The sequence below is a fragment of the Actinomadura sp. NTSP31 genome, from assembly GCF_041951385.1.
GTDB lineage: Bacteria > Actinomycetota > Actinomycetes > Streptosporangiales > Streptosporangiaceae > Spirillospora > Spirillospora napierensis.
Genome location: NZ_JBGNUT010000029.1, coordinates 1 through 57065, shown reverse-complemented (window position 1 = coordinate 57065; position 57065 = coordinate 1). Strand labels below are relative to the sequence as shown.

General features: G+C 73.7%; 50 protein-coding genes and 1 pseudogene. 11 read left to right on the top strand and 40 right to left on the bottom strand.

Going from position 1 to position 57065, the window contains the following annotated elements; genetic code table 11:
* Positions 1 to 42: 42 nt before the first annotated feature.
* Positions 43 to 873 carry an oxygenase MpaB family protein gene (locus tag ACA514_RS36620; protein ID WP_375045870.1) on the top strand — a complete coding sequence of 277 codons (831 nt, stop codon included), beginning with the start codon at positions 43 to 45 and terminating at the stop codon, positions 871 to 873.
* A gap of 15 nt (positions 874 to 888) precedes the next feature.
* On the opposite strand, the gene ACA514_RS36615 is transcribed toward ACA514_RS36620, so the two are convergent.
* Entirely contained in the window at positions 889 to 1764 is an 876-nt protein-coding gene (locus tag ACA514_RS36615; protein ID WP_375045869.1) for an alpha/beta fold hydrolase, read from the bottom strand.
* A gap of 85 nt (positions 1765 to 1849) precedes the next feature.
* Between ACA514_RS36615 and ACA514_RS36610 the strand changes: the two genes are divergently transcribed.
* Positions 1850 to 2401, top strand: a complete 552-nt coding sequence (locus ACA514_RS36610; protein ID WP_375045868.1) for a CGNR zinc finger domain-containing protein — start codon at positions 1850 to 1852, stop codon at positions 2399 to 2401.
* Positions 2402 to 2409: 8 nt separating this feature from the next.
* On the opposite strand, the gene ACA514_RS36605 is transcribed toward ACA514_RS36610, so the two are convergent.
* The 3 genes from ACA514_RS36605 to ACA514_RS36595 form a co-directional block, all read right to left on the bottom strand.
* On the bottom strand, positions 2410 to 2757 hold the full coding sequence (locus ACA514_RS36605; protein WP_375045867.1) for a VOC family protein: 348 nt from the start codon (positions 2755 to 2757) through the stop codon (positions 2410 to 2412).
* A gap of 89 nt (positions 2758 to 2846) precedes the next feature.
* Positions 2847 to 3377: a hypothetical protein gene (locus tag ACA514_RS36600; RefSeq protein WP_375045866.1), complete on the bottom strand. Its 531-nt coding sequence runs from the start codon at positions 3375 to 3377 to the stop codon at positions 2847 to 2849.
* The gene (locus ACA514_RS36595) at positions 3374 to 3496 is read right to left on the bottom strand and encodes a hypothetical protein (protein WP_375045865.1); all 123 of its coding nucleotides are present in this window, start codon (positions 3494 to 3496) and stop codon (positions 3374 to 3376) included. The genes ACA514_RS36600 and ACA514_RS36595 overlap by 4 nt, the downstream gene beginning before the upstream one ends.
* Before the next feature lie 1190 nt (positions 3497 to 4686).
* Between ACA514_RS36595 and ACA514_RS36590 the strand changes: the two genes are divergently transcribed.
* Positions 4687 to 5472 carry a class I SAM-dependent methyltransferase gene (locus ACA514_RS36590; RefSeq protein ID WP_375045864.1) on the top strand — a complete coding sequence of 262 codons (786 nt, stop codon included), beginning with the start codon at positions 4687 to 4689 and terminating at the stop codon, positions 5470 to 5472.
* A 161-nt stretch (positions 5473 to 5633) separates the two neighbouring features.
* Here the strand turns inward: ACA514_RS36590 and ACA514_RS36585 are convergent, their stop codons facing one another.
* The 3 genes from ACA514_RS36585 to ACA514_RS36575 form a co-directional block, all read right to left on the bottom strand.
* Positions 5634 to 6917, bottom strand: coding sequence for a DUF222 domain-containing protein (locus tag ACA514_RS36585; RefSeq protein ID WP_375045863.1), 1284 nt, complete (start codon positions 6915 to 6917; stop codon positions 5634 to 5636).
* A 515-nt stretch (positions 6918 to 7432) separates the two neighbouring features.
* Positions 7433 to 8266 carry a nuclease-related domain-containing protein gene (locus ACA514_RS36580; RefSeq protein WP_375045862.1) on the bottom strand — a complete coding sequence of 278 codons (834 nt, stop codon included), beginning with the start codon at positions 8264 to 8266 and terminating at the stop codon, positions 7433 to 7435.
* Positions 8267 to 8708: 442 nt separating this feature from the next.
* Positions 8709 to 9890 (bottom strand): cytochrome P450, encoded by a 1182-nt coding sequence (locus tag ACA514_RS36575; protein ID WP_375045861.1) that lies wholly within the window; start codon positions 9888 to 9890, stop codon positions 8709 to 8711.
* Between the two features lie 65 nt (positions 9891 to 9955).
* Here ACA514_RS36575 and ACA514_RS36570 point away from each other — a divergent pair, with 65 nt between their 5' ends.
* Complete coding sequence (locus ACA514_RS36570; protein WP_375045944.1) at positions 9956 to 10819, top strand: SAM-dependent methyltransferase; 864 nt, start codon at positions 9956 to 9958, stop codon at positions 10817 to 10819.
* Positions 10820 to 10835: 16 nt separating this feature from the next.
* On the opposite strand, the gene ACA514_RS36565 is transcribed toward ACA514_RS36570, so the two are convergent.
* From ACA514_RS36565 to ACA514_RS36500, 14 genes are all read right to left on the bottom strand, one after another.
* On the bottom strand, positions 10836 to 11720 hold the full coding sequence (locus tag ACA514_RS36565) for an aminoglycoside phosphotransferase family protein (protein WP_375045860.1): 885 nt from the start codon (positions 11718 to 11720) through the stop codon (positions 10836 to 10838).
* A gap of 41 nt (positions 11721 to 11761) precedes the next feature.
* Positions 11762 to 12658, bottom strand: coding sequence for a hypothetical protein (locus ACA514_RS36560; protein ID WP_375045859.1), 897 nt, complete (start codon positions 12656 to 12658; stop codon positions 11762 to 11764).
* Entirely contained in the window at positions 12655 to 13779 is a 1125-nt protein-coding gene (locus tag ACA514_RS36555; protein WP_375045858.1) for a hypothetical protein, read from the bottom strand. The genes ACA514_RS36560 and ACA514_RS36555 overlap by 4 nt, the downstream gene beginning before the upstream one ends.
* Positions 13776 to 16340 carry a hypothetical protein gene (locus ACA514_RS36550; RefSeq protein ID WP_375045857.1) on the bottom strand — a complete coding sequence of 855 codons (2565 nt, stop codon included), beginning with the start codon at positions 16338 to 16340 and terminating at the stop codon, positions 13776 to 13778. The genes ACA514_RS36555 and ACA514_RS36550 overlap by 4 nt, the downstream gene beginning before the upstream one ends.
* An 8-nt stretch (positions 16341 to 16348) precedes the next feature.
* Positions 16349 to 17509 carry a hypothetical protein gene (locus ACA514_RS36545; protein WP_375045856.1) on the bottom strand — a complete coding sequence of 387 codons (1161 nt, stop codon included), beginning with the start codon at positions 17507 to 17509 and terminating at the stop codon, positions 16349 to 16351.
* Between the two features lie 74 nt (positions 17510 to 17583).
* Entirely contained in the window at positions 17584 to 19428 is a 1845-nt protein-coding gene (locus ACA514_RS36540) for a hypothetical protein (RefSeq protein WP_375045855.1), read from the bottom strand.
* On the bottom strand, positions 19415 to 21925 hold the full coding sequence (locus ACA514_RS36535) for an AAA family ATPase (RefSeq protein ID WP_375045854.1): 2511 nt from the start codon (positions 21923 to 21925) through the stop codon (positions 19415 to 19417). Before ACA514_RS36535 ends, ACA514_RS36540 begins: the two co-directional genes overlap by 14 nt.
* Positions 21915 to 23309, bottom strand: a complete 1395-nt coding sequence (locus ACA514_RS36530; RefSeq protein ID WP_375045853.1) for a hypothetical protein — start codon at positions 23307 to 23309, stop codon at positions 21915 to 21917. Before ACA514_RS36530 ends, ACA514_RS36535 begins: the two co-directional genes overlap by 11 nt.
* Positions 23306 to 23899, bottom strand: coding sequence for a 4Fe-4S single cluster domain-containing protein (locus tag ACA514_RS36525; protein ID WP_375045852.1), 594 nt, complete (start codon positions 23897 to 23899; stop codon positions 23306 to 23308). Before ACA514_RS36525 ends, ACA514_RS36530 begins: the two co-directional genes overlap by 4 nt.
* Positions 23896 to 26094 (bottom strand): DUF4407 domain-containing protein, encoded by a 2199-nt coding sequence (locus ACA514_RS36520; RefSeq protein ID WP_375045851.1) that lies wholly within the window; start codon positions 26092 to 26094, stop codon positions 23896 to 23898. Before ACA514_RS36520 ends, ACA514_RS36525 begins: the two co-directional genes overlap by 4 nt.
* A 384-nt stretch (positions 26095 to 26478) precedes the next feature.
* A complete protein-coding gene (locus tag ACA514_RS36515; protein ID WP_375045850.1) occupies positions 26479 to 27936 on the bottom strand; it encodes a cytochrome P450 in 1458 nt (485 codons plus the stop codon).
* A 22-nt stretch (positions 27937 to 27958) separates the two neighbouring features.
* Positions 27959 to 28759, bottom strand: a complete 801-nt coding sequence (locus tag ACA514_RS36510; RefSeq protein WP_375045849.1) for an ABC transporter permease — start codon at positions 28757 to 28759, stop codon at positions 27959 to 27961.
* A complete protein-coding gene (locus ACA514_RS36505; protein ID WP_375045848.1) occupies positions 28756 to 29661 on the bottom strand; it encodes an ATP-binding cassette domain-containing protein in 906 nt (301 codons plus the stop codon). The genes ACA514_RS36510 and ACA514_RS36505 overlap by 4 nt, the downstream gene beginning before the upstream one ends.
* Positions 29658 to 29825 (bottom strand): hypothetical protein, encoded by a 168-nt coding sequence (locus ACA514_RS36500; protein ID WP_375045847.1) that lies wholly within the window; start codon positions 29823 to 29825, stop codon positions 29658 to 29660. The genes ACA514_RS36505 and ACA514_RS36500 overlap by 4 nt, the downstream gene beginning before the upstream one ends.
* A gap of 237 nt (positions 29826 to 30062) precedes the next feature.
* Between ACA514_RS36500 and ACA514_RS36495 the strand changes: the two genes are divergently transcribed.
* Positions 30063 to 30848 carry an SDR family NAD(P)-dependent oxidoreductase gene (locus ACA514_RS36495; RefSeq protein WP_375045846.1) on the top strand — a complete coding sequence of 262 codons (786 nt, stop codon included), beginning with the start codon at positions 30063 to 30065 and terminating at the stop codon, positions 30846 to 30848.
* Positions 30849 to 30909: 61 nt separating this feature from the next.
* Here ACA514_RS36495 and ACA514_RS36490 read toward each other — a convergent pair whose 3' ends face one another.
* On the bottom strand, positions 30910 to 32304 hold the full coding sequence (locus ACA514_RS36490; protein WP_375045845.1) for a GntP family permease: 1395 nt from the start codon (positions 32302 to 32304) through the stop codon (positions 30910 to 30912).
* A gap of 172 nt (positions 32305 to 32476) precedes the next feature.
* Here ACA514_RS36490 and ACA514_RS36485 point away from each other — a divergent pair, with 172 nt between their 5' ends.
* Positions 32477 to 33181, top strand: coding sequence for a FadR/GntR family transcriptional regulator (locus ACA514_RS36485; RefSeq protein WP_375045844.1), 705 nt, complete (start codon positions 32477 to 32479; stop codon positions 33179 to 33181).
* A 70-nt stretch (positions 33182 to 33251) separates the two neighbouring features.
* Positions 33252 to 33899: a nitroreductase family protein gene (locus tag ACA514_RS36480; RefSeq protein WP_375045843.1), complete on the top strand. Its 648-nt coding sequence runs from the start codon at positions 33252 to 33254 to the stop codon at positions 33897 to 33899.
* A gap of 35 nt (positions 33900 to 33934) precedes the next feature.
* Here ACA514_RS36480 and ACA514_RS36475 read toward each other — a convergent pair whose 3' ends face one another.
* Positions 33935 to 34423: a hypothetical protein gene (locus tag ACA514_RS36475; protein WP_375045842.1), complete on the bottom strand. Its 489-nt coding sequence runs from the start codon at positions 34421 to 34423 to the stop codon at positions 33935 to 33937.
* A gap of 218 nt (positions 34424 to 34641) precedes the next feature.
* On the opposite strand from ACA514_RS36475, the gene ACA514_RS36470 reads away from it, so the two are divergent.
* The 4 genes from ACA514_RS36470 (at position 34642) to ACA514_RS36455 (ending at position 37395) form a co-directional block, all read left to right on the top strand.
* Complete coding sequence (locus tag ACA514_RS36470) at positions 34642 to 35499, top strand: helix-turn-helix domain-containing protein (RefSeq protein WP_375045841.1); 858 nt, start codon at positions 34642 to 34644, stop codon at positions 35497 to 35499.
* Complete coding sequence (locus ACA514_RS36465) at positions 35496 to 35705, top strand: DUF397 domain-containing protein (RefSeq protein ID WP_375045840.1); 210 nt, start codon at positions 35496 to 35498, stop codon at positions 35703 to 35705. Before ACA514_RS36470 ends, ACA514_RS36465 begins: the two co-directional genes overlap by 4 nt.
* A gap of 87 nt (positions 35706 to 35792) precedes the next feature.
* Positions 35793 to 36626, top strand: coding sequence for an SAM-dependent methyltransferase (locus ACA514_RS36460; protein ID WP_375045839.1), 834 nt, complete (start codon positions 35793 to 35795; stop codon positions 36624 to 36626).
* Positions 36627 to 36708: 82 nt separating this feature from the next.
* Positions 36709 to 37395 (top strand): TetR/AcrR family transcriptional regulator, encoded by a 687-nt coding sequence (locus tag ACA514_RS36455; protein ID WP_375045838.1) that lies wholly within the window; start codon positions 36709 to 36711, stop codon positions 37393 to 37395.
* On the opposite strand, the gene ACA514_RS36450 is transcribed toward ACA514_RS36455, so the two are convergent.
* The 17 genes and pseudogenes from ACA514_RS36450 to ACA514_RS36370 form a co-directional block, all read right to left on the bottom strand.
* Positions 37389 to 38144, bottom strand: a complete 756-nt coding sequence (locus ACA514_RS36450) for a maleylpyruvate isomerase N-terminal domain-containing protein (protein ID WP_375045837.1) — start codon at positions 38142 to 38144, stop codon at positions 37389 to 37391. The two genes, ACA514_RS36455 and ACA514_RS36450, sit on opposite strands and share 7 nt — an antisense overlap.
* Entirely contained in the window at positions 38141 to 41326 is a 3186-nt protein-coding gene (gene carB, locus ACA514_RS36445) for a carbamoyl-phosphate synthase large subunit (protein ID WP_375045836.1), read from the bottom strand. Before carB ends, ACA514_RS36450 begins: the two co-directional genes overlap by 4 nt.
* Positions 41326 to 42375 carry a glutamine-hydrolyzing carbamoyl-phosphate synthase small subunit gene (gene carA, locus ACA514_RS36440; RefSeq protein WP_375045835.1) on the bottom strand — a complete coding sequence of 350 codons (1050 nt, stop codon included), beginning with the start codon at positions 42373 to 42375 and terminating at the stop codon, positions 41326 to 41328. The genes carB and carA overlap by 1 nt, the downstream gene beginning before the upstream one ends.
* Before the next feature lie 44 nt (positions 42376 to 42419).
* On the bottom strand, positions 42420 to 43640 hold the full coding sequence (locus ACA514_RS36435; protein ID WP_375045834.1) for a pyridoxal phosphate-dependent aminotransferase: 1221 nt from the start codon (positions 43638 to 43640) through the stop codon (positions 42420 to 42422).
* Between the two features lie 63 nt (positions 43641 to 43703).
* The gene (locus ACA514_RS36430) at positions 43704 to 45134 is read right to left on the bottom strand and encodes an MFS transporter (RefSeq protein WP_375045833.1); all 1431 of its coding nucleotides are present in this window, start codon (positions 45132 to 45134) and stop codon (positions 43704 to 43706) included.
* Positions 45135 to 45209: 75 nt separating this feature from the next.
* Positions 45210 to 46148 carry an aspartate carbamoyltransferase gene (locus ACA514_RS36425; protein ID WP_375045832.1) on the bottom strand — a complete coding sequence of 313 codons (939 nt, stop codon included), beginning with the start codon at positions 46146 to 46148 and terminating at the stop codon, positions 45210 to 45212.
* On the bottom strand, positions 46145 to 47032 hold the full coding sequence (locus tag ACA514_RS36420; RefSeq protein ID WP_375045831.1) for a ThiF family adenylyltransferase: 888 nt from the start codon (positions 47030 to 47032) through the stop codon (positions 46145 to 46147). Before ACA514_RS36420 ends, ACA514_RS36425 begins: the two co-directional genes overlap by 4 nt.
* A 460-nt stretch (positions 47033 to 47492) precedes the next feature.
* Positions 47493 to 47849: a monovalent cation/H(+) antiporter subunit G gene (gene mnhG, locus ACA514_RS36415; protein WP_375045830.1), complete on the bottom strand. Its 357-nt coding sequence runs from the start codon at positions 47847 to 47849 to the stop codon at positions 47493 to 47495.
* Entirely contained in the window at positions 47846 to 48139 is a 294-nt protein-coding gene (locus ACA514_RS36410; protein ID WP_375045829.1) for a monovalent cation/H+ antiporter complex subunit F, read from the bottom strand. The genes mnhG and ACA514_RS36410 overlap by 4 nt, the downstream gene beginning before the upstream one ends.
* Positions 48136 to 48693 carry a Na+/H+ antiporter subunit E gene (locus ACA514_RS36405; RefSeq protein WP_375045828.1) on the bottom strand — a complete coding sequence of 186 codons (558 nt, stop codon included), beginning with the start codon at positions 48691 to 48693 and terminating at the stop codon, positions 48136 to 48138. Before ACA514_RS36405 ends, ACA514_RS36410 begins: the two co-directional genes overlap by 4 nt.
* Positions 48690 to 50207 (bottom strand): Na+/H+ antiporter subunit D, encoded by a 1518-nt coding sequence (locus tag ACA514_RS36400; protein WP_375045827.1) that lies wholly within the window; start codon positions 50205 to 50207, stop codon positions 48690 to 48692. Before ACA514_RS36400 ends, ACA514_RS36405 begins: the two co-directional genes overlap by 4 nt.
* The gene (locus ACA514_RS36395; RefSeq protein ID WP_375045826.1) at positions 50204 to 50737 is read right to left on the bottom strand and encodes a Na(+)/H(+) antiporter subunit C; all 534 of its coding nucleotides are present in this window, start codon (positions 50735 to 50737) and stop codon (positions 50204 to 50206) included. Before ACA514_RS36395 ends, ACA514_RS36400 begins: the two co-directional genes overlap by 4 nt.
* Positions 50734 to 53565, bottom strand: coding sequence for a Na+/H+ antiporter subunit A (locus tag ACA514_RS36390; protein WP_375045825.1), 2832 nt, complete (start codon positions 53563 to 53565; stop codon positions 50734 to 50736). Before ACA514_RS36390 ends, ACA514_RS36395 begins: the two co-directional genes overlap by 4 nt.
* Before the next feature lie 125 nt (positions 53566 to 53690).
* On the bottom strand, positions 53691 to 54260 hold the full coding sequence (locus ACA514_RS36385) for a GNAT family N-acetyltransferase (RefSeq protein WP_375045824.1): 570 nt from the start codon (positions 54258 to 54260) through the stop codon (positions 53691 to 53693).
* Positions 54261 to 54285: 25 nt separating this feature from the next.
* Positions 54286 to 55704 carry an MFS transporter gene (locus ACA514_RS36380; RefSeq protein ID WP_375045823.1) on the bottom strand — a complete coding sequence of 473 codons (1419 nt, stop codon included), beginning with the start codon at positions 55702 to 55704 and terminating at the stop codon, positions 54286 to 54288.
* Between the two features lie 135 nt (positions 55705 to 55839).
* A complete protein-coding gene (locus tag ACA514_RS36375) occupies positions 55840 to 56646 on the bottom strand; it encodes an ABC transporter permease (RefSeq protein WP_375045822.1) in 807 nt (268 codons plus the stop codon).
* A pseudogene (locus ACA514_RS36370) lies at positions 56643 to 57065 on the bottom strand (hypothetical protein); the annotation flags it as partial. The gene ACA514_RS36375 and the pseudogene ACA514_RS36370, both read right to left, overlap by 4 nt.

Below are 57065 nucleotides of genomic sequence, written 5' to 3'. Positions count from 1 at the left end.
GTGGTACGGAAATCGCTTCTCTGTACCAGGAGTGAGGCCCGGATGACCGCGACCGCCACGTCCTCGGAGCGCGCCCCGAAGGTAGTCTTCGACGCGATCTCCGGCATGGCCCTGTCCGCCGCCGCCGCGAACGTCGTCATGCAGCTCTCCCGCCTGCCCGTCGGGCACGGCGTCGCCGAGAGCACCGTGGACAGCGGCCGCGTCGACAAGCACCCCATCAAGCGCGCGCGCACCACCCTCAGCTACATCGCCGTCGCGATGCTCGGCACCGAGGACGAACGCCTCGCCATGCGCCGCGAGGTCAACGGCGCCCACAAGCACGTCCGCGCGAAGGAACCCGTCGCCTACAACGCCTTCGACCGCGACCTCCAGCTGTGGGTCGCCGCGTGCCTCTACTGGGGCACCGAGATGATCTACACGATGCTCTACGGCGACCCGGCCCCCGAGCAGGTCGACGCCCTCTACCGGCACGGCGCCCGCTTCGGCACCACCCTCCAGATGACCGAGGACATGTGGCCCGCCGACCGCGCCGCCTTCGAGGAGTACTGGACCGAGTCCCTCAAGAAGATCGAGATGGACGACGTCACCCGCGGCTACCTCCGCGATCTCACCGAGCTGCGCTTCTTCCCGGCGCCCGTGCGCTGGACGCTCGGCCGGCTGCACCGCTTCCTCACCCTCGGCTTCCTGCCGGAACCCTTCCGCGACGAGCTCGGTTACTCCTGGACCCGGCGCGACCAGGCCCGCTTCGACCGGTTCGCCCGGCTGCTCGCGCGCACCAACCGCGCCATGCCCCGTCCCCTCCGCGCGTTCCCCTTCAACGTCTACCTGTGGGACGTCAGGCGGCGCATCAGGAAGAGCCGCCCGATCGTCTGACGGCCGTCACGGCCGTCACGGGCGCATGCGGTCGAGGAAGGACGCGACGAGCGGCGCGATCTCCGGCAGGTGGTCCTCCAGGGCGAAGTGCCCGGTGTCGAAGACGTGGAGCTCGGCGTCCGGGACGTCGCGCAGGTAGGCGTGCGCGCCGGGCGCCGGGAAGAACGGGTCGTTCGCGCCCCAGACGATCAGTGTGGGCGGGGTGTGCTCGCGCAGCCACGCCTGCCAGGCCGGATAGCGCTCGACGTTGGAGTGGTAGTCGAACGCCAGCGCGACCTGGGCCTCCTTGCGTCCGGGCAGGTCGAGGAAGTGCTGGTCGAGCGTCCAGCCGTCCGGCGCGACCGCGGCGGTGTCGGCGACGCCGGACTCGTACTGGCCGCGCGTGCCCTGGAGCGTGAGCAGGCCGCGGATCGTGTCCTCGGCGCCGTCCCGGCCGGGGCGCAGCGCGATGAAGTCGCGCGCGCCGTCCGACAGGCCGTCCTCGTAGGCGTTGCCGTTCTGGACGATCAGGCCGGCGATCCACTCGGGGTGGCGCTCGGCGAGCCGGAAGCCGACCGGCGCGCCGAAGTCGAAGACGTACAGGGCGAACCGGGTCAGGCCGAGCCCCCGCACGAAGCCCTCGGTGACGTCGGCGAGCCGGTCGAAGGAGTAGGCGAAACCGTCCGGGGCCTCGGTGTGCCCGAAGCCGGGATAGTCGGGGGCGATCAGCCGGTAGCGGGCGCCCAGGACGTCGATGAGGCGGCGGAACTGGTGCGACGCGGACGGGAATCCGTGCAGGAGCAGCAGGACGGGCGCGTCGGCGCGGTCGGGGATCGACTCCCGGTAGAAGACGCGGGCGCCGTCGACGTCCAGGTACCGGTGAGCCGTCCGGGCGACGGAGGGGAACGTCATGGCTAACGCCTTTCATGGCTGAAGATGCGTTAGTTATAGCCGCCGGTGTTCTAACGTGTCAATGCCGCGATGTAGCATTAGAAGCATGAGCGATCTCGTCCCGCTGACCGGAGAGCCCCTCGCCCTGGACTTGATCAACACCCGCACGGCCGCCGGTGACCTGCTCGCCACCCCAGACGACCTGCACGGTTGGCTCGATCTCCAGGCCGGTCGGCTCCCGGACGCCGCTTCACCCGACATACACGACGTACGTCCCGTACACCTCGTGCGGGAGCATGCGGCGAACGCGGTCGAGCGCGCCCGGCACGGCGAACGCCCGGACACCGCCGACCTGGCCGCGCTCAACGACCTCCAGCGCGCCGCACCCGCCATCACCGAGCTGACCTGGGACGGCTCGGCGGTCGCCGCCGCACGCCGCCGTTCCGGCCCGGCCGGAGCGCGGCTGGCCGCATCGCTCGCCGAGGCCGCCGCCGACCTCCTCGCCGACCCGGCGGTCACCCGGATCCGGCAGTGCGCCGCCGACGACTGCGTCCTGCTGTTCCTGCCCGCCCACCCGCGCCGCCGCTGGTGCTCGGCCGCCCGCTGCGGCAACCGCGTCCGCGTCGCCCGCCACTACCAGCGCCACAAGCCCGGCTGATCCCCCGGTCAGCGGTGGGCGAGGACGTTGATAACACGACCGTCGGGGTCGCGGACGAAGAACCGCCGCACCCCCCACTCCTCGTCCTGAAGCGGATGGACGATCTCCGCGCCGCGCTCGCGCATGGCCGCGTAGGCCGCGTCGACGTCGTCCACCTCCACGCTGACGTCCGGGTTGACGGGCGCCGTCCTGTCCGCGGACATGAAGCTGATCTGCGCCTTCTCCTCCGCCGGGGAGGCGAGCGTCATGATCCAGCCGTGGTTCATGACCTCCTCGAAGCCGAGCAGGCCGTAGAACTCGCGGTTCTCCTCAACGGCCTCAGAATGGACATTGGGCACGACACGGCGAACGGTCATTGAACTGCTCCAGGGAAGACGTGTTCTCGACGACGACGCTATGCGTCCGCGGCGCGACGGTCTTGGACGAATGGGAGCCGTGTCGCCGGTCAGCCGTGGCGGTGGCGGCGGACCGCATAGGCGGCCGTGACGGCGGCAAGCAGCGGACCCCAGGCGACCAGCGGCAGGTAGCAGGCGTAGAGGATGGCGGCCTTGGCGCCGTGCGGCATCTCCGGATCGTCGCCGCCGAACCCGAAGGCCAGCGGCGTCCACAGCAGCATCAGCGCGACCGACCCGAGAGACGCCGGGACGATCGCGGCGAGCGGGCGGATCGGCCGGCCCCGCAGGACCGGCACCCAACGCGGCCACACCTCGCCCCAAGGCCGGACCAGACCGAGGCTGAGGAAGGCGAACGTCTCGGACGCGGCCGTCAGCGCGATCACGTACAGCAGCATGAACCACGGGCCGTTCGCCGGGTCCTGCGACCCGGTGAAACCCGCGGGCAGGCCCAGAGCGAACAGGATCCGCCAGATCCCGGCCGGAACCGCGCACCACATCGTCGCCTGCGCCGCCCAGTCGGCCCAACGCGGCACCGGCCCCCGCATCCCCGCGCCCGCCCTGCGCGTCTCGACGGCGGTCACCGCAGCGCCCCGAGCGCGTGAGCGGCGGGCTCACCGGACCCGGTGGCCAGCATGGCCCCGGCGATGAGTGCGGTGAGCACGGCGACCACCGCGACCTTGATCCTGGCTTTCCGGGACATCGCAGCCTCCCGTTCTCGCGATGCCCCCACACTCGCGCCCACCCCGCCGCGCCCGCCTCCCCCGAGCGGGCCATCCGCCTCCCCCGTCCGGACGGGCCGGCGCAGTGCTCGTCAGCGGCGGGACGCGATGCCCGCCTCGACGAGACCCCGGAGTCGAGCCGGACCGCCCCGGCGGTCCTGCCGTCCGTCCGGACGACCGTCACTTCACTCCTGACCGTCCTACCGGGGACGGACGGCCCGCTGAAGGCGAGCCGGTTCACCTGATCCCAGGGCGTCCAGTGGCCGTTGACGATGACGCCGTCCGGCCCGCCCACGCGGGCGCGCACGAAAGGCCACGCCACGACCCTGCCCACCGCCGCCAGGCCCGGGCCCGCCCGATGCTCACGCTCACCGCAGACCAGGCGCATCTTCGTGACCAAGGGCCATCGGTACACCCGCACGACGGCCAGGATCATCAGCTTGATCAGGAGCATCCGATGAGGAGCACCCGCATGGCGATGACCAGGAGGACGCGACCAGGCAACCGGTAATGACGCCCCGGACGTCCTCGGCGCCGACACCATGACGGTCTCGGCACCTACCTGATCGGCTTCATCGAGGGAACATACGCCCACGCCTGCGACTCGGCGCACGACGGAATCCACGGCCGCGCATTCGCCCGAGCATGCCCGGCCGGCGCCGTGCTAGCAGGCACTGTCATGGCGGCGGGCAATCCCGCTGCACCGAGGCGCTCATCACCTCTAAGCCCGCGCTGTGAGGGCGGAAGGCGGCTGGAGGTTGCTTGGTGAGTCGGAAAGTGGTGTTCGGTGCGTGGACGGGAGCGGCGTCTCGTGCCGGAGGGTCGGCAGGCGCAGATGGGTGATCGGACGGGCGGTATCGGCCGTGGAGCGTCCGGCCGTAAGGGTGTTCGGGACGAGGTGGAAAGGGTGTTCGTGCGGTGGGGTGGCGCTGGCGTACGGGGCCGCCCCTCCAAAGTCAAGGGCGCCTTCGGCGTCGCTTCGCGATGGACTTCGTCCACCCTTGACTTTGGAGCCTCTGCGGCCCCTGAGGCAGCGCTTAAGGGGCAGGCTCCGCCTGCCCCGCCCGGTCGCGCCACCCCACCGCCCCCGAACCAGCGGACGACGCCGGGCGGCGGGACACCGGATAATGCGCCGTGCCGTCATCGAGACAAAGAGCCAACGCGGAGCGAGATGACTCAGGAAGAGCGTCTGCCTAGAGCGACGGACTTTGACCCTGCCGACTTCTACACGGGCATCGTCGCGGAGATTTACGGACCGCTGAAGGCTTTCTCTCCAGAGCTGGAGCAGTATGCGGCCTTCATCGAGGAGGCTGGGGCCCCGGCATTGGAGTTGGGGTGCGGGGATGGCGATCCCTTGCTTGAGCTGCGCCGACGCGGCCTGGATATTGACGGCGTCGACTCCTCCGCTGACATGCTGGAGCGTCTCGGCCGCCGGGCCTGCGAGTACGGGATCGCGGCGACCGTCTTTCACCAGCGAATGGAGTCACCGAACCTGCCCCGTCGCTACCAGGCGATCTTCCTGGCGGGACCGACCTTCACCCTGCTTCCCGACGACGCTGCCGCACTGGCGACGCTGCGCGGCATCCGCACTCACCTTGCCGAGAACGGCGCAGCGCTGGTTCCTCTCTTTGTCCCTTCGCCGATGCGTCCCGAGGAGATCGGCCGGGCACGCACGGCGGTCGGCCCTGATGGCGCCGAGCTTCGAGTGTCCGTACTTGCCGAGGACCGCGATGAGGCCGCGCGGACCCAATCCACGCTGTTGCGCTACGAGCGCCACCATGGCGCCAGCCGTTCCGTGGTGGAGCGTCCGTGGATCCTGCACTGGTATTCAAGGTCTGAATTTCAGGCACTTGCTGCGGCCGCGGGGCTGACCGTCACTGCGGTCACCGACGCTCACGGAGCCCCAGCCACCGCCAGTACGACCGACCTGAACTTCCGCCTCAAAGTCGCCGCCTGATCCGGCGCATCGGTCTCTCTCGGGCCCGGTCTCGTTCTGCTCCGCCTGACCTGAGCTGGCTGCGGCCGAGGGGTAGCCGATGCAACGGGCAACGGGCATGCCGGTTCGCCCGAGATCCGGGGTGGGATTCGGGCGAACCGTTGGCGTGAGGGTGGGGTGGGTTACGCGGCCCAGGTGGCGGTGGTGTCGGGTGGGCCGATCGTCCCCGGTGGCCCGCTACCCGTCCGGGGTCTGGATCTTGATCGGGCGCCCGGTGGTGGTAGCAACCGGTAGACGTATCGCCCGTCGGGATCTTTGCCGATCCCGATCTGATCTGGGCTGGTGTGTTTGAAGCGGTTGTGCCACCCGCACGTGAGGGTGAGCTGGTCGATGTCGGTGGGGCTGTTTCCCAGGGCCCAGCCGTTGACGTGGTCGACCTCGCACAGCGTCCCGGGGATCTCGCATTCCCGTACTGCACAGGTCGGGTACAGGGTTTCGAGGACTTGGCGTTGGGCGGCGCTGGCGAACCGCTCCCGGTAGCCGAGGTACAGCGGCGTGTGCCCTCGCCCGAGGATCAGCGGTGAGACTCCGGCCGTGAGGGCGATGCGGCGGGCTTGGGCGGCGGGGATCGGGGTGCCGTCGGTGAGGCGGGCGGGGGCGTTGCCGCCGGTCAAGGTCTCGAGGTCGCAGATGACGGTGACCTTGGTGGCCTTGTGCCCACCCGACAGCACACTGGACAACGCCGCCGCCGTCCGCTCACCCATGTCACGGTGGTCCTCGGGCCCGGCCGGCTTGGCCAGCGGGGCAAGCGTGCCGTCCCAGATCGCGGCGTCCTCGGCGTTCAACCAGCCCTTGATGTAACGGCCACCATCCAGCGAACCGGTGCTGGTGATCCAGGACTTGGCGTACCCGCGCTTGGCGTCCTCGCCGGGTGCGGCCTCGGTGCCGTCGCGTTCGGCGATCACATCGCAGATGCGGCGGCCGAACACCCCCACCTTCGCCGCCGAGAACCCTTGGTCGACCAGCCCCAGCAGGGTGGTCTCGGCTTCGGCGCAGTCGGTGTCTTCCAGCCTGGCCACGCTCTGCGCGACCGTGGCCGCGTAGCCGTAGGACAGCTCCCCGGCGGCGAGGCGTTCGGCGACTTTCGGGAGGCGGTGCCGTTGGCGGGCGAGGATGAGGCGTTCGGTGGTGCGGTTCTCCCGCATCCCCAACCGCGACCGTAGCCACGCCCGCGTCGAGGGATATCCCCACCGCTTCTGCTCCCCGGCCACGTCGACGCGGCGAATGAAACCAGCCAGTGCGCTTTCCTGCATATCGGCCGCAGCGGCCAGAGCCTCGGTGAGTTCCAGACACGCTGCCGCCGATTCCGGGGCTTCCCGAGCGGCGAGTTCAGCGGCGATCGCCGAGACCGCGTCCACCAATTGCATGGTGGACGCGACCTCAAGGTCGACCGTCACTGATTGCATAGGTAAAGCATACCCTACGTGGCCGACAAATATCGGCTCGACGGACCCTTAATTTGACCTTCCAGGAAAAGGTATGGCTAGGTATACCTTCGGGATACTGATCATCCTCTACGGGGCCCGGGGAATGCCATTTTGTGGGGATTTGCGAGCACGCGTACGTGGGTGGGTGGTGGGGTGGCGCGTCCGGGCGGGGCAGGCGGAGCCTGCCCGTTTGCGCTGCCTTAGGGGCCGCAGAGGCTCGAAAGTCAAGGGTGGACGAAGTCCATCGCGAAGCGACGCCGAAGGCGCCCTTGACTTTTGAGAGGCGGCCCCGTACGCAGCGCCACCCCACCACCCGAACACCCTTCTGACTAACAGACGAACACTCCACTCCGAACGTCTGAACACCCCTCAGCAAACAGCCATCCACCCCGCGCCGACAGGAGTCGACAGGATGGGGTGAGAAGGTCTCCGTACCACGAGGATTCGACCCGGCGCCGGCTTCCGCAAGAGCAGGCCCCATTGACGATGATCGCTCAGGTTCGCCAAGTTTTCGGGCGTTGGGCCGCGGCGTGGACGTTCGCGACCTGCTCCGGGGTGAGTACGCGGCCGCGGCGGCGTAGCCAGCGGTGGAGCGCCTTCACGTCGGGTAGGACGGTGACGTCTTTTGGGCCGCCGTTCCGGACGGTGAAGCCTTTTGCGCCTACGAACACGACGACCGCGTGCACCGGGACATGGCGTCCGCAGGCATCGGTGAGTAGTGCTCGCGCGCGCTTGGCCTCGTGGCGTGAATTGCGCAGGTAGTCGACCTTGGTGGCGCCGACCATCATGCCGTTCTCCGCGACCCAGACCTTTGCGCGTGTGCTCTTGGTGTTGACGGTGATGACGCCGAACGGTCCGATCAGTACGTGGTCGATGTCGGCGCCGTTGCGTCCCACGGGAACGGCGTGGAGGACGTGCCAGCCGTGTTTGCGTGCCCATTTGTCGAGCTTGGCGCCCACGGTCCGTTCGGCCTTCGCGCCTACCGCGAAGTTCCGGGAGTCCGTGCGGACGCCGAACATCGCGGCGAGCCGCGTCCGCCAGTTGCGCAGCTCGTCGGCGCGGGCCTGTGCGGCGGCGCCGGCCCGGTTGAGCGTCAGGTCGCCGTCTGGTTCGGCGGTGACGGGCGGCGCGGGTAGGGCTGGTGGGGGTTCGTTGAGGTTGCGGCATTCGGTGCGGACGGCGTCCCAGAACGGCGCCGCGAGTTCGGGGAGGTCGAGCTCGTGGCGGCCCGTGCGGACGTCATACCAGCCGACCTTCTGCTTGCCGCGCGACACGTAGATCCGCAGGTGACCGTAACGGCGCCAGGCCTTCGCTTCGAGGTCGTCCACGATGGTCCCCTAATGTGATCTCTGACAGATCTTGGCAGCCTATGTCACGGTGACGGCCCTTGCGGGTTGGCGGAGAATCGGTATCGGCCCGCCGCACTGTTGTTTTGGGGACTCTGCTCGGTGTCCTCGTTACCGGGGCCATGCAGCATTGGCAGGCGGCGCGGGAGCGGAAATGGACGCGAAGGGACTCGTTGGCGGACGTCAAAAGGGGCGTCTACACCGAGTACCTGCGGGCCGTCAGCGCGAGTTATGCCCAGGCCCTGTCGGGGCGGCGGGGGCGTCCGGACGATGCCGCGCTGCTCCTCGCGGACGACGAGGTGGCCGGGCCGGCGAGGCTGCCCACGGACGCCGTGCTGGAGGTGCGTGCGCGGGTCGCCCGGAATGCCGGTGTGACCGCGTCCGAGGTGGAGGACGTCGACCGCCGGCGGGGCCGCGGGGCGGGTCAGCGGCGGGCGGTGATGCGGGTGGGGAGGGAGGCGAAGCCGCGGTCGTTGGAGGAGTGGATGCGCTGCGCGCCGTCCTCGTCGATCTCGTAGTCGGCGACGACGGCGGTGACCTCCTCCAGGGCGATGCGGGCTTCGAGGCGGCCGAGGTTCGCACCGAGGCAGTGGTGGCGGCCGTTGCCGAAGGCCAGCGACGGGCCGGTGTCGCGGTCGAGGTCGAAGCGGTCCGGGTCGGGGAAGACCGAGGGGTCGCGGTTGGCTGCGCCGGTGAGCAGGAGGACCTTCGCGTCCGCGGGGATCTCGACGCCGTGCAGTTCGACGTCCTCGGTGGTGGTGCGGGCGAGGACCTGGGAGGTCGGGTCCCAGCGGAGGGTCTCCTCGATCCAGTCGTCGATGCGGCCGCCGAAGGCGCGGGCGCGCTCGGCGGGGTGCAGCCAGGCGGCGTGCCAGGCGTTGCCGAGCGTCAGCATGGTGGTCTCGATGCCGGCGCCGACGAGCAGGATGAGCACGCCGACGATCTCCTCGGGGGTGAGGCGGTCGTCGCCGTCGGCGGCGTCCAGCAGCCCGGACAGCAGGTCGCCGCGGCGCTCCTTCGCGCGCTCGATGGTCAGGTCGGTGTAGTAGCCGACGAGGGCGCCGATGGCCTGCAAAGCTTCGGGCGGCAGGTCGTCGCCCTCCTCGCCGCGGTACATGATCGCCATGCCGAGGTCGCGGACCATGCCGCGGTCGGCCTCGGGGACGCCGACCAGTTCGGAGATGACGTCGGTGGGGAAGCGGCCGGCGAAGTCGGTCATCAGGTCGAAGGCGTCGCCGTCGAGATGGGGCCGGACGCAGTCGCGGGCGATCTCGCGGATGCGGGGTTCCAGTTCCTGGACGCGGCGCTGGGTGAAGGCGCGCGAGACGAGGCCGCGCATCCGGGTGTGCTTGGGCGGGTCCATGGCGACGAAGGAGAAGAACTTCTCCGCCTGGGGGCCCCAGAACGCCGGTTCGATGCGCAGTCCGTTCCGGCTGGAGAAGCGCGCGGAGTCGCGGAGTGCGGACAGCACGTCGTCATGCCGGGACAGCGCCCAGAAATCGTCCGTTTCGTTGCGGTGGACCGGTGACTTTTCGCGCAGTTCCGCGTACACCGGGTAGGGGTTTTCCTGAATCGCGAAGTCGAAGGGGCTGTAGAGGGGTTCCACCGTGTGCCTTCCCGGGTAGCCGATGCGCGATGGACCGATCCTGCCACGCATAATGGTGTCCTGGCATTTCACTTCCGTCGCGGTTTCGCGGCGGACGACGAAGCGAGGCCGCCCTGGACACCGAGCGAGTTCCGCCGGGCATCGACCCGACGAAGGCGCATCCGTCCCGCCGGTACAACTACTGGCTCGGCGGCAAGGACAATTTCGCGGTCGACCGGGAATCGGCGGAGATGGTCGCGTCGGCGTTTCCCACGGTGAGCCTGGCCGCCCGGGAGAACCGCGCGTTCATGCGCCGGGTGGTCGGCCACCTGGCGGGGGAGGCGGGGATCGGGCAGTTCCTCGACATCGGCACGGGACTGCCGACGGCCGGGAACGTGCACGAGATCGCGCAGGCGATCGACCCGTCGGCGCGGATCGTCTATGTCGACAACGATCCGATCGTCCTGGTGCACGCCCGCGCGCTGCTGACGGGCGAGCCGCGGGGGCGGACGGCCTACATCGACGCGGACCTGCGCGACCCGGAGAAGATCCTCGCCGACCCCGACCTGCGGCGGACCCTGGACCTGTCCCGGCCGGTCGCGCTGATGCTGGTCGCGACGATGCATTTCATCACCGACGACCACGACCCGTACGGGATCGTCCGGCGGCTGCTCGGCGCGCTTCCGCCGGGCAGCCATCTGGTGATGACGCATGCGACCGGCGATTACCTCACGCCGGAGGAGTACGCCGTGAATGTGGAGGCGAACGAGCGGAGCGGGGTGCCGTTCCGGCTGCGCAGCCGCGACGAGTTCGCGCGCTTCTTCGACGGCCTCGAACTGCTGCCGCCGGGTGTCGGCTCGGTCGTGGAATGGCGTCCGGAGCAGCGGGCGGAGGACCGTCCGGCGATCGAAGACGTCTCGATGCTGTGCGCGGTGGCCCGCGTCCCCTGACCTGGCGACGCCGGGGTCACGACTCCAGGACGGAGCGGATGGCGTACCGGGCGTTGGCCGAGATGACCGGGTTGGTCGAGCGGTAGTACGGCAGCTGGATCACCGCCATGGACAGCGCCCAGCCCCGGCCGCGCAGCCAGGACGCGTCGTCGGCGTCCACCGCTTCCCGGAAGGCGGGGCGCGCCTCGGGCGGCAGCAGGTTCCAGGCCGGGATCAGGTCGCAGGCGGGGTCGCCGACGCCGGCGGTGGCGAAGTCGAGGACGCCGGTGAGGCGCCCGGCCGCGTTCACCAGCAGGTTGCTCGGCATGAGGTCGGAGTGCAGCCAGCAGGGCGGCCCGGTCCAGGCGGGGGCGCGGAGCGACTCGTCCCAGGACGCCTGGATCGCGTCGGCGTCGAACGGCTCGTCGGTGCGCCTGAGCTGGTCGATCGCCGCCCGCATCTCGGTGTCGACGGAGGCCGCTGGGCCGCCGCGGTAGGCGGCCGGGCCGCCTGGAACGGCGGTCCTGCGCAGGGCCAGGACGAAGCCGGCGATGTCGCGGGCCAGGTCCGCGGTGGCCTGCCCTTCGACCGGCGGTTCGCCGTCGAGCCACCGGTGCACCGCCCACGGCCAGGGGAAGCCCTCGGCGGGCCCGCCCGTCCCGGCGACGGCCGGGATCGCGACGGGCAGGCCGGGCGCGAGCCGCGGCAGCCACCGCGCCTCGCGCTCCAGCGCCCGGACCCCGTCCGCCGTCAGCGGCAGCCGGACGGACAGCGCGGAACCGAGCCGGTAGACGGCGTTGACGGTCCCGCCGGACGCGATCCGCTCGACGGGCAGCTCCGCCCATTCCGGGAACCGGCCGCGCACCAGCCGCCGGACGAGGTCCGCGTCCGTCTCGACCTCGCCGGGGTGCATCTTCGCCATCGGGCCAGCAGACCCGACGCCGTTCCGGCGGGTCAACCGGATTAGGTGAGCGGCAGGACGCGGCGGGCTTCGGCGTGGGCGTGGTCGTGGATCTCGAGTGCGGCGGCGAGCGCGGCGTCCAGGTCGTCGAGGGTGCGTTCGACCAGGTCCAGCGCGTCGCGGGCGCGTTGCAGGCCGGACGACGTGACGAGGGAGCCGCGGGCCAGGCCGTCCAGGAGGGCGCGGTCGGCGTCGCGGTAGAGCGTGAGCGCGGGCATCAGCCGTTCGGTGTCGGCCTTGAGGGCGGTGAAGCCGTCGGCGGCGGCGGCGAGTTCGGCGGTCCGGGATTCCAGGGCGGCGCGCTCGTCGGTGAGGCGGCGGCGCGCGGCGGTGAGGTCGGCGTCGGTGGCGGCGGCCTGTTCGACGGTCTCCCGGAGCCGCTCGTCCAGCCGTTCCAGCTGCGCGCCGGTGAGCCGGAGCAGGGCCGCGGCGGACGCGCCGAGCTCCGCCTCCGCGTCGCGGGCGGCCTGGAGCGCGGGCATCCGGGCCTCGAACGCGTCGCGCTGGGCGCGGAGCGCGTCGAGCTCGTCGCGGAGGCCGTCCAGGCGGCGCAGTTCGGCGAGTTCGGCGCGGACGGCGGCGTGCTCGCCGGCGGTGGCCTTCATCGCGTCCACGACGGGGCGCAGCCCGGAGAGGCGGCGGTGGTCGGCGGCCAGGTCGGCGCGCATCCGGGCGAGCTCGGTGGTCGTCTCCTCGAAGTGGGCGACGAGGTCGCGGCCGAGGTCGCCGCCGCGGGCGAGGGCCGGCATCGTCTCCAGCAGCTCCGGCAGGTCGTCGAGGGCCTCGTCCAGCCCGGACACGAACCGGAGCGCGGCGAGGTCGTCGCCCGGCGGGACGGCGCGGGCCTCCTCCAGCGCGGCGGCCAGCGCGGCCTTCAGGGCGGCGAGCGCGTCGGTCATCGGGCGGGCCTTCCGAGGGGGACGGGCACCGGTTCGGCGTCCGGCGCGAGGGGGAACAGCGCGACGACGGGCCCGCGGGTCGCGGCGCGGAGCCCGATGCGGTACGCGCCGGGCGGCAGCGCGCCGGCGCGGCAGGGCGCGGGACGGCCGTCGACCTCGACCGGCAGCGTCCCGGCGTCGTCGAGCATCAGGGACGGGACGCCGAGCGCGGGTTCGCGGCGGTGGCACAGCAGCAGGTCGCGGCCGTTGAGGGCGGCGAACCGGCCGGGCCGTCCGGGCACGCCGATCTCGGCCTCGGTGGGCAGCCCGTCCTGGATCCGGTGGATCGGCAGCCGGACGTCGGGCAGCGGCGCCTCGCGGAACAGGCCGTCGGCGATCAGCGCGGCGCCCTCCACGGCGGCGTGCGGGCCGAGCCGGAGGGCGTCCGGCAGCATCTCGGCGACGAGCGGGAACTCGGCGAAGCCGCCGGTCAGCACTACACGCGCCGTCTCCGACGGCCAGCGGGACGCGAGGGCGGCGAGCCGCGCGCCGACCGGCTCGAACGCCTCCAGCAGCGCCCCGGCGGTGATCTCCAGGTCGCCGGCGCGCAGCGCGAGCGCGTTCCGGAACAGCGCCTTCTCGCGGGCGGTGGCGAGGACGGCGGCGAGCCGTTCGGCGTTCCGGGCGGCGGACGAGGCGAACTCCCGCCGGTGCCCCGGCGCCACGGCCTCGGCGAACGCGTCGCCGCCCGCGCCCGCGTCGAAGGCGCCGTCCACCAGCCGGACGGACTCGCCGAAGACCTCGCAGAGCCCGATCCCGGTGCCGGACGCGCCCGCGTCGCAGACCAGGTAGCGGCCGGGGCCGGTGCGCGCGGCGGCGTGCGCGGCGACCGCGGCGAACCGGCCGATCAGCGTGGCCGGTCCGGCCGGCAGGACGGTCGCGTGCAGCAGTTCCTGCCGCGCCAGGCCGGCGCCGTGGTCGCGCCAGTGGTCGGGGACCACGCAGGTGACCTGCCGTCCGGTGCCGGCGGCCCGGGCCAGCACCCCGGGAACCGCGTCGGGGGGCGGCGTCTCGATGACGGTGAGCCCGGCGGGGGTCCGGATGCGGGTGGTGGCGGTCCCGACGTCGACCGCCGCCGTCACGACTTGCCGCCGCGGATCCACCGGCCGCCGGGCTTGGACGCCTTGACCAGCTGCTGCGCCCACTCGGCGATCCGCCTCAGCCGGTCCCGGGTGTCCTCGCCGATCAGCACGTCGTCGTCCTCGCCGGGCCCGGCGGTGACGTCGATCAGCAGCAGCCAGAAGTCGATCTCGGCCACGGCCGTCGCGGCGGCCCGGGTGCGCAGATCGGGGCCGAGGGCGTCGACCCGCGCGAACGTGCGGGCCAGGTCCAGGGCGCGGTTCATCGCGTCGGGCACGCCGAGCTCGCCCAGCGACAGCCGCACCTCGTCGACGATCTGGACGACGGCGGCGCCGGTCAGCTCCAGCGGGCCGTCCAGCAGCATGCCGACGATCCGGTCGTTCGGCACGCCCCGCGCCATCTCCTCGGCGCACAGCCTGCCGACATGGTCGGCGGGCGCGTTGTACGGCAGGTTCGTCAGCACCGTCATCAGGGACTCCTTCGCGAGTTCCGGGAAGCGTTGCGCGGCCTCGTGCCACCAGACCTGGTACTCCGCGACGGCGTCGAGGCCGGGCACGCGCGCGCGGGCGGCGAGCATCGCCTTCGCCACGGGACGGCCGTCGGCGGGCGGCCCGGCGGTGAGGTCGCGGGCCAGCAGCAGGACGGCCCCGGCGGCGCCGGGCGATGCGGCCCAGCCGCCCGCCCGCAGCCAGGTCGCGAGGGCCTGGCGGCGCCGGTCGGCGCGCCCCTCCGGCAGGGGCAGGCCCCATACCGAATGGAATCCCTTCCGGTAGCGGGGGTGGTCCGCGGCGGAGCCGCCGGTCACGTGGTGCGGCGGCTCGCCGAGCCAGAGCAGCAGGCCGTCCAGGACGCCCCGGTCGGCCGGGTCGGACGTCTGCGCGCTCGCCAGCCGGCCCTTCAGCCGCAGCGCGTCCCCGGCCGGGATCCGGTCGAGAGCGGTCAGCCAGCCGGTGATGCCCTGCAGCACCAGGCCGAGGCGCCGGGCCTCGGCGGCGAGGGCGAGCACGTCGCCGACGCAGGCGGGGTCGTGCCCGGCGAGCCGGGCGAACCGGCCCGCGTCGACGGGGGTCAGCGGCGTGAACAGCAGGAGGCGGAACAGTCCGAGCAGCGACTCGGGCAGGTGGTGGGTGAGCCGCTCGTACCAGGCCTGGAGCGGCCCCGCCGCGCCCCTCCCCAGGGCGGCCATCAGCGCGCACACGACGCGGGGCGCGCGGGGCAGTTCGGCGAGCGTCGCGGGCCACTGCGGGCCGTCCGGGGTGACCGACCAGGGGCCGATGACGTCCAGGACGAGCAGCCCGGCGGCCTCCGCGCCCGCCTCGTCGGCGCCGCGCTTGGGCGGGGTGATCAGCGCCGCGAGGAGCGCGTCGGCGCCGCCGAGGTCGCCGGCGAGGTCGAAGTACGGCAGGGCCCGCTTCGCGCGCTCGCCGGGCGGGACGTTCCCGCCGTCCCAGACGAGCCCGCGCACCGCCGCGCACAGCTCCCGGAACGGCGTCACGGTCGTGCCCGCGATGTCCGCCCAGCATTTTCGCAGCAGCGGGACGTCCCCGGGGGCGCGTTCCTGGACCAGCGCGTTGAGGATCTTGCGGGCGCCCGCGTCGCCGAGTTCCCGGTAGCGGCCGCCGTCCAGCAGTTCGCGCAGGTCGGCGGGGTCGTGCGTGCCGCGTTCGACCCCGCGCAGCACCGTGACGGGCCAGTCCAGCGAGCCGAGCACCCGCACCGCCAGGCCGGGGTCGGCGTCGGCGAGCGGCTCGGTGGCGCGGGCGAGGTGGGCGATGACGTCCTCGTGCGAGCGGCCCCGCTCCCCGAACAGGTCGGCGAGCATGTCCGCGTACGCCCGGCCGGACGTGTCCTGCTCCGGCAGCCGCGGCGCCTGCCAGTCCAGCTCGGCCGTGCGCTCGCGGACCTGCCGCGCGAACGCCAGCGACACGTTCCGGTTGCCGCTCTGGTCCCAGGTCGCCGCGCTGAACCGGGTCCGCCACCCGTACGGCAGCAGGCTCGCGACGGCGTCGAGGAACTCCAGCCGGTCCAGGACGGCCAGGTCGCCCGCCCCGGTCACGGTGACGGGGCCGTCCAGCAGCAGCGCCGCCGCCGCCGCGACCCGCTGGACGCCGAACCGCCGCACCGCCGCGGCGGGCCGCGCCGGGTCGAACGGCGGGACGCGCAGGTCCAGGCCGTCGGACGGGAACGGCGGCGTCAGCGCGGACAGCGCCTCGCTCAGCCCGGTGAACGACACCGGCGACCGCCGCAGCGCCTCGTACGGCACGCACAGGTAGCGGGTCTCGGCGATGGGCCGGCCCGCGCCGTCGGCCTCGCCCGTCCAGTCCTCCAGCGCGACGCCGATGCGGGTGCCGTCGTCGGCGCCGCGCACCTCGCTGATGGTGATCCACGGCAGCGCGGCCGGGCCGGACCGTCCCGGCGAGGGGGTGCCGAGCGCGTAGTGCCGCAGGATGTGCGCGTAGTCGGCGGCGGAGAAGTCGGGGCCGCCGCAGCCGGTGACGCGGTACTCGTCGTAGCTGCCCGGCGGCTTCCCGCGGATCGCCCACCCCGCCCGCAGCGCGGTCACCGGCCGGCTCATCGCGGTTCGCCCACGTTCCCGGCCAGCCACATGACCGGCTCCAGCACGTTGATCGGGGCGACGTCGCCGCGGATCCGGAACCGGTCCTCGCCGCTCAGCCCGTCGCCGCCGTCGGACCGCTCGGCGATGTTCAGGTAGTCCTCCGGCTGGAACCGGTTCTCCAGCGGGTCGCGGTAGAAGCCGATCGCGGACGTCACGAAGTACCGGGTGCGGGCCTCGCCGAAATGCGACCGGATGCCTCTGAGCAGCGAGTTCACCGGGTCGTGCGCGTGCGTCCCCCGGTAGAGGTCCTGGAAGAACTCCAGCGCCCGCGTCTCGTCCACCCGCGGCATCCCGAAGATGCTCGCGGGCGGCGTCACGTAGCCGAGCCGCACGGCCCGCTCGTACACCTCGGGATGGTCGAACTTGGTGATGCAGACGGCCAGGTGGTGCGGGAGCTTGTGGTCGACGCCGCTGGTCCCGGCCAGCTCGGAGATCTGCAGCACCGTGCGCTGGAAGAACGCGTAGGCGTCGTTCATCTCCCGCTCGCGGGTCGGGTCGAACAGGAACAGCAGCCCGTCGCAGCCCGCCAGGTGCCGGACGAGCCGCTCCTCCGCGTCGCCGCCGCCCCCTCCGGACCCGCCGTCGCCGGTCCCGGAGGAGCTGCTGAACCGCAGCCCGGACGACGGCTCGGGCGCGGCCCGGTCCTCCGGGCGGCTGCTGAACATGCCGCCGGGGGCGTCCATCATGTCCAGCATCACCGTGTACGGGACGGGGCGGCGCCGCTTGAAGCGCAGCTTCCCGACGTTCTGCCGCACCTTCCGGATGTGCGTGCCGTGCAGCTGCCAGGCCAGATTCGGGGGCAGCTCCCGGGTCGCCGGGACGAACCGCCGCTCGATCTTCAGCTGCCGGGTGGTGTCGGCGAGGAACTCGGTGGACGCGCGGTTGCAGCCGACGAGCCGGACGTCGTGCCCGCCCTCCTCGGCGGCGATCCGCAGCGCCGCGAGGAAGGTGGTCTTCCCGCAGGTCGGCGCGCCCCACAGGCCGATGCGGCGGGGCTGCTCGGGCGCGGGCGGCGGCGGCCCGGCCGGCTCCGCGGGGCCGGTTTCGTCGGGCCGTGCCTGCTCGGACCGTGCTTGCTCGGACCGGGCTTCCTCGGGCGGCGTGGGTGCGGTCATGGCGGGCCTTTCACGGGGTCGCGCGTGCGGTGTCGATGCGGTGCGGTGGGGTGTCGGGGCGGGGCGGGGCGGTGTCAGGGGACGAGGGGGAACGGCAGCGGCGGGGCGTCGTCGCCGGGCAGGACGCCGAGGATCTTGGCGAGCGCGGCGGCGTCCACGGAGTCGAGGCCGGCGCGGTGCGCGGCGCCGAGCACCTCCCACTCGGGGGCGTCCGCGTCCCGGTGCGGGCCGTCCCGCCGCAGCGCGCCGCGTGCGCCGCGCGGGGCGGGCGCGTCGGTCACCGCGACGAGCCGCACCCCGGAAGCCTCCATCCGGGTCGCCGCGTGCCGCCAGCTCAGCCGCCGCGGGCACGGCTCGACGGGCCTGATCACGTCGCCGTGCCCGCTGCCCGGATGCGGCGGGCGGCCCGCGACGGTCAGCAGGACCCGCGCGCGGCCGTCCGGAGGGCCGTGCAGCAGCGCGGCGGCCCGGTCGAGGGAGTCCTCCAGCGGCGCCGCGCGCGGCCCGAACGGGCCGGACGGCGCGGACGGCAGGTCCGCGAGGGTGCGGGCGGCGTCGTCGGGCGGCTGCAGCGGGCCGCCGAACACCACGTCCCGGTCCTTGTGCTTGGGCTCGATCGGGTGGTCCAGATGCCCGACGACGGCGACGCGGGCGGCGCCGCCGAGCTCGTCGCCGAGCAGTTCGAGCAGGTCGGTGACCAGGTCGCGGCGGCGCCGGGCGGTCTCGGGGCGGCCGCCGAGCTCCAGCACGCAGACCAGATCGGTGGTGAACGCCGTGGCCGGCAGCCGCGCCGGGACGCGGCGCAGCAGCTCGGGCCAGTCCGGCGCGTCGTCGCTCACGTCGCCGGGCTCCACGAACCGCACCCGGCCCGGGCCGTCGAGCGCCACCCGCACCATGCCGGACGCGCCCCTCGGCATCCGCGCCGTGACGATCCGGATCGGCTCGGGCGGGTCGTCCCAGGTGACGATGGCCAGTGCCGTCTCCTGGTCGGGGGCGCCCGGCACGCGGCGCACCCGCACCTCGGTCTCGTCGCCGGCGCGCGCCCCGGCCGGGAACAGCGGCAGCCGGACGACCTCGGCGGACCCGTCGGCGGCCCGCGCCCGCAGCGCCGCCAGCCCGTACGGGCGGGCGATCGGCCGTTCCGCGACGAGCCGGCCGAGCAGGGCCGCCGCGTCGGCGTCCCCGGCGTCCGGCCCCGCCGCGATCCGGACGTCCGGCAGCAGGTAGGTGAACGCGCGGACGACCGCGTCCGGGAACGGCATGCCGGGCATCGCCGACATCACCGCGGTGTCGACGGACGTGCAGTACCGCCGCACGAGGTCGCCGGCCGCGCCGCCGATCGTCGCGTCCGCCCACGCCGGGTCGATGCCGGACGGGCCGCCCGCGAGCTGGAACCGGCGCAGCGCCGCGTCCTGCGCCAGGCCGGGCAGCAGCACCGGCCACGGCACCGATGCCAGCTCCCGGAAGCCGAGCGGGCCCGCCGCCGGGACGCCGCCCGTCACGAACAGCCGGACCCCGGCGTCCTCCACGGCGACGACGACGAGCGCGCGGTGCGGGCCGAGCGCGTCCAGCACCGCGGCCAGCGGCGGGCGCGCCGCCTCCCGGCCCGCCGCGACCGCGCGCCGCGCCGCCTGCCACTGCGCCTCGCTCGGTCGGCCCCGCAGGTGCGCGGCGTAGGGCAGCCAGTCGTTCCCGGCGCGCGCCGCCGCCCGCAGGTCGAACTCCAGCCGCGCCGCCGCCAGCGCGGCCTCGGCGGCGGCCCGGTCGGCGCGGCCCGGACGCCACGGGCCGGCGAGGACCCACCCGCACGCCGCGCACCGGACGTCCTCCCGCGTCGCCGCCGCGTTCACGGCGGCCCAGCCGCCCGCCGGGTCGATCGGCACCGCGCACAGCGGGCAGCGGGCGTCAGCCGAGCTCATCGGGCACATCCTCCGGCAGCAGCAGGTTCAGCATCCGCGCGTCGGCGTCCGGGCGGTCCACCACCCGTTCGGCGAGCCGCTCCTCCATCCGCTCCAGCAGCCGGCGGACGGTCCGGCCGTTGCCGAACCCGGGCCGCCGCGCCGCGTCCGCGAGCCACGCCCGCGCCGCCGGGAGCGTCACCGGGTCCAGCTCGTAGGCCTGCCGCTCCGCCATCGACCGCAGGATCTCCAGCAGGTCGCCGACCTCGTAGGCGGGGAACTCGACCGTCTCGGTGAACCGGGATCCGAGCCCGTCGTTGGCGGCCAGGAACCGGCGCATCGGCTCCGGGTAGCCCGCCGCGATCACCGCGAGGCGGCCGCGGTGCCGCTCCATCTCCTCGACGAGCGTGTCGATCGCCTCCCGGCCGAAGTCGTTGTCGCCGCCGGAGGTCAGCGCGTACGCCTCGTCGATGAACAGCACCCCGCCGAGCGCCCGCTCCACGGCCTTGCGGGTCAGCGGCGCGGTCTGCCCGACGTAGGACGCCACCAGCCGCGACCGGCCCGTCTCCACGACGTGCCCGCGCTCCAGCAGCCCCATGTCCTTGAAGATCCGGCCGAAGTGCCGCGCCACCGTCGTCTTCCCGGTGCCGGGCGGGCCCGTGAACAGCAGGTTCGGCGCGACGACCTCGCCGCGGCCGCGCAGCCGGCGCAGCCGCAGCCGCTTCACCAGCACGTCCGCGCTCCGCTTCACCTGCGCCAGCCCGATCATCGCGTCCAGCTCGCCGAGCAGCTCCGCGGTGTCCCGCGGCGCGGGACGCGCGTCGCGGCGCAGCCGTTCGGGCAGGTCGCGCGGCTCCAACGGCCGGTCGCGGTCGTCCTTCACGCGCCGCGCCCAGCGGGCGGCCGTCTCCTGCGTCACGTCCCGGACGGCGCGCGCGTTGCCGAACCCCCGGTCCCGCGTGCGGTGCAGCTCCGCGATCGCCTCGCCGAGCGCCGCCTCGAACCCCTCGCCCCACGCCATCCCCATCGGCCGCAGCCGCCGCGCCGCGATCTCCACCAGCTCCGCGGGCCCGTAGTCGGGGAACTCGATGACGTTCTCGTGCGGGAACCGGCTGCGCAGCCCCGGGTTGCTGTCCAGGAACTCCCGCATCTCGTCGGGGTAGCCCGCGACGATCACCACCAGCTCGGCGCGGTCGTCCTCCATCCGGGCGAGCAGCTCGGTGATCGCCTGCCTGCCGAACCCGTCCGCCTGGTCGCTCAGCTCGTACGCCTCGTCGATGAACAGCACCCCGCCGAGCGCCCCGTCGATCACCTCGCGGGTCCTGATCGCCGTCTGCCCGACGAACCCCGCCACCAGGTCGCTCGCCCGCACCGACCGGACCCGGCCGTGCCGCAGGATGCCGAGCTCCCGGTACAGGTCGCCGACGATCCGTGCGACCGTCGTCTTGCCCGTCCCCGGGTTGCCGGTGAAGACGAGGTGGTGCGACACCGGCTCCGCGCCCGCCGGCGGCCGGTACCGCAGGCCCTCCAGGTGCCGCTTCACCGGCTCCAGCCCGACCAGCTCGTCCAGCCGGCGCATCACGTCGCCGTCCGCGACCGTCCCGGCGATCCACCCGTACCGGTGCAGCTCCTCCTGCCCGAGCGGCGTCCCCTCCGCCGCCATCCGCCGGCCGAGCCGCCGCTCCCAGGTCTCCAGCGGGACGTCCTGCGCCGCCATCGCCCGGACCGTTCCCTCGAGCCTCGTCCAGTCCGCCACCTGGAGGTCCCGCTGGATCCGCAGCCGGTGGACGAGGCGGGCCAGCTCCGCCTCGCCGGGCGGGCGCAGCAGGCCGGGACGCGCCGGGCGCCGCTCCTCGGCCTGCACCACCTGCACCAGCCCCGGCAGGTCGCGGCTGCCCTCGGCGAACGCGCGGACCTCCGCCAGCGACGCCCCGCCGAACACCAGCACGCAGATGTTGCGGCTCCCCGGGCGGAACTCCAGCCACCGCTCCAGCGCCGCGGCGAACGGCGCCCGCGCCTCCTGCCAGCGCTCCAGCACCTCCAGCTGCTCGACCACGACGGCCGTCGGCGTCGACTCGTCCAGCATCAGGCTCCGCAGCATCCGCACCGCGAACGCCCCGGACATCGCCCGGCTCTCCGCCCTCGCCGGCGCGGCGGGCGGGCGGCGCAGGCGGCGGCGGCCGAGCGGGCCGCTGAACCCGGGGCGCATCACCGGCGCGGTTCCTCCGGGCCGGCCCTCCGGCCCGTCCTCCGCACCCGGGTCGGCGGGCAGGCGCCGCGACGCCGCGTCCCGGACGGTCAGCGTCGCGTCCAGTGAGAAGAACACGATGCGCTCGTAACCGGCGGCGTGCAGCGCCTCCCACACCGCGCTGCCGAGATCGTGCTGCCGGTAGAGGCCGTCCACGAACGCGTCCTTGACGCCCGGCCCGTACAGCGGCAGCACCGACTCGCCCTCGCGCGCCGCGTCGCGCAGCGCCCGCAGCCGCTCGGGCACCGCGTCGAAGGGGTCAGCGCTCATCGGCCCCTCGGGCGCGCACCTCGGCCTGCTTCACCACCGGACGCTCGGATGCCGCGCGTTCGGCGGCTGGACGCTCGTGCCCGGGATGCGGGCGCGACAGCGCGGCGAAGTCGCGCAGCGCCGGATCGGGCTCGGCGGTGTCCTCCGCCGGGTCGCCCGCGTGCAGGCCCTCCGCGCGCAGCGCCCGGCTCACCGCCATCGACCGCTCCCGCCGCGCCGCATCGTCCGGGTCGTCCTCGTACGACAGGATCCGCAGGGTGAAGCCGGACGTGTCGCCGTCGGGCGCCACCTCCACCACGACCTCGCCGCCGTCCGCGCGGTGCCGCAGCCGGCTGAAGAACGCGCGCCGCTCGTCCCCGGCCGCGTAGGTGTTGTCCGACCAGGCGAACCCCTGCCCCTCCAGCACCGCCACCACCTGCTCGGCGACGTTCACCCGCAGCTGCGACGCGACGATCCGCTCCGCGGCCCGCTCGACCAGCGCGTCCAGCCGTCCCTCGTACTCCGGCGCCGACTCGGTGATCAGCGCGCGCAGCTCGGCGGCGTCCAGCGGGCAGCCGGGATCGGCGACCAGCTCGACCCGCCGCGCCACCTCGCGGCGCAGCGCGGCCAGCCCGCCGTCCGTCCAGTGGTCGACGTCCAGGACGGTGCCCGGGTCCGCCTCCGCGACGGGACGCTCGGCGTTGTCCTCGATGGTCGCCGCGACCGTCCGCAGCGCCGCGAGCGCCTCCGCCCGGACCGCCTCCCACTCCAGCGCGAGCCGCTCCACGTCCGCGCGCAGCTCACTCAGATCGAGGTAGAGGTCCTGGACCTGGCTCAGCGAGTACCCGGCCGCGTGCGCCTCCAGGTTGCCCCGCGCGACGGTCAGCCGGGACGCCAGCCGGTCGAGCCGGCCGGGGGCGAACCGGTCGTGCGGCAGCGTGTCGCGGATCGCGTCGTGCATCGTCCGCGCGTCCTCGAACAGCCGCCGCGCCGTGGCCGCCGCCGCGTCGCTCTCCCCGCGCAGCTCGCCGACCCGCGCGTCCACCGCCGCCAGCCCGGCGCGCCGCTCCGCCCGCTCCCGGGCGATCTCCGCGGCGAACCGCTCGCCCTGCTCCGCCAGCCGCTCGCGGCCTTCGGCCAGCTGCCTGCCGTGCTCGCGCAGCCGCCGGCCGGTCTCGTCCTCCAGCTTCCTGGCCTGCTCGCTCAGCCCGGCGAGCGCGCGGTCCGTGCCGTCCTGCCGGGCCGCCGTCTCGCGCCGCACCCGCTCCACGTCCTCGCGCGCGGCCCGCTCCACCTGCCGCAGCAGGCGCGGCATGTCCCGCCGCACCTTCGCCAGGTCGCGGGCGGACGCCTGCGCGTCCCGCCACGCCGCCGCGTCCACGGAGATCACCTTCGCGCCGCTCATCGGGGCTCCTCCTCGCTCGTGGTGAAGGCGTCGGCCAGGGCACGGGGCGGCACGCCGACCAGCAGCGCCTCCCCGCCGCGGACCCGCACCTCCGCGCGGCGCGGGCCGTCCGCCAGCTCGCCGGCCGCCCCCGCCAGCCGGCCGGTCAGGTGGTGCACGCGCTGGTTGGCGCTGCCGCGCAGCCCCCGGCCGTCGTTGCGGGACCGCACGTACCGGCCGTCGATCAGCACGTCCAGCTCGGCGAGCAGCGCCGCCGCGTCCGGCCGTCCCGCCAGCTCCTCGCGGCGGAACCCGGTGAAGCAGATGACCGACAGCTCGCGCGCGGCCCGCGCCGCCCGCACCATCGCCGCGAGCCCGTCCGCCTGCGTCATCGGCTCCCCGCCGGACAGCGTGAGGCCGGTGACGTCCGGATCGGCGAGCAGCTCGCCGGCCAGCTCGTCCGGCGCCACCGCGCGGGCCTGCCGGAACGGGATCCAGTCCGGCGCGATGCAGCCCCGGCAGCGGAACGGGCAGCCCTGCACCCACACCACCGAACGCAGCCCCGGCCCGAGCGCCCGCGTGCCCACGCACGTCTCCGCGACGTTGATCACCGGCGCCGGTCCTGCCACCAGTTGGTCAGCGGCCCGAAGAGCTGGTCGCGCCGCGACCGGCGCGTGGTGCCGCGCAGATGCCCCTCGTAGCCGGACGGCTCGAACCGCGGCGCCTCCGGCGGCGTGTTCCCCGGCCGTCCGCCCGCATTCGGCCCGGCACCGTAGGGAGCGGCGCCACCGAAAGCACCGCCTCCGTTGGGGGTGCCGCCGTACGGTGCCGCGCCACCGTCCACATTGCCGCCGTACGGCGCCGCGCCGCCTGCCCCGGAACCGTACGACCCGCCGCTGCCGAACGTTGCCGCGCTGCCGAAGGGCGCCGCGCCGCCGCTTGCGCCGGAGCCGTACGAACCGGCGTTCGGGGCGGCGTTGAACGGCGCCGGGTCGCCGCCGTACTGGGTGCCGGGGGTGCGGCCCGGCATGCCGTTCACCACGCGCACGTTCGAGCCCGCAGGGTTTGAGCCAGCAGGATACGAGCCAGCAGGATACGAGCCGGCAGGGTTCGAGCCGCTGCCCGGGAAGCCGCCGTTTCCGCCGGACGGCACCGGCGGATCGAACGCGAGGCCGCCGGGGTTCGCGGACGGCATGCGGCGGTCGTAGCCCGGCTCCGTCCGGACGTACCGGTCGAGGTCCGCGGGGATCCGCGCCATCTCCCGCCGCTTCCACTCCTCCAGCGCCGCCTCGCCGACCTCGCCTTCGGCCATCGCCGTCCGTTGCGCGAGGCTCTCCAGCACCGCGCGGCGCGCGTCGTAGACCAGGCCGGCGTATTTGACGTCGTCGGCCGCGCGGACCCGCGCCACGTCCGCGTCGCGCCGGGCGAGATGCGCGCCGGTCTCCCGGTTCTCCCGCTCGTGCGCCGCGACGAGATCGTCGTACACGGTCGGCGGGCCGAGGATCTGCATCGTCTTCACCAGCACCGGAAGCAGCTCGATCGCGATGAACATCAGCGTGACGAACAGGTGCGCGGAGCCGATCGTCCCGTTCTTCTGCGAGAGCCGGTTGAGGGCCTCCAGCCGCAGCGCCATCCCGTCGGAGGCGCGGGTGTCGGCCGCGTGCTGCGCCTGGAGCGCGGACTGCTGCTTCTTCAGCCGGCTCAGCTCCGCGGTCACGCCCTCGGCGCCGCCCTGCCCGTTCAGCTCGTTCCGCGCGTCCTGGACGCCCTTGGTCTTCAGCTGCGTCATGTAGTTCTTCAGCTGGGTGTCGGCGGTGTCGAAGTCGCGCTTGGTGTCGTTGTAGTCCTGGATGCGCTTGCGGGCCTCCGGGCCGAGGCCGGCGCGGCCCGTCCCGCACTGGCCGAGCTGCTCGCAGGTCAGCTTCTCGCGCCGCTGCTCCAGCTGCTTCTGCAGCTCGTCGCGCTTGTCCTGGAGCTGCTTGAGGGTGGGGTCGGCGTCCGGCGTCGCGGGCAGGCCGCCCGCGGTGACCTGCGCCTCCAGCTGCCGCTTGCGCTTCTCCAGCCAGTCGATGCGCTTGCCGACCTGGTCGCCCGCGGTCTGCGCCTGGTACCTCGACTCGGCCTCGGCGTGCAGGACGTTGACCTCCTGCGAGATCTCCGGCGCGAAGATCTGCAGCACGATCGGCATCGACAGCACGAACCCGAACAGCAGCGCGAGCAGCAGCCGGGGCAGCGCCAGGAAGATCACGCCCATCTTGCTGGCCGTCCGCGTCATCGAGGCGACCAGCCAGCGGTCCAGCGACAGGATGCCGAGGAACCAGCCCGCCGTCAGCAGCACGATCACCGGCCACGGCGCCTTCAGCGCGATGTGCAGCGCCGCCGCCATCGACACGCCGGCCAGCGCCGCGGTGAAGATCACCACGCTGCCGAGCCCCTGGAAGCGCGCCTTGTCGGTCGGGGTCTGCCGCAGGATGTCCCGGTTGGCGCCGGACGCCCACAGCAGCGGGGAGAACCGTTCCCCGCCGCGCCGCCGGCCGGGCTCGGGGGTCGGTGCGCTCGCTTCGGTCATGTGCTCGGCCCTCACTGGACGCTCGGTCGGGGGGACAGGGGGGAGCCGGTCGGCGGTGGGAGGGGAGGGGCGCCGGAGCGCGGCGCGCAGCCGTCCGGGCGCGCGGCGGCGCAGGACGCCCGCGCGCAACGGCTCGGCGCGCTCGTCGGCGTTCTCTACGGGACCGTCCGGCGCCCGCGCGTCCGCGCGGACGCGCGGTGGCAGCACCCTCGCGCCCGCTTGTTCCGGTATCGGCACGCCTCCATTGGGCACCCCCGGCAGCGGGACCCCTCCCGGCGGGCCGCCTCCGTCCGGTGCGCCGGGATCGCGCATGCCCCAGGACGGGGGGCGCGGGTGCCCGCCCGGCTCGTCCTCCAACGCCATTAGCACCTCCGCCGTGGCGTTCGGCCACCGGTCCGCCGGACATCGACCGGACGGCAGCGCGGGCCCGCGCTGCCACCGGCTTTCAGTTGTGACGCATCCCTTACCGAGAGGGTTCGTTAAATACTGGCAGTTAACTCACGAACCTTGTGAGTCTCCCGACACACACGGCGGAAGTGGCCGAATTCGGCCGCGCCTGACCGCTTCCGGAACCCGCCAGGGGTTGCGCTGCCCCGGGCATCGTGATCCGCCCACGATCGCTCACAGGTGGACGGGGAGGGTGGTGTGTCCTCTCAGGGTCAGGCGATCGCGGCGGGTCGGCGGGGCCGCCGGGGAAAGGGCGGGGTAGCGGGTCAGGAGGCGGGGGACGGCGATGGCGGCCTCCAGGCGGGCCAGGGCGTTGCCGAGGCAGATGTGCGGGCCGGCGCCGAAGCTCAGCGGCTTGATGTCGCGGCGGGACGGGTCGAAGCGGTCCGGGTCGGGATAGCGGGACGGGTCGCGGTTGGCGGCGCCTATGAGGAGGACGACCTGGCCGCCTTCCGGAATCGGGGTCCCGGCGATGGTGAGGTCTCCGGTGCGGGCCGTCCGGGTGGTCATTTGGACGGGGGAGTCGTAGCGGAGCACCTCTTCGACGAATTGCTCGGCCGGGAGTTCGCCGGAGCGCAGGGCGGACGCGACCTCGGGGTGGTCGAAGAGGACGGCGAGGCCGTTGCCGAGGAGGTTCGTGGTGGTCTCGAAGCCGGCGACGAGCAGCAGGACGAGGTTGGCGAGCAGTTCGTCGTCGGTGAGCCGGCCGCCGGTGGTGACCAGGGCGCTGACGAGGTCGTCGCGAGGGTGCGCGCGGCGGTCGCGGATGAGCGCGGTGAAGTACGCGCCGAGTTCGCGGGCGGCCGATTCGGCGGCGGCGGAACGGGACGTGAGGGCGGGCAGTTCCAGCGCTTCGGTGAGGTCGGTGGCGAGCGGGCGGAAACGGTGGCGGTCGGACGGGGGGACGCCGAGCATTTCGCCGATGACGGTGATGGGGAGCGGGAAGGCGAACCGGTCCATGAAGTCGACCGGATCGCCTTCGAGACCGTCGAGCAGCGATTCCACCGCGGTCTCGATCGCGGGCCTGAGGGCGGCGACGCGGCGGGGCGTGAAGACCTGGGACATCAGCGAGCGCATGCGTCCGTGGTCCGGTGGATTGGCCCAGAGGATCGACCTGCTCATTGAGGGGAGGTCCGGGTTCCGGGGTTCCGGTGAGCGGGCTGCCGGGCCGAAACCGGGATGGCGGAGCACCTGGTCGACGGCGGTGTAGCCGGGAACGAGGAACCAGCCGTCGTCCATGGCGGAGACCGGTCCGAGTTCGTGGGCTTCGGCGTAGAGGGGGAACGGGTCGGCGCGTCCGGCGGGGGAGGTGAGGGCCTCGACGAGGGACACGGCGCTTCTCGTCCAGGTGATGGTGAGTGCGTCGCGGCGGCCGATCGTCTGCAGGCGGGTGGTGATGGCGCCCTGGACTCGCCGGAGGCGGTCTTCGTCGTCGGCTTCGGCGTGCAGCGTCAGTTCGTCGCGGCTCGTGCGCAGGGTGCAGCGCCCCCAGGGCAATTCGATGGTGCCTTCCGTGTCCGACCATTCGGTGAGAGCGCCGTTGTGGTGCCGGATGCGGTCGGTGTGCTTGCGCAACTGGGTGAGGTAGCGGGTGGCGCGGGCGGTGCGGACGCTGGCTCGTGATGTCGGCATGAGACCTCTCCGGTGTTCGTGGTCAGGCGTCCCGGCGGGCGGTGAGGACGAATCCTGCGGCGATCGCGGCGGCGGCGTAGAGGCAGAACACGCCGAATCCCGTCCAGGGGCCGAGGGCGACGGCGTCGCGGTGCGCGGCGATGTAGATCTGGTCGCCCGACTGCATCGGGATGTAGGGGCCGGCGGTGTCCTTCCAGGTCCGCGGCAGCAGGTCCAGGAGCAGGGGAGGGACGAACAGCAGGCCGAACAGCGCGGCGATCGCGCCCGCCGAGGTGCGCAGGACGGCGCCGAGGCCGAAGCCGAGCAGGCCGAGCGCCGTCAGGTAGAGGCCGCCGCCCGCCACGGCGCGCGCGACGCCCGGGTCCGCCAGCGACGTCCCGGCCAGTGTGTGCGCGGGCAGCGCCGCCTGGAAGGCCAGGTAGGCGGCGAACGTCGACGCGGTGGAGGTGACCAGCGTGAACCCGGCGAGCACCAGCGCCTTCGCGGCGAGGACGGCGCGGCGGCGCGGGACGGCGGCGAGCGTCGTGCGGATCATGCCGCTGCCGTACTCGCCGGTGATCACGAGGGCGCCGAGCACGCCGAACGCGATCTGCGACAGGTGCAGCCCCGCCAGCGCGACCTGGACGGTGTCGACGCGCGCCCGCTCGCCGGAGCCCAGCCGGGGCGCCAGCACGGTCGCGGTCAGGACGGCGAAGCCGATGTTGGAGGCGAACGCGGCCAGCAGCACCCAGAGGGTGGAGCGGACGGTGCGCAGCTTGCACCACTCGGCGCGCACGGCGTTCGAGAAGCCCGCGCTGCCGGTGGAACCCGAGAGGGCGGTCATGACGCGGCCGCCTCCGACCGGTACTCGGCGGCGTCGCGGGTCAGTTCCATATAGCGCTCCTCCAGCGACGTCCGCTGCGGCGACAGTTCCAGTAGGCCGAGGCCGCGGCTGCGGGCGAGGTCGCCGATCTCGCCGGCGGTGGCGCCGGTGACGCGGAGCGCGCCGTCGGTGCCGCGGGCCACGGCCGCGCCGCGCGCGGCGAGCAGCCCGGACAGCTCGTCGGGCTCGGCGCAGCGGACCCGGACGTGGTCCTCGGCGAGCAGGTCGCCGATGCCGGTCTCGGCGATCAGCCGGCCGCGGCCGATGATGACGAGCCGGTCGGCGGTCAGCGCCATCTCGCTCATCAGGTGGCTGGACAGGAACACGGTGCGGCCCTGCCCGGCCAGCGACCGCAGCAGCGTCCGGATCCAGGCGACGCCGTCGGGGTCGAGGCCGTTGACGGGCTCGTCGAACATGAGCACCGGCGGGTCGCCCAGCAGCGCGGCGGCGATGCCGAGCCGCTGCGCCATGCCGAGCGAAAACCCGCCGACGTGCTGCCGGGCCGCCGAGGCGAGGCCGACCCGCCGGAGCACCTCGTCCACCCGGGAGCGCGGGATGCCGTTGCTCAGCGCGAGCCACCGCAGGTGGTCGCGCGCGGACCGTCCGCCCGCGACGGCTCTGGCGTCCAGCAGCGCCCCGACCTCCAGCAGCGGACGGCGGTGGCCGGCGTACGGGCGGCCGTTGACGGTGACGGTGCCCGCGGTGGGCGCGTCCAGCCCGAGGATCATCCGCATGGTCGTGGACTTGCCGGCGCCGTTCGGGCCGAGGAAGCCGGTGACGGAGCCGGGCGGGGCGGTGAACGACAGGCCGTCCACCGCCGTGACGGCCCCGTAGCGCTTGACGAGCCCGTCGGCCTCGATCATCCGTGCCCGCCCATCTCGATGACGCCGGTCAGGTGCAGCACGACGACCAGGGTTACCACGGCCGCGGCGGCGGCGATGGCGAGCAGCCTGCGGCGGCGGGGCCGGCCGGCGATCGCGGGGCCGCCGCCGTGCTCGGTGTCGGGATGCGAGGGCAGATCGGGCATGGCGCGTCTCCTTCGAAGCAGTTTTGCGAGACATACTGTCATTAGAGCGACATAGTGTCCACATGGCGACCAGCGCGTACGCATCCGGTTGCGGCGCGGGAGGTCCGGGCGTCCAATGAAGGGGTGACCAGGTTTCTGCGGATCGAGGACGACGCCATCGGCGCACGCACCGGCTTGACAATGAGTGAGCGCTCACTCAAGCTGGGACTGAGCACTCACTCAGTCATGGAGGCACCGATGTATCCCGAGCTCAACGGCAAGGTCGTCGTCATCACCGGCGGATCGCGCGGCATCGGCGCGGACACCGCCCGCGCGTTCGCCGCCGAGGGCGCCAGGGTCGCGGTGCTCGGACGCGACCGGGACGCCCTCGACCGGGTCGCCAAGGAGACCGGCGGCATCGGCGTGGTCGCCGACGTGACGGACTTCGCCGCGATCGAGGAGGCGCGCCGCCGCGTCGAGGCCGAACTCGGGCCCGCGGCCGTGCTCTGCGCCTTCGCCGGCGGCGGCATCGCCCGCCCCGGGCCGACGGCCGCGATGACGGAGGAGGAGTGGCACTCGGTCGTGGACGGGAACCTGACCGCGACGTTCCTGACGCTGAAGAGCTTCCTGCCGGGGATGCAGGAGCGGGGGGCCGGCTCGATCGTCACGATGTCGTCCTCGGCCGGGCGGCTGCCGTCCAACCTGCCGGGCGGCGGCGGGCGGGACATGGGCAATCCGTGGGGCGCGCCGGTCGCCTACGCGGCGGCGAAGGCGGGGATCCAGGCGTTGACCAGGCACGTCGCCGCCGAGGTCGGCGAGCACGGGGTGCGGGTGAACTGCGTCGCGCCCGCCACGATCCGCACCGAGCGGACCGGCCGGTACATGCCGCAGGACGTGCAGGACCGCGTCGCCGCCGCCCACCCGCTCGGCCGCATCGGCGAGACGCGCGACGTCGCGGGCGCCGCGCTGTTCCTCGCGTCCGGGCAGTCGTCCTGGCTCACCGGCCTGACGGTCGACATCGCCGGCGGCAAGGTCATGCTGTGAAACGCGCGCCGGGCGAGGGCGCCGTGCGGGACGCGGCGCCCGGGGCCCCCCCCCCCGCCGCCTAGATGACGATGTTCAGCGCGAGGACGAACAGCAGCCCGCAGACCGAGATCACCGTCTCCATCGCCGACCACGACTTGATCGTCTGTCCGACGCTCAGCCCGAAGTACTCCTTGACCAGCCAGAACCCGGCGTCGTTGACGTGCGAGAAGAACAGCGAGCCGCTGCCGACCGCGAGCACCAGCAGCGAGGTGTCGCCGGTGCCGAGCCCGGTGACGAGCGGGGCGAGGATGCCGGACGCGGTGACGGTCGCGACGGTCGCCGACCCGGTCGCGAGCCGGATCAGCACCGCGACCAGCCAGCCGAGGAGCAGCACCGACACTCCGCTGCCGTCCACCCAGTCCGCGATGGTCTTGCCGATGCCGGTGTCGACGAGCGTCTGCTTGAAACCGCCGCCGGCCGCGACGATCAGCAGCACGCCCGCGATGGGCGGCAGCGACCGCTCCAGCGTCGCGGTGATCGTCGAGCGGTCCATGCCGGCGGCGCCGCCGAGCGTGAACATCGCGACGACCACCGCGATGAGCAGCGCGATCAGCGGCGTTCCGAGGTTGTCCAGGACGGTGTAGGCCTCGGTGCCCTCGTCCAGCACGATGTCGGCGAACGCCTTGAGCAGCATCAGCACGACCGGCAGCAGCACGGTCGCCAGCGTGAGCGCGAACGACGGCCGGCGCCTGCCGTCCTTGCCCTCTCCGTCCTGTTCGCCCTCCGCGTCCCCGGCGGTGGCGAACAGTTCGGGCGGTTGGACGTCCACCCAGCGCGCGGTGAACCGGGCCAGCAGCGGGCCGGCGATCGCGACGGTCGGGACGGCGACGAGCACGCCGAGGCCAAGGGTGACGCCGAGGTCGGCGTGCAGCGCGTCGATCGCGACGAGCGGCCCGGGGTGCGGCGGGACGAGCCCGTGCATCGCCGACAGCCCGGCCAGCGCCGGGATGCCGACCGCGATGATCGACTGCCCGGAGCGGCGCGCCACCAGGTAGATCACCGGCATCAGCAGCACGAGCCCGATCTCGAAGAACATCGGCAGCCCGATCAGCGCGCCGACCAGCGCCATCGCCCAGGGCAGCGTGCGCCGGCCGGACCGTCCGACGATGGTGTCGACGATCTGGTCGGCGCCGCCGGAGTCGGCCAGCAGCTTGCCGAACATCGCGCCGAGCGCGATCAGCGCGCCCACGCCGGACGCGGTGTCGCCGAAGCCCTTGCCGAAGCTCTTCACGGTGTCGGCCATCGGGAGCCCGGCGATGGCGCCGACCAGCAGCGAGCCGAGGGTGAGGCTCAGGAAGGGGTGCACCTTCAGCCAGGTGATCAGTACGACGATCAGCGCGATGCCGGCCAGCGCGGCGGGCACCAGCCGCCCGCTGGACGCGTGCGGCGCCGCGGCCAGCACGATCGAGTGCATGTGCGGTCATCCTCCTCGGTGGCGGGCTGGGGGGACCCCGGGGGTCAGGGGAACGTCGCCACCCGCCGAGTGCACCTTATTGACCAGCCGTAATCAAGAGGTCGAGCTGAAAAAACATACCTTTGACATCTCGGTGTGCCTGCATCGAGGCAATCGTGTGATGATTGGCGCCATGGTGCGAGACAACCGGGCCGGGCTGCACGGCAGCGTCGTCGACCGGCTCGGCGTGCAGATCACCTCGGGGGAGTGCCCGGCGGGCGAGGTGCTGCGGATCGAGCAGCTGGAGGCCCGGTTCGGGGTCTCCCGCTCCGTGGTCCGCGAGGCGATCCGGGTGCTGGAGTCGATGGGCATGGTCACCAGCCGCCGCCGCGTCGGCATCACGGTGGCGCCGCGCAGCTGCTGGAACCTGTTCGACCCGCAGATCGTCGGCTGGCGGCTCGACGGCCCGGGCCGCGACGAGCAGCTCCGCGAGCTCGGCGAGCTGCGGCGCGGCCTGGAGCCGGTGGCGGCCCACCTCGCGGCGCTCCGCGCGACCCCGGCGCAGTGCGGCACGCTGACCGGCGCCGTCATGCAGATGTCGGTGCACGGCAGGTCCGGCGACCTCGAGGCCTACCTCGACGCGGACGTCCTGTTCCACCGGACGCTGCTGGCGGCGTCCGGCAACGAGATGATGGGCGCGCTCAGCGGGGTGGTCGCCGCCGTGCTCGCGGGCCGCACCCACCACCACCTCATGCCGGCGCACCCGGAACCGGCCGCGATCCGCTGGCACGCCGAGGTCGCCCAATCGGTCCAGGCGGGCGACGCCGGGGCCGCCGAGCGCGCCATGCGCGACATCGTGGACGAGGCCACCCACGCCATGCTCGACCCCTCCACCTGACCGCCGGCCGGTCCCCCTGCCCGGTGGGGCGGTCGCGCCCTGCCGGGGCGCCGCCGCCGATAATGGGATCATGACTCTTCCGCTGAGCCCGGACGAACTGCTGACCACCACCCGTACGGTGCGCAAGCGCCTCGACCTGGCCCGCCCCGTGCCGATGGACCTCGTGCGCGAGTGCCTGGAGATCGCCGTCCAGGCGCCGAGCGGGAGCAACCGGCAGGGCTGGCACTGGATCGTCGTCACCGACACCGAGAAGCGGAAGGCGATCGGCGAGTACTACCGGCGCGCGTTCGCGACGTACGCCGCGTCCGGGGGCACGTCCGCCGGCCTCTACGCCGACGACCCCGACCGCGCGGACGTGCAGCGACGCGTCGGCGACAGCGCCGCCTACCTGGCCGAACGCATGGGCGACGTGCCGGTCCTGGTGATCCCGTGCCTGCGGGTGCAGGGCGGGAAGCTGCCGGAGGGCAACCAGGCCGGGCTGTGGGGGTCGCTGCTCCCGGCCGTGTGGAACTACGCGCTCGCGGCGCGGGCGCGCGGCCTCGGCACCGCGTGGACGACGCTGCACCTGGCCTACGAGCAGGAGGTCGCGGACGTTCTCGGCCTGCCGGCCGACGTGCGGCAGGGCGCGCTCGTCCCGACCGCGTACTTCACCGGCGAGACGTTCCGTCCGGCCCCGCGCGTCCCCCTGGAGGAGATCCTCCACGTGGACGAGTGGTGATCCGCCGGTAGCCCGGAGGCGGGCGGCCCGCCGCGCTAGCGGCGGCGCCGCCTGCGGACGTCGGCGAAGATCGCCTCGGAGATCGCGGTGGCGGCCTGCTCCGGGTCGGCCGCCGGGCAGAACGGCTGGAACCAGCGGGCGATCGGATGGCCCCGGCGGTTGCGGCGGGGCCGCTGCCAGTGCCAGTACAGGCCGGCGCCGCGGCGGCCGGCCCGCTCGCCGGGCGGCGGCAGCAGCCACACGGTGCGCCCGACGTAGGGCTCGACCTGCACGCACTGCGCCGAGACCGCCATGAGCGACGGCGGGCCCTGCGGCGCGGCGTCCTCGCCCGCGCCGATCTCCCAGGAGCCGCTCTCCCACGGGCCCGAGGTGTGCAGGCCGAGGGCGCCGAGCCGGGTCATGAGCCGGCGCGCGTACTCCTCCGCCTCGTCGGCGCCGGGATCGCCGTCCGCGGCGTCGCCGGTGCCCGCCGCGCGACCGGCCGGGTCCGGACGCGGGGGCTCGGCGAGGGCGGTGATCGTCATGCGGGCTCCCGTGACCGATGGCGGTGTCTGACAGCCAGGTCGCGCGACACTGACTCCCTGCGAAAAAGGTCCTACGCGCCTCGCGGTGTGTCAAGCGCTTCATGTCAATTGACATCACGTCCGGCACAGAATGATCATTTGCGCGAGGTGAAGATCGCCGGGGAAAAGCTGCATTATGCGGGTTGCATGGTGTGATGACGGCGGTGTAGACACGGAGCATGACTCCGGGTGACGACGGGCCGGTGCTGTCGGGCTGGCTGCTCGGCAATGCGCTCGCGAATGCCCGCAAGGCGTCCGGGGAGTCGGTGGCGAGCATCGCGAAAGATCTCGGCGTCCATCCGCAGACCGTCAGACGGTGGGAGAACGCCGAGGTCACCCCCAGTGTCATCGTTCTGCGCGGGCTCTGCACGCATTACGGAGTTCCGCCCGACAAACGGGACGAACTGGAAGAATTGCGCGACCGGGCCAGCCGGCCGGGCTGGTGGAACGGCAGCGGGGACTGGCCCGACGCCACCGCCGAACTGCTCGGCATGGAGATGGCGGCCGTCCGGATTCGCGCCTGGGACCTGACCGCAATTCCCGGCCTCTTACAGACCCCGGAGTACGCCCGGCAGGTCATCCAGGCCGTCGACCCGAACGTCTCCCCGCCCCGGGTCGACTCCGGCGTCGAGCTGCGGATGGGACGGCAGGCCGAGGTGTTCGGCGGCGCGGTCCGCGAGGCCGTCTTCATGATCGACGAGAGCGCGCTCGCGCGGATGCCCGGCGGGCCCGCGCTGCGCCGCGCCCAGATCGCCCGGCTGCTGGTGCCGCCGCCCGCCGCCACCATCCAGGTGATGCCGTTCAGCGCCGGCCCGCACCCGGCGCTCGGCTCCTTCATGGCCTTCGACTTCGACTCGCCCGTGATCAGCGCCGGGGTGTTCGTCGAGGGCTCGGTGACCGGCCGCAGCCGGGTCGAGACCGGCACCGCCGTCGCCCGCTACGAGCAGGTCTGGGCCTGGCTCCAGGCGAAGGCGCTCACCGCGAAACAGACGACGGAGTTCCTCGAGAAAGAGATGGAAAGGATAGCCCCGCAATGAGGAATCATGATCTGATAAACCCCCGGACCTGGCGGAAGTCGTCGCGGTCGAATGCCGCGCAGGACGCCTGCGTGGAGGTCGGCGGCGGCGACCGGGTCGTCGGGGTCCGCGACACCACGGACCGCGACGGCGGCACCCTGGTGTTCGACCGCGCGAACTGGCGCGAATTCGCCGCCCAGGTGAAGGCCGGCCGTTTCGACCTGTGAGCGCCTGAAGAGGGACGAAGGGCACCCGGCGACCCGGTCGCCGGGTGCCTCCCCCCTTTCATCCCCGACCTCGGCCCAAGGAACGCAATGGACACCCATCCCCATCCCAAGGGCGCACTGAGAAGCGGCCCCGGCGTCGCCTCCGCGGGACGGATCTACGATTACTTCCTCAACGGCCGGCACCACACCCCGGCGGACGAGGAGGCCGCCCGCAAACTCCAGGAGAAGGTTCCGGAACTGCACTACATGGCGCAGGCCAACCGCATATTCCTGCAGCGGGCGGCGGCCGTCATCGCGCGGGCCGGCGTCGACCAGTTCATCGACCTCGGCTCCGGCATCCCGACCGCGTGGAACACCCACGAGGTCGTCCACGTCGTCCACCCGCACGCGAAGGTCGTCTACGTCGACAACGACCCCGTCGTCCTCGACATGTCGCGGGACATGCTGCGCCGCGGCGGCGAGACCGACGTCGCCTACGTCGACGCCGACATCGCCGACCCCGCGTCCGTCATCGGCGACCCGGAGGTGCGGCGGCTGATCGACTTCGACCGGCCCGTCGGCTACATGCACGTCGCCATCTGGCACTTCGTCGACCCCGGCCAGGACCCGTGGAAGCTGCTGCGGCAGTACCTCGACGCGGTCCCGTCCGGCAGCTACCTCGCCCTGTCGCACGTCACCGCCGACGGGCAGCGCCCCGACAAGATCGAGCGGTTCAACGAGGTGTACCGGAACGTCACCGCGCGGCTGAACTTCCGGACGTTCGAGGAGATCGACCGCTTCTTCGACGGCTGGGAGTACCTCCCGCCGCACGAGGACGCCCCGCCCGGCCTGTCCTACGTCGACGTCTGGGGCAGCAGGAACCCGGCCGAGGCCGACCCGTCGCACACCTGGATCCCGGCCGGCGTGGCGCGCAAGCCCTGACCCGCCCGCCCCCGCACGGTCGAACGGGGGTCTGACATGTGCGTACGGGCATGTCAGGGCGGTGTGGTCGTAAGGTGAACGCGTGTCGGACTCATCGCCGCGCCGGTTGCCCAGGGGGCGTTCGGCGCTGTCACCCGAGGAAGTGGAACGCATCCAGCGGTCGCGGCTGTGCGCCGCGATGGCGGAGGTGATGGCCGAGAAGGGGTACGTGGCCACGTCGGTGGCGGACGTCCTCCAGCGGTCCGGGGTGTCGCGGCAGAGCTTCTACCAGGTGTTCGACGGCAAGCTGGACTGCTTCATGGCCGCCTTCGACGTGGCGCGGGACCTGCTGTTCCAGCATCTGCTGGAGATGATCGGCGGCGGCGAGGGCGGCGCGCCCGCGCCGGGCTCCGGCGGCGGCCCGATGGACCGCTTCGAGCAGGCGTTCACGGCCTACCTGGAGGCCCTCGCCATCGAGCTGCCCTACACCCGGCTGTTCCTGGTCGAGGTGTACGCCGCCGGGGCCGAGGCCGTCCGGCGGCGCGCGGAGCTGCAGAACACGATCATCGATGTGCTCTCCGACCTGCTCGGCGCGCGCGACGAGGAGGGCCGCTTCACCTGCCGGATGATCGTCGCGGCGACCAGCACGCTGGTGACGAACGCGGTCGCGGAGAACGACCTGGACGCGCTGCGCGCCGTCGGCCCGCCGCTCGTGCGCAACGTCCGCACCCTGTGGGACGCCGGCGCCTTCGGGAACCGGTCCGCGGCGGCGGGCCCGGCCGGTCAGTAGCCGGCGAAGAGCGCCTGGAGCCGGTCGCTGTCCTCCTGCGGCCCGACGCGGCGCAGCCGCATCGGCGGCGAGGGGACGCGCCCCCACAGCATGAGCAGCCGCGCCGCCTGGTCGCCGGCGACGGTGGCCTCGCCGGACGGATCGGTCAGCGACAGGGCGGGCTCGCCGTCGGCGACCTCGACCAGCAGGTCCGGCTGCCCCTCGGTGCGCAACCGGGCCGAGAACGGGCCGGACCCGTCCACGGCGCGCAGGCCGCGGGCGCACAGCGGCCCCGCGCCCACCGCCGTCACCGAGTGCTCCAGCAGGGCCGGGTCCGACAGCAGCGCGACGCCGGTGTCGTCGTCGCCCACCAGGTCCCAGCGGTGCAGGGCGCACTCGTTGCGCATGTGGGAGGGGAAGTCGGCGACCCGGAAGGGGCGCCCCGTCCAGGTCAGCTCGGCGTCCGGGGCGTCGGTGAGGACGGCCTCGGCGGCGCGGCGCATCCGTTCCTCGGCCTGCTCGACGGTGGCGAGCAGCCGGTTCTCGGGCAGTGCCCGCAGCGGCGGCTCGCGTTCCTCGAACGAGCGGGTCGAGGTCAGCGGGGAGCCTTCGGCGTAGGCCTCGATGTGGCGCAGCGCCTCGAGGTAGTTGCCCGCGATGTGCGCGCCGACATGGTGGACGGTCCATCCGCCGCACCAGGTCAGCGCGTTGGGCGGCAGGTCCTGGAGGGCGGTGAGCATCGCCTCCGCCGCGTGGGGCCGCGCGCTCACGGCCGCTGCTCCTGGAGGCTGGAGACCTCGGGCGCGCCGCCGTTCCAGGAGGCCATCGCGGTGGCGAAGGCGCGGGCCGCGGCGAGGGTCGTCAGGTAGGGGACCCGCTGCCTGCGCGCCGCGGTGCGGCGGCGGACCCGCTCGTCGTCGAGCGGCGCGGACGGTGAGGGCGGGACGTCCAGCATGAGCTGGACACTCCCCGGCTCCTCCAGCGGGAAACCCGCGCATTCGCCCACCGGCCCGCCGAGCGCCCGCGCCGTCGCGGGCGGTGCCACGACCTTCAGCCCGAGTTCGGCGAACCGCTCCGCGACCGGCCGCGCCTCGCCGGCGAGCTGCTCGGGGACGCAGACGAACGCGCGGCCGCCGGACGGCATCGTCGCGCCCGCGGCGATCTGGCTCTTGGCGTAGGCGGTGCCGAAGTCGCCGGCGATGCCCATCACCTCGCCGGTGGAGCGCATTTCCGGGCCGAGCGCGTCGCGCGCCTCGGCCAGCCGGTCGAACGGCAGCACCGCCTCCTTGACGCAGACGCGCCGCACCGCCGGCTCCGGCAGGCCCTCCTCGCGCAGCTCGGCGAGGGTGGCGCCGGTCATCACCCGCGCCGCGGCCCGGGCCAGCGGCACGCCGGTGGCCTTGGACGCGAACGGGACGGTGCGGCTGGCGCGGGCGTTGGCCTCGATCACGTGGACGCGGCCGTCCGCGACCGCGAACTGGACGTTCAGCGGCCCCACGACGCCGAGCGCGCCGGCGATGGCCCGGGTGTGCTCCTCGATCGCGGCGACGGTGCCGGCGGGCAGCCCGATGGGCGGGATCACGCAGGCGCTGTCGCCGGAGTGCACCCCGGCGGGTTCGATGTGCTCCATCACCGCGCCGATGAGCACCTCTCCCGTGGCGTCGCGCACCGCGTCGACGTCGACCTCCGTCGCGCCGGCGAGGAAGCGGTCGACCAGCACGGGCCGCTCCTGGGCGAGGCCGCTCTCAGTGCGCACCTCCGCCAGCGCCGCGCGCAACTCGGCGGCGTCGCCGACGATCCGCATGGCGCGTCCCGAGAGCACGTAGCTGGGGCGGACCAGCACCGGGTATCCGAGCCGGTCGGCGATCCGCACCGCCTCCTCCTCCGTCGCCGCGGTGCCGCCGGGCGGCTGCGCGATGCCGAGGTCGCGGCAGAGCGCGTTCCAGCGCTCGCGGTCCTCGGTGACGTCGAGGGCGTCGGGCGGGGTGCCGAGGACGAGGCGCTCCGGCAGCCGGTGCGCGAGCTTCAGCGGCGTCTGCCCGCCGAAGGTGAGGACGATTCCGGCGGGGTCCTCGACGTCGATGACGTTGCGGACGTCCTCGGCGGTCAGCGGCTCGAAGTAGAGCCGGTCGCTGGTGTCGTAGTCGGTGGACACCGTCTCGGGGTTGCAGTTCACCATCACCGCCTCGAACCCGGCGTCGCGCAGCGCCCCGGCGGCCTGGACGCAGCAGTAGTCGAACTCCACGCCCTGCCCGATCCGGTTCGGCCCGGAGCCGAGGATCACGACCCGGGGGCGGTCGCCGCGCCGGACCTCGTCGGTGTCCTCCCAGGTCGAGTAGTGGTACGGGGTGAAGGCCTCGAACTCGGCCGCGCAGGTGTCGACCGCCTTGAACGTGGCGTGCACGCCCGCGCCGGCGCGCATCGCGCGGGCCCGGTCCTCGCCGGTGCCGAGCAGGTGGGCGATCTGCGCGTCGGCGAAGCCGAGCCGCTTGGCGCGCCGCCAGTCCAGGTCGCCGGACGCGATGCGCCCGCGCTCGGCGGTGATCTCCGCGATGCGGTCGAGGAACCACGGGTCGATCCCGGTCGCGCGGGCGGTGTCCTCGACCGGCGCGCCGGACCGGATCGCCGCCTCCACCCAGAAGATCCGGTCGGGCGCCGGACGCGACGCCCGCTCCAGCAGCGCGGCGGCATCGGGCCCGGTGTAGCGGGCCTCGCCGGGGTCGGCGTTGAGGCCGAGCCGGCCGTCGTCGAGGGACCGCAGGCACTTCTGCAGCGACTCGGGGAACGTGCGGCCGATGGCCATCGCCTCGCCGATCGAGCGCATCCGCGTGTCGAGCGTGTCGTCGACGCCCTCGACCTTCGCGAAGTCCCAGCGCGGCACCTTGGTGACGACGTAGTCCAGCGCCGGCTCGAACCCGGCGGGGGTCTCGCGGGTGATGTCGTTGCGGATCTCGTCCAGCGTCAGCCCGGCCGCCAGCAGCGTCGCGATCTTGGCGATGGGGAACCCGGTGGCCTTGGACGCCAGCGCGCTGGAGCGCGACACCCGCGGGTTCATCTCGATGACGACCATCCGGCCCGTCTCCGGGTCGATCGCGAACTGGATGTTCGAGCCGCCCGTCGCGACGCCGATGCGGCGGATGCAGGCGAACGCGGCGTCGCGCATCTCCTGGTACTCCACGTCTGACAGCGTCTGCGCGGGCGCGACCGTGATCGAGTCGCCGGTGTGGACGCCGACCGGGTCGACGTTCTCGATCGAGCAGACCACCACGCAGTTGTCGGCGGCGTCGCGCATCACCTCCAGCTCGTACTCCTTCCACCCGGCGATCGACTCCTCGATGAGGATCTCGCCGGCGGGGCTCGCGGCGATGCCGTCCTCGGCGAGCCGCGCGAGCCGGTCGCGGTCGTGGGCGATGCCGGTGCCCTCGCCGCCGAGGATGAACGACGGCCGGACCACCACGGGGTAGCCGATCCGATCGGCGATCTCCAGCGCCTCGTCCACGCCGTGCGCGAAGCCCGACTCCGGGGTCTCCAGCCCGATCTCGGTCATCGCGTCCTTGAACAGCTCGCGGGTCTCGGCGGTGCGGATCGCCTCGGCGCCCGCACCGATCGCCTCGACGCCGTACCGGTCCAGGACGCCGGACTCGTGCAGCTCGGTGGCGAGGTTCAGCGCGGTCTGCCCGCCGAGGGTGGCGAGCAGCGCGTCCGGCCGCTCCCGCTCGATGACCGCCTCCAGGAACGGGGCGGTCAGCGGCTCGACGTAGGTGCGGTCGGCCATCTCCGGGTCCGTCATGATCGTGGCCGGGTTGGAGTTGGCGAGGACGACGCGCAGGCCCGCCTCGCGCAGGGCCCGGCACGCCTGCGCGCCGGAGTAGTCGAACTCGCAGGCCTGGCCGATCACGATCGGCCCGGAACCGATGACCAGGACGCTCTTCAGGTCGTCGCGCAGAGGCATCAGGCGTGCTCCATCATCGTGCGGAACTCTTCGAACAGGTAGCCGGCGTCGTGCGGGCCGGGGGCCGCCTCGGGGTGGTACTGGACGGAGAAGGCGCGCGCGTCGCGGCACTCCAGGCCCTCGACGACGCCGTCGTTGAGGTTGACGTGGGTGGTGGTGGCACCGGAGAGGCCGTCCGCGGCGACGGCGTAGTTGTGGTTCTGGCTGGTCACCTCGACCCGCCCGGTCGAGACGCGGCGGACGGGATGGTTGCCGCCGTGGTGCCCGAACGGCAGCTTGTAGGTCCGCGCGCCGAGCGCGCGGGCGAGCAGCTGGTGGCCGAGGCAGACGCCGAAGAGCGGGACCCGGCCGAGCAGCCCGGCGACGTCGGCGTCCACGGCGGCCGGGTCGCCGGGGCCGTTGGACAGGAACACCCCGTCGGGGCGCCGGGCGAGGACGTCGGCGGCGGGCGTGCCGGCGGGCACCACGTCCACGGTCGCGATGCGGCCGAGCCGCCGCAGCATGTCCTGCTTGATCCCGAGGTCGTAGGCGACGACGCGCAGCGGGCCGTCGCCGACCCGGTAGGGCTCGCGGGTGGTGACGCCCGACACCAGGTCGGCGCCCTCGGTGCCCGGTTCGGCGCGCGCCGCCGCCAGCAGCGCGCCGTGCTCGGCGGCGGGCCCGAACGCCCCGCAGAGCGATCCCGCCTCGCGCAGGTGGCGGGTGAGGCGCCTCGTGTCGATGCCGGTCAGCACCGGGACGCCGTGCCGGGCCAGCCAGGGCCGCACCGCCTCGGCGGCGCGGCGGTTGCTCGGCCGTCCGGTCACCTCGCGGGCGATCACGCCGCGGCAGCGCGGCCGGCCGCTCTGGTCGTCGGCCGGCGTCACGCCGTAGTTGCCGATGTGCGGGTAGGTGAAGCAGACGATCTGCCCCGCGTAGGACGGATCGGTCATCACTTCCTGGTAGCCGCTGTGGACGGTGTTGAAGACCACCTCGCCGGTGGCCGTGGCGGGGGAGTCCACGCGGCCCTCGAACGTCTCGCCGTCGGCGAGCACCAGCAGCCCGTCCATGGGCGTTCTCCTCTGGTCGGTCGGTTCGGGGGATGAGAACGGGGTCAGGTGGTGAGCGCGGGCCGCCGCTCCAGGAAGCGGGCGATCCGCGCGGCCGCCTCGGCGAGGTCGCCGACGGGCGGCAGCGTCACGATGCGGAAGTGGTCGTGCCGCGGCCAGCCGAGTCCGCTGCCCTGGACGATCAGCACCTTCTCCTCGCGGAGCAGGTCCAGGGCGAACCGCCCGTCGTCGGCGAGCGGGTGGACGCGCGGGTCCAGCCGGGGGAAGGCGTAGAAGGAGCCCCGCGGCTTCACGCAGCTCACACCGGGGATCGCGGTCAGCAGCTCCCAGCAGCGGTCGCGCTGCTCGGCCAGCCGGCCGCCGGGCGCGGTGAGCGCGCGGATGCTCCCGGTGTCGCGCAGCGCGGCGGGCACCGCGTGCTGCGCCACGACGTTCGGGCACAGCCGCAGGCACGCCAGCGTCTCCAGCGCCTCGGCGTAGTCGGCGGTCAGCGCGCGCGGGCCGGAGATCGCCATCCAGCCGCACCGGAACCCCGGCACCCGGTAGCGCTTCGACAGCCCGCCGAAGGTGAGGCAGGGCAGGTCGGGCGCGAGGGTGGCGGCGGGCACGTGCTCGGCGCCGTCGTAGAGGATCTCGTCGTAGATCTCGTCGGCCATGACGACCAGGCCGTGCGCGCCCGCGAGGGTGGTGATCCGCTCCAGCGCCTCGCGCGGCCACACCGCGCCGGTCGGGTTGTTCGGATTGATGATCACCACGGCCCGGGTCCGGTCGGTGATCTTGGCGCTGAGGTCGGCGAGGTCGGGCTGCCAGTCCGCTCCCTCGTCGCACAGGTAGTGCACGGGCTCGCCGCCCGCCAGCGTCGTCGCGGCCGTCCACAGCGGGTAGTCGGGGGCCGGGACGAGCACCTGGTCGCCCGGGTCGAGCAGGGCCTGCAACGCCATCGACACCAGCTCGGACACGCCGTTGCCGAGGAAGACGTCCGCCGGGGTGACGCCGGCCAGGCCCTTGCGCGCGTAGTCCGCCGCGATCGCCTCCCGCGCCGGGAGCAGGCCCTGCGCGTCGCCGTAGCCGGTCGAGTCGGCGACGCCGGCGCGCGCCGCGTCGACCACCTCCGGCGGGACCGGGACGCCGAACGCGGCCGGGTCCCCGATGTTCAACTTGACGACCTTCTCGCCGTCGCTTTCCAGTTGCTGGGCCAGCCGCAGCAGCGGGCCCCGTATCTCGTAGGTGACGCCGGACATGCGGGCAGAGCGCAGCGTCCGCACCGGATCCTTCCTTCCTGGTGAGGCTGGGGAAACGAACTCGTGGATCGGGGGCCGGGCGGGCCGTCAGCGGCGCGCCCCGGCCATCTCCGTCTCCTCGGCGGCCTCGCGCCGCGGGCGCGGAACCGACAGCGCCAGCAGCGCGCCGAGCGCGTACGCGGCGCCGGCGACGACCACCGCGACGCGCAGGCCCGGGACGAAATCGGCCGCGCCGCCCGCGACGAACGCGCCGAGCAGCGCGATGCCGATGGCGCCGCCGACCTGCCGGGCGGCGTTGAGCGTCCCGGACGCGATGCCGGTGTGCTCGGGCGGGGCGCCCTCCACCACGGCGGCGGTCGCCGCGGGCATGGTGAAGGAGATCCCGAACCCGGTCGCCATCATCGGCACCACCAGCTCGGCGTACGGGACGGTCCGGGTGGTGACGGTCAGGGCGAGGAACCCGGCGGCGCCGGTCGCCATCCCGACGATCATCGGCAGCCGCGGGCCGCCGCGCGCGGTCACCCGGCCGCCGAGCCAGGAGCCGAACGCGATGACGCCGGTCTGCGGCAGCAGCGCCAGCCCCGTCATCAGCGGCGAGTAGTCGCGGATCTGCTGGAAGTACAGCGTCAGCACGAACAGCTGGCCGTAGAACCCGAGGTTCATCAGCCCGCCGACCGCGGTCGCCGCCGACAGCTCGCGGCTGCGGAACAGCGACAGCGGCAGCATCGGCGCCCGCACCCGCGCCTCGGTCGCCACGAACAGCGCGGCCGCCACCGCGAACAGCGCGAACCCGCCGAGGACCAGCGGGTCGAGCCAGCCGGAGCGGCCCGCCCGCACCATCGACGCGGTGATCGCGAGCAGCGCGACGGCGCTGGTCAGCTGGCCCGGCACGTCCAGCCGCCCGCCCTCGCGCCCGTGCAGGCCGGTGTGCACCCAGCGCGCGGTCAGCAGCATTCCCACCAGGCCGACGGGGACGTTGACGAAGAAGATCCAGCGCCAGCCGAGGCCGTCGGCGAGCAGCCCGCCGAGCAGCGGCCCCGAGCCGGACGCGAACCCGCCGACCATCGCCCAGATGCCGATGGCGCGGGCGCGGGTGCGCCGGTCGCCGTAGCTGCCCTGCAGCAGCGCCAGCGACGAGGGCACCAGCAGCGCCGCGCCCACGCCCTGCACCACCCGCGCGCCGACGAGGAACGCCAGGCCCGGCGCGAACCCGCAGGCCGCGGACGCCACGATGAACAGCGCGAGGCCCGCCTGGAAGACCCGCTTGCCGCCGAGCCGGTCGCCGAGCCAGCCCGCCGACAGCAGCAGCCCCGCGAACACCACGGTGTAGCCGTCGACGACCCACTGCAGCCCGGACACCGAGGCGCCGAACTCCTTGCCGAGCCGGGGCAGCGCCACGTTGACGATCGTGGCGTCCACGATCACCATGAACCAGCCGAAGCAGACCGCGATCAGCGGCCGCCACGCGAACCCTCCGCCCGTCCCGTCACCGCCGCTCGTCCTGTCACCGCCGGTCATCGATCCGGCCACCCCTTCCCTCTCCGTCGTCCGCCGCCCGTCGTCCCGGGTGTCTCTCATCGGCCTACCCGCGTCTCAGCCCCTGCCGAGCATCAGCCTGAGCAGCGCCATCCGGAGGGTGACGCCGTTGGCCGCCTGCTGGAAGTAGGCGTTGTGCCGGGTGCCGTCCACGTCCGTCGCCAGTTCCCCCTTGCGGGGCAGGGGATGCAGGACGGCCAGCTCCGGCGGTGCCACCGCCGCCAGCAGGTCGCGGGTGAGGGGCAGCTCGCCGGCCGGCGGCCGCGCGCGGTCCGCGGCGTCCAGCTCGGCCGCGACGGTCGGGGAGGAGTACACGACGTCCGCCTCCGGCAGCACGCCGATGAGGTCGTCGTGGAACCGGATCGTCCGGCCGGCGCCCTCGAACTCCGCGCGGGCGAGCGGGTCCAGGTCCATGCCGGGCGCGGCCACGCCGACGACCTCGCAGTCGTACTTGGCCAGCCCGCGCAGCAGCGACTTCACGCAGCGCATCCGCAGGTCGTTGACCAGCACGACGCGCAGCCCGTCGATGCGGCCGAACCGCTGCCGCATCGTGTACAGGTCGGTGAGCGCCTGCGTCGGGTGCTCGCCCGTGCCGTCGCCCGCGTTGACGATCAGCGCGCCGTCGACGGACCCGGCCGCCCGCGCGGGCTCGCCGGTCACCGGATGCCGCGTGACGATGACGTCGCCGTACAGCGCCAGCATCCGGAACACGTCCGCGGACGACTCCTGCGTGCTGCCGGACGCGCGGGTGACCTCCGCGTCGGCGAACCCGGAGACGCTCCCGCCGAGCCGCAGCATCGCGGTCTCGTGCGCGAGCCGGGTGCGGGTGCTCTTGTCGAAGAACGCCGACATCAGGATCCTGCCGCGCAGGTCCTGCTCCACCTCGCCCTTGGCGAGCTCGCGGGCCGCCTGGTCGGCGGCGTCGAACAGCGTCTCCAGGTCGTCGCGGCCGAACGGGGCGAGCGACAGGACGTGCCGGCCGGTGAACCCGCTCATCCCTTCCCCTCGACGATGACGGCGGTCCAGGTGCGCGAGTCGACCATGGCGTAGCCGGGCGCGGCGGGCAGCCGCACGCTGTCGGCCTGGTCCTCGATCCCGGTCATGCCGAGCATGAGCCGCTCCAGGATCAGGCCCTGCGACATCGGCGGGGCGCCGGGCGTGATCGGGCAGGTCTGCTCGTCGATCAGCCAGCGGCGCTGCATCGCCGCGTCCGGGTAGCCCGGCTTGTCGGGGATGAGGCGCTCCATCAGGCGCTCGGCGATCTCGGGGTTCATGCCGGCGTCCTCCGGCAGCCCGATGAACTCCTCGATCGGCATCGAGTCGTGCGTCCACTTCCAGAGGAAGGTCCGGTTGCCGAACACGTAGCCGGTCAGCATGAACCGCACCTGCGGCGCGTCGCGGAACGCCCGGTGCAGCGCGTACCGCGCGGGGTACTCGTAGGGCTCGATCTCGTCGAGGACGTAGTCGCAGCCCTCGACGAAGTCGGGCGCCGACTCGGGCGTGATGCCCTCGGGGAAGACGTCGATCGTGACGTCCGGGGCCATGTCGTGCACGTACTCCGCGACCACCTCGGCCTTGTTGCGGCCGACGGTGCGGACGCCCGCGCCGAGCTGGCGGTTGATGTTGGAGTACTCGAAGGTGTCGAGGTCGGCGACCTTGAGGTGCAGCACGCCGAGCCGCGCCAGCCGTTCGACCATCGATCCGCCGATGCCTCCCGCGCCCGCGACGCCGACCGTCGCGTCGCGTAGCGTGCGCTGCCGCTCGCGCGCCTCCTCGTCGGTGTCGCCGAGCCAGCCGAGGTTCCGCTTGACCCGCTCCCAGTAGATCGCGTCGTCGTACTCGCCGGCGTGCCGGCTCCTGCGTCCGATGTTCTCGCCCATGCCCTTGGACGCTCCCTTCGCTGGTCGGGGAATGGGGGTGGGACATCCAGGGCGGTGTTTCGCCGGAGCGGCCGGAGTCAAACACTGGCCCCGCCGTAAGGGCGCGCGACGAAACGGTTCGGGCGTCCCCTGACCAGCAGTTTGACCGGCTAAATATTTTCTGTGTCACATCGCGTCCGGCGGCTGGAACGATCTTTTCCCGGATGGCGGGAGGCCCGGACACTCCGGGCCTCCCGCGCTCCGCTGAACGTGCGGCCGGTTTCGGTCGGGCCAAATTCGGCCGTATTCGGATGTCTTCTTTCGGGAGGTCGGAGAATGATCGCCATTCCGCCGTGAAGTGCGCATTCGCTTTCGCTCCGGGTGGACGCGACGGCGGAATCGGACGTGCATTTCGTGAATGGTCGGCGGCGGCGTGGCGGCCGAGGGCTCCGGTTTCTCCGAAGAAGGCCCGGCGGGTCCGTCAGTCCGTTCCCGGCGGGTCGTCGCCGGACGATTCGAGGGCGCGCTCCAGCTCGTCGACGTGCAGCAGGTCGCGGTCGACGCGGCCGGTCCGGTAGGCGGCGCGCCCGACCAGGTGCGCCGCGACCGGGACGGTCATGATCTGCAGCAGCGCCACCAGCACCAGCGAGGTGAGCACCTCGATCGTCGGGAACCGGATGCCGACCCCCACCAGCACCAGCAGCAGCCCGACGGCCTGCGACTTCGTCGCCGCGTGCATGCGGGTGAACAGGTCGGGCAGCCGCAGCAGGCCGAGCCCGGCGCTGAGCGAGGCGCCGGCGCCGAGCAGCAGGAACGCCGCGGTGAACGCCGTGGTCACGCGTCCGCCCCCTGGTCCGGCTCGTCCGTCCGGGGGACGTGCTGGGTGAGGAACCGGGCGACGGCCACCGACCCCACGAAGGCGACCAGCGACAGGGCCAGCAGCGTCGGCAGCACCCAGGTGTCGCCGTCCGCGACCGCGACCGTGCCGAGCCCCGCCATGATCACGGCGAGCAGGACGTCGAGGGCCATGGCGCGGTCGAGCATCGACGGGCCCCGCACGACCCGGACGAGCGAGCACACGGCGGCCAGGAACAGCACCGCCGTCACGACGTCCAGGACGACCGTCATGACCCGGCCCCCGCGAGGGCGCGCAGGTCGTCGCGGGTGCCGAAGGCCCGGACGGTGCGGCGTTCGAGCGCCAGGACGTCCCGCCGGGCCTTGTCCACCGCCGCGTCGTCCGCGGCGCCGAGGACGTGCAGGAACAGCGTCGCGTCGGAGCGGCGGACGTCCAGCACCAGCGTGCCCGGCGTCGCCGAAAGCGAGATCGCCATGATGGCGAGGATCAGGTCGGAGCGGGTCCGCAGCGGCACCCCGATCACCGAGTTCCGGCGGGCCCGGCCGCGCCCGCCGGCCGCCTGCCAGGCCAGCGGGCCCGCGCTGTGCAGCAGGTCGACGGCGGCGCGCAGCACGAACACGGCGAGCCCGGCGGGCCGCAGCCGCAGGTGCTGGCCGACCGGCGGGAGCGGGAACACCAGCGGCAGCACCACCGACAGGACCAGCCCCGACAGCATGTTCGCCACGGACGGCCGGTCCCACAGCAGCATCCACACCACGGTCAGCCAGACGACGCCGGTCGGCCGGATCCAGCGGCGGCGTCCGACCCGGATGGTGAAGTCCCTCATGAGGCGCCTCCGGAAGGGAACACGGCCCGCACGTAGGACTGCGGGTCCAGCAGTTCGGCGGCGGCCCGCTGGCAGAGCCCGTACAGCGGCCCGCCGGCGGCGGTGTAGGCGAGGCTGAGCACGACGAGCGCGGCGCTCCCGGCGACCATCGCGACCGGCAGCCGCGCGGCCGGCGGGTCGCCCGGCAGGTCGTCCGGCGGGGCGCTCCAGAACGCCTGGTTCCACACCTTCACCAGCGCGTACAGGGTGAGGAGGCTGGTGACGACGGCGCCCGCGACGAGCGTGTCCACCAGCGGACCGCCCTGCGCGAGCCCGGCCCGCAGCAGCCCGAGCTTGCCGAGGAACCCCGACAGCGGCGGGATCCCGCCGAGGTTCATCGCCGGGACGAAGAACAGCGCGCCGACGAGCGGCGCGGTGCGCGCCAGCCCGCCGAGCCGGGCGAGGGACGTCCCGCCGCCGCGCCGGTCGATCAGCCCCGCGACGAGGAACAGCGTGGTCTGGATGGTGATGTGGTGCAGGACGTAGAACACCGTCGCGGCGAGCCCGGCGGCCGAGTCCAGCCCCACCCCGAAGATCATGTAGCCGATGTGGCTGACCAGCGTGAACGACAGCAGCCGCCGGACGTCGATCTGCACCATCGCGCCCAGCACCCCGACGAGCATGCTCAGCAGCGCCGTCACCAGCAGCACCGTGCGCAGGTGGCCGCCGGGGAACAGCAGCGTCTCGGTGCGGACGACCCCGTACACGCCGATCTTGGTGAGCAGTCCGGCGAACACGGCGGTGACGGGGGTCGGCGCGCTCGGGTAGGAGTCCGGCAGCCACATCGACAGCGGGAACACCGCCGCCTTCGCCGCGAACGCCGTCAGCAGCGCCGCCTCGCCGATCCGGGAGACCGGGCCGGGCAGCTCGGCGATCCGCCAGGACAGCTGCGCCATGTTGACGGTGCCCGTCGCGGCGTACAGCACGGCGATCGCGACGAGGAACAGCATCGACGACAGCAGCGCCACGACGATGTAGGTGGTGCCGGCGCGGACGCGGGCCATGGTGCCGGCGAGCGTCACCAGCACGTAGCTGGCCATCAGCATCATCTCGAAGCCGACGAACAGGTTGAACAGGTCGCCGGCGAGGAACGCGTCGCAGACGCCGGCGGCGAGCAGCAGGTACGTCGGGTGGAACACCGACAGCGGCGTGTCCAGGTCGCGGTCGGCGCCGTCCTGGCCGAACGCGTAGACCATCACGCACAGGATGACGGCCGACGACACGACCAGCATCAGCGCCGACAGCCGGTCGGCGACCAGCGTGATGCCGACCGGGGCGGGCCAGCCGCCGAGCTGGACGGCCTGCGGGCCGTCCCGGTCGGCCCGGACCAGCAGCACGACGGCGACGCCGAGCACGGCGCCGAGGGCGACCACGCTGATCGCGCGCTTCAGCAGCGCGTGCCGCGGGCCGATGATGATCTTGATGCCGGCGGCCAGCACGGGGAGCAGCACGGGCAGCGGGATCAGCGCGTTCACCGGCCCCGCCCGTCCCGCCGGGGCCGTCCGGGCCGTCCGTCCCGCCCGTCGCGGGGCACGCCGCCGGGGAAGTCGCTGTCGGGCTCCTCGCGGGCGCCCAGCTCGGACGGGTCGGCGACGGCGCGCCGCTCGCGCTCGGTGCGCAGCCGCACGTCGTGCTCGCCCTCCCGGCGCACCCGCAGGTCCTCGATGTCGTCGCGGACCTCGTCGTCGCCGCTCAGCCGGCCGCTGCGGTAGGCGATGGCCAGCACGAACGCCGCCGACGCGAGCGAGATGACGATCGCGGTGAGGATCATCGCCTGCGGCAGCGGGTCGCTGAGCGCCCGGCCGGGCCGCCCCTCGGGCTCGTGCGCGGCGAGGATCGGCGCGCGGCCGGCCGGGCCGCCGCCGGTCAGGATCAGCAGGTTGACCCCGTTGCTCAGCACCAGCACGCCGACGACCAGCCGGGACAGGCTGCGCTCCAGCAGCAGCACGACCCCGGCGGCGACGAGCGTCCCGCCCGTCGCGGCCAGCACCAGCGACGGGCTCATCCGGGCACCCCGCCGCCGGCCAGGTCCGCCCCGGTCTGCCGGTCGATCTCGCCGCCGAGCACGTTCAGCACGGTCAGCACCAGCCCGACGACGATCAGGTAGACGCCGATCTCGAACAGCAGCGACGTGACGAAGTGGACGTGGCCGAGCAGCGGCAGGTGCGCGTCCACCGACGCGCTCCGCAGCACCGCGCCGCCCCACGCGAGCCCGCCGAGCGCCGTCCCGGCCTCGACGACCACGCCCGCGCCGAGCAGCGCGCCCGCCGACACCGGCGCCGCCTCCCACAGCTCGAACGGCCCGCCGGCCAGGTACCGGACGGCGAGGGCGAGCCCCGCGACGATGCCGCCCGAGAACCCGCCGCCCGGCGCGGAGTGCGCGGTGAACAGCAGGAACAGCGAGTACAGCAGGACGGTGTGGAAGATCGTCCGGGCGATGACCTCGAACACGATGGAGCGCCGCTCGGCGGCGAGCGTGGACCCGGCGGCGAGCCAGCGGTCCGGTTCGGTGTCGGCGTCCAGCGCGGTGATCTCGCGGACGGCCCACACCTCGGAGTCCTCGTCCGGGGCGGGCGGCGCCGACACCGGCCGCCGCGCGAACACCATGCTGGTCACGCCGAGGGCGGCGAGCACGATCACCACGCTCTCGCCGAGGGTGTCCCAGGCGCGCAGGTCCACCAGCACGGTCGCGACGATGTTGCTCCCGCCGGCCTCCTTGGCGGCGTCCGGATAGGCGCCGGAGATCGGCGCGGCGTCGCGGGACCGCGCCGCGAGCAGCGTGACGACGGTCGCGGTCAGCCCGGCCAGCGCTCCGGCCGCCAGGTGGACGCCGCGCTGCGCCGGGGACCGGGTCGGGAACCGGGTGGGCAGCCGCCGCAGCACCAGCACGAAGACGATCAGGCTCGCGGTCTCGACGAGGAACTGCGTCAGCGCCAGGTCGGGAGCGCCCTGCAGGACGAACAGCGTCGACACCCCGAACCCGGACGCACCGGACAGCACCACCGTCTTGCCCCGGTCGCGGGCCCGGATCGCGGCGGCCGCCGCGGCCACCGTCAGCAGCGCCACCAGCCCCTGCGCGGGCCCGTCCCAGACGCGGCCGCCGAGCGGGTCCGGCCACGGCAGCCCCCACAGCACGGAGCCGATGGAGAGCCCGACGGCGGTCAGCAGGATGATCAGCAGGTAGTCGGGCAGCGAGCCGCGCTGCACGGTCCCGGTGAGCTGCAACGCGAACGTGTTGAGCCCGTGCATGAGGCGCAGGTAGACGTCCTCGGGCTCGAACAGCCGCGGGACGCGCGCGATGAGCCGTCCCGCCGCGAACAGTGCCGCGCCCAGGACGAGCGACACCGCGGTGAGCAGCAGCGGAAGCCCGAACCCGTGCCATGCCGACAGGTGGTAGGTGCCGTGGCCCCTGGTCGGGTAGGGCGCGGCCTCCCGCCCGATCGGCGCGTCCAGCTTGGCCGCGAGCAGCCCCACGACCACGCCCGCCGCCGCGAGCACGACCACCGGCGCGAGCAGCAGCGCTCCGGGGCGGTGCACCTCGCGCGGTTCGACGCCCTCCTTGCGCGCGAACGCGCCCCACAGGAACCGCAGGCTGTAGCCGGCGGTCAGCGCCGACCCCACCGCGACCAGCGCGACGAGCGCGGCATCGCCGCCGAGGAACGCCTCGTAGGCGGCCTCCTTGCCGGCGAACCCGAGCGTCGCGGGAACGCCCGCCATCGACGCCGCCGCCGCGATCGCCGCCCCGTACAGCACCGGCGTGCGCCGTCCGAGACCGGACAGTTTCCGCAGGTCACGCGTGCCGGTGGAATGGTCGACGACCCCGACCGCGAGGAACAGCGCCGACTTGAACAGCGCGTGCGCCAGCAGCACCGTGAAGCCCGCCAGCGCCGCGACCCGGTTCCCGGCCCCGAGCAGCACGGTCATGAACCCGAGCTGGCTGACCGTCCCGTAGGCGAGCAGCAGCTTCAGGTCGTGCTCGCGCAGCGCCCGCCATCCGGCCAGCAGCATCGTCGCGACGCCGCAGCCCAGCACGATCGGCCGCCAGCCCGGCGTGCCGGCGAACGCGGGCGCCAGCCGCGCCACCAGGAACACGCCCGCCTTCACCATCGCGGCGGCGTGCAGGAACGCGCTGACCGGCGTCGGCGCCGCCATCGCCCCCGGCAGCCAGACCCCGAACGGCACGACCGCCGACTTCGACAGCGCCCCCACCAGGATCAGCACCACCGCCGCCGTGACCGCGCCCCCGCCCGGCGGCGCCGCGACGATCGCCGACAGCCGGTGGGTGCCCGCCGCCCGCCCCAGCAGGACGAGCCCGACCAGCATCGCCAGCCCGCCGAACGTGGTGATCACGATCGCCTGCGTCGCGGCCCGCCGCGCCATGCCGCGCTCCGCGTCGTACCCGATCAGCAGGTACGACAGGACCGTCGTCAGCTCCCAGAACACGTAGAGCAGGACGAGGTCGTCCGACAGGACCAGCCCGAGCATCGCGGCGGCGAACCCGACCAGCTCGCCGGCGAACGCGGGCAGCTTCGGCTCCGACCCGCCGAAGTAGCGGCCGCAGTACAGCACGATCAGCGCGCCGACGCCGCCGACGATGACCATCATCATCCAGGTCAGCGGGTCGGAGCGCAGGTACAGGTGCAGGCCGAGCCCGGGGATCCACGACCACGACTGGGTGCGCGGGGCGCCGCCGTCCAGCCACGGCCAGGCCGCCCACCCGGCCGCCGCGGCGAGTACCACCGCCAGCGGCGCGAACGCGTCGCGTCCGATGACCCGCACAAGCACCGGCGCCGCCGCCGCGGCCGCGCAGTACGCGGCGAGCAACAGCAGCAAGGGGGCCTCGGCAGGATCGGAAGGACGGACGTTCGATCACTCACAGTGACCGCATCGTGCTGAACCGTCACCCTAGTGCCGGGCACGTGCGCGGCCACGCGCCCCGCCCCGCCCACACGATTGCTTTACCCGGCGCCTCCGGCGACGTGCCGCCAGGTCCGCAGCCTGTCCCGGACGGCCCCCCGGCTCAGCGGAGCCAGCTCCGTCAGCTCGAAGCCGCTCGCCGTCGCGACGCGTTCGCTTCCGGTGTTGTCGGGATCGATCCGCAGCACCAGGGTGCTGAAGCCGAGCGTCTCGCGGGCGTATCCGGCGGCGAGCCGGACGGCCCGGGAGGCCAGGCCCTGGCGGCGGTGCCGCAGGCCGATGGCGTAGCCGAGTTCGGCGGCCGGTCCGCCGAACCGGTGGGCGGGATCGTCCGCGACGCAGCGGAAGAGGAGGATCTCGCCCTGGGGCGTGCGCCCGTCGCTGGTGACCGCCAGCTGGATCTTCCGGTCCTCGGCGCGCGCCCGCCGGGCCGCGTCGAGGTAGGCGCGGGCGGCCTCCAGGTCGAACGGGGAGCGCAGCGGGGTGAACCGCGCGACGTCCGGGTCGTCGAACAGTTCCGCCATGGCCGGGATGTCGTCGTCGGTCCACTCGCGCAGTGTCAGGCCGAGTCCGCTGATCGTGACGTGGGTGCCGAACCGAGGGGAGCTCATGACGCCATCCTCCCGCCGCGGGCCGTCAGAAGTGACCGTCGCGCGGATCGGTCACCGGGCCGCCGCCCAGCGGGACGCGGGCCGCGAACGGGACGCTGACCAGCGCGAACAGTGCGGCCAGACCGAACGCCGTCAGCCATCCGGACCGCCCGGCACCGACCAGCAGGATGATCGCGGCACTCGCCTGGCTGCCGAGGCCGCCGCCGACCCGCCGGACGGTGCTGTTCACCGACGTCGAGACGCCGGCGTGCTCCCGGTCCGCCTCGACGTTCACCAGCGTGCCGCTGGCGCTGATCGTGAGCCCGGCGCCGCAGCCGATCACGAACGCCGCCGCCAGGAACGCCGGCCGCGACGACCCGCCGATGGCGCCGCACGCCGCCGTCCCCGCGGCGAGCAACGCCATCCCCGCCGCCAGCGGACGGCGCGGCGTCCCGCCCTTCTGCAGCCTCTTCGCCGCCGGCCCGCCGAGGATCTGCCCGACCGCCAGCGGCAGCAGGTAGAGCCCGACCGTGCCGGTGCCCGCGCCGAAGCCCTCGGTACCGTTCCCGACGAACTGCGGCACCAGGTAGAACGTCCCGAACAGGGCATAGCCGATCGCGACCGTGACCCCGTTCGTCCACACCTGCGCCGGCGACCGGAGCGTGCGCAGGTCGATCAGCGGCTCGTCCACCCGCCCCTCGCGGCGGACCCAGAACGCCCCCGCCGCCAGCCCCGCCGCGATCAGCCCGGCCGGCACCGCCCACGCCGGCCCCTTCGACTGCGGCAGCAGCGTCAGGCCGACCAGGACCAGCGCCAGGACCGCGCTGAGCAGCAGCGCGCCCGGCACGTCCAGCGCCCCGCGCGACGGGCCGGGCCTGGACGGCACCCACCGCACCACCAGGGGGATTGCCAACGCCACGACGGCCGCACCGACCGCGAACACCAGATGCCACGACACCGCCTCGGTCAGCGCGCCCGCCGTCGCGAAGCCCAGCGCCGTCCCGGTGCCGAACGCGCCGGTCAGCACGCCGGTGGCGGACCCGACCCGGTCCCCGGGGAACTCCTCCCGGACGATCGACAGCGACAGGGGGAACACCGCGCCGCCGATCCCCTGCACCGCCCGCGCCGCGATCAGCACCACCGGCGTCGGCGCGGCGGCCGCCGCGATCGACCCGGCTAGGAAGAACCCGAGGCCCACCAGCAGCATGGCGCGCCGCCCGCGCCGGTCGGCGAGCCGTCCCAGCACCGGCGCCGCGACCGTCGCGACCAGCAGGTACCCGCTGAGCAGCCAGGCGCCCCACGCCTGCGAGACGCCGACGTCCTTCTCGATCGCCGGGATCACCGGCACGACGGCGGTCTGCTGGTAGGCGAACGCGACGTCCGCCAGCACGAGCGCCGCCAGCGCCTTGCGATGCCCTCCCGCCCGGCGCTCGCCCCGCGCCGCCGCCACCCGCTCAGAGGTCACCGGCGCTCACCCGGCGACCGTTCCCGATCCGTCCCATTCGCGGATAACTGCCCGCCGGCCCCTGAACAAACAGGCGGAAAAGGTTCAGGGCCGCCGGACCTGGTGGTCGGGCGGCCCTGTTCGGGGGTCGTGGGGTCAGGTTTTGTTGTAGGTGTGTTTGGCCCACAGGTAGGACAGGGCGGCGATGGCGGTGCACCAGGCGGTGGCGATGGCGGCGTTGTTGCCGATGTGGGTGCCGAGGAGGAGGCCGCGGATGGTTTCCATGATGGGGGTGAAGGGCTGGTAGTCGGCGAACCAGCGGATGGCGGTGGGCATGGAGTCGGTGGGGACGAAGCCGCTGCCCAGAAAGGGCAGCAGGATCAGGGGCATGGGGGCGTTGCTGGCGGATTCGGGGGTGGGGGAGCGTAGGCCGAGGGCGACGGCGAGCCAGGTGACGGCGAGGATGAACAGGGTGAGCAGGCCGGCGGCGGCGACCCATTCCAGCGCGGTGGCGTTGGGGCGGAACCCGATCGCCAGGGCGATGCCGATGACGACGGCCATGCCGAGCAGTTGCTGGATGACGCTGCCGACGACGTGACCGGTCAGGACTGAGGCGCGGGAGATCCGCATGGTGCGGAAGCGGGCGACGATGCCTTCGGTCATGTCGGTGGCGACCATGACGGCGGTTCCGGTGGCGGCGGTGGCGGCGGCCATGAGCAGGATGCCGGGGACGATGTAGTTGATGTAGGCGTGCCGCCCCCCACCCCCACTACCGCCCCCGCTGCCGGGTCCGCTGCCCAGGCCGTTGCCGAGGGTGCCGCCGAGGACGTAGACGAACAGCAGCAGCAGGATGACCGGGGTGATGATCAGCTGGATGGTCATGGAGGGGTAGCGGAGCAGCCGCTTGAGCTGGCGGCGGGTCATGGTGGCCGAGTCGCGGGCGGCGAGGGCGAGGGTGCTCATCGGGTGGCCTCCTGCTTGTGAGCGTCCAGCTGGCCGGCGTCCTGCCGGCCGATGTTCTGGTGGGTGTTTTGGCCGGTGAGGGTGAGGAAGACGTCGTCGAGGTCGGGGGTGTGGATGCTGAGGTCGGCCGGTTCGATACCGGCGGCGTCCAGGACGGTGAGCAGTTCGCGCAGGGAGGCGACGCCGCCGTCGGAGGGGACTTGGAGGGTGAGGTGGTCGTCGTCGGCGGGGTCGATGAAGCCGCGGCCCAGTGCGTCCAGTGCGGCGTTCAGCGCGTTGTCGTCGGTGAACCTCAGTGAGACGTGGCCGCCGGGGATGAGGCGTTTGAGTTCGTCGGCGGTGCCTTGGGCGATGAGGCGTCCGTGGTCCAGGACGGCGATCTGGTCGGCGAGGTGGTCGGCTTCTTCGAGGTATTGGGT

Coding starts and splice junctions, on each gene's coding strand:
- ACA514_RS36620 (WP_375045870.1), top strand. CDS start 43: ATGACCGCGACCGCCACGTCCTCGGAGCGCGCCCCGAAGGTAGTCTTC.
- ACA514_RS36615 (WP_375045869.1), bottom strand. CDS start 1,764: ATGACGTTCCCCTCCGTCGCCCGGACGGCTCACCGGTACCTGGACGTC.
- ACA514_RS36610 (WP_375045868.1), top strand. CDS start 1,850: ATGAGCGATCTCGTCCCGCTGACCGGAGAGCCCCTCGCCCTGGACTTG.
- ACA514_RS36605 (WP_375045867.1), bottom strand. CDS start 2,757: ATGACCGTTCGCCGTGTCGTGCCCAATGTCCATTCTGAGGCCGTTGAG.
- ACA514_RS36595 (WP_375045865.1), bottom strand. CDS start 3,496: ATGTCCCGGAAAGCCAGGATCAAGGTCGCGGTGGTCGCCGTGCTCACC.
- ACA514_RS36590 (WP_375045864.1), top strand. CDS start 4,687: ATGACTCAGGAAGAGCGTCTGCCTAGAGCGACGGACTTTGACCCTGCC.
- ACA514_RS36585 (WP_375045863.1), bottom strand. CDS start 6,917: ATGCAATCAGTGACGGTCGACCTTGAGGTCGCGTCCACCATGCAATTG.
- ACA514_RS36565 (WP_375045860.1), bottom strand. CDS start 11,720: ATGGCGAAGATGCACCCCGGCGAGGTCGAGACGGACGCGGACCTCGTC.
- ACA514_RS36560 (WP_375045859.1), bottom strand. CDS start 12,658: ATGACCGACGCGCTCGCCGCCCTGAAGGCCGCGCTGGCCGCCGCGCTG.
- ACA514_RS36545 (WP_375045856.1), bottom strand. CDS start 17,509: ATGACCGCACCCACGCCGCCCGAGGAAGCCCGGTCCGAGCAAGCACGG.
- ACA514_RS36540 (WP_375045855.1), bottom strand. CDS start 19,428: ATGAGCTCGGCTGACGCCCGCTGCCCGCTGTGCGCGGTGCCGATCGAC.
- ACA514_RS36535 (WP_375045854.1), bottom strand. CDS start 21,925: ATGAGCGCTGACCCCTTCGACGCGGTGCCCGAGCGGCTGCGGGCGCTG.
- ACA514_RS36530 (WP_375045853.1), bottom strand. CDS start 23,309: ATGAGCGGCGCGAAGGTGATCTCCGTGGACGCGGCGGCGTGGCGGGAC.
- ACA514_RS36515 (WP_375045850.1), bottom strand. CDS start 27,936: ATGCCGACATCACGAGCCAGCGTCCGCACCGCCCGCGCCACCCGCTAC.
- ACA514_RS36510 (WP_375045849.1), bottom strand. CDS start 28,759: ATGACCGCCCTCTCGGGTTCCACCGGCAGCGCGGGCTTCTCGAACGCC.
- ACA514_RS36505 (WP_375045848.1), bottom strand. CDS start 29,661: ATGATCGAGGCCGACGGGCTCGTCAAGCGCTACGGGGCCGTCACGGCG.
- ACA514_RS36500 (WP_375045847.1), bottom strand. CDS start 29,825: ATGCCCGATCTGCCCTCGCATCCCGACACCGAGCACGGCGGCGGCCCC.
- ACA514_RS36495 (WP_375045846.1), top strand. CDS start 30,063: ATGTATCCCGAGCTCAACGGCAAGGTCGTCGTCATCACCGGCGGATCG.
- ACA514_RS36490 (WP_375045845.1), bottom strand. CDS start 32,304: ATGCACTCGATCGTGCTGGCCGCGGCGCCGCACGCGTCCAGCGGGCGG.
- ACA514_RS36485 (WP_375045844.1), top strand. CDS start 32,477: ATGGTGCGAGACAACCGGGCCGGGCTGCACGGCAGCGTCGTCGACCGG.
- ACA514_RS36480 (WP_375045843.1), top strand. CDS start 33,252: ATGACTCTTCCGCTGAGCCCGGACGAACTGCTGACCACCACCCGTACG.
- ACA514_RS36475 (WP_375045842.1), bottom strand. CDS start 34,423: ATGACGATCACCGCCCTCGCCGAGCCCCCGCGTCCGGACCCGGCCGGT.
- ACA514_RS36470 (WP_375045841.1), top strand. CDS start 34,642: ATGACTCCGGGTGACGACGGGCCGGTGCTGTCGGGCTGGCTGCTCGGC.
- ACA514_RS36465 (WP_375045840.1), top strand. CDS start 35,496: ATGAGGAATCATGATCTGATAAACCCCCGGACCTGGCGGAAGTCGTCG.
- ACA514_RS36460 (WP_375045839.1), top strand. CDS start 35,793: ATGGACACCCATCCCCATCCCAAGGGCGCACTGAGAAGCGGCCCCGGC.
- carB (WP_375045836.1), bottom strand. CDS start 41,326: ATGCCTCTGCGCGACGACCTGAAGAGCGTCCTGGTCATCGGTTCCGGG.
- carA (WP_375045835.1), bottom strand. CDS start 42,375: ATGGACGGGCTGCTGGTGCTCGCCGACGGCGAGACGTTCGAGGGCCGC.
- ACA514_RS36430 (WP_375045833.1), bottom strand. CDS start 45,134: ATGACCGGCGGTGACAGGACGAGCGGCGGTGACGGGACGGGCGGAGGG.
- ACA514_RS36425 (WP_375045832.1), bottom strand. CDS start 46,148: ATGAGCGGGTTCACCGGCCGGCACGTCCTGTCGCTCGCCCCGTTCGGC.
- ACA514_RS36420 (WP_375045831.1), bottom strand. CDS start 47,032: ATGGGCGAGAACATCGGACGCAGGAGCCGGCACGCCGGCGAGTACGAC.
- ACA514_RS36410 (WP_375045829.1), bottom strand. CDS start 48,139: ATGACGGTCGTCCTGGACGTCGTGACGGCGGTGCTGTTCCTGGCCGCC.
- ACA514_RS36405 (WP_375045828.1), bottom strand. CDS start 48,693: ATGAGGGACTTCACCATCCGGGTCGGACGCCGCCGCTGGATCCGGCCG.
- ACA514_RS36395 (WP_375045826.1), bottom strand. CDS start 50,737: ATGAGCCCGTCGCTGGTGCTGGCCGCGACGGGCGGGACGCTCGTCGCC.
- ACA514_RS36385 (WP_375045824.1), bottom strand. CDS start 54,260: ATGAGCTCCCCTCGGTTCGGCACCCACGTCACGATCAGCGGACTCGGC.
- ACA514_RS36375 (WP_375045822.1), bottom strand. CDS start 56,646: ATGAGCACCCTCGCCCTCGCCGCCCGCGACTCGGCCACCATGACCCGC.